This is a genomic window from Vibrio sp. MMG023 (assembly GCF_021654215.1).
In the GTDB taxonomy this organism is placed as follows: domain Bacteria; phylum Pseudomonadota; class Gammaproteobacteria; order Enterobacterales; family Vibrionaceae; genus Vibrio; species Vibrio jasicida.
On record NZ_JAKFZP010000001.1, the window covers coordinates 57,672 to 115,342 of the forward strand.

General features: G+C 42.5%; 53 protein-coding genes (2 of these 53 cut by a window edge). 39 read left to right on the plus strand and 14 right to left on the minus strand.

Features of this window, described 5'->3' with window-relative positions:
- A protein-coding gene (locus tag L1076_RS00210; RefSeq protein ID WP_038867779.1) for a LysR family transcriptional regulator crosses the window boundary here: on the plus strand, positions 1-581 show its 3' portion. 307 nt of this gene lie to the left of the window's left edge; only the last 581 of its 888 coding nucleotides appear in the window; the start codon falls outside the window, past its left edge; its stop codon occupies positions 579-581.
- Here the strand turns inward: L1076_RS00210 and L1076_RS00215 are convergent.
- On the minus strand, positions 578-1,186 hold the full coding sequence (locus tag L1076_RS00215; protein ID WP_038867777.1) for a response regulator transcription factor: 609 nt from the start codon (positions 1,184-1,186) through the stop codon (positions 578-580). The genes L1076_RS00210 and L1076_RS00215 overlap by 4 nt on opposite strands.
- Before the next feature lie 365 nt (positions 1,187-1,551).
- On the opposite strand from L1076_RS00215, the gene L1076_RS00220 reads away from it, so the two are divergent.
- The 3 genes from L1076_RS00220 to L1076_RS00230 all read left to right on the plus strand — a co-directional run bounded on the left by L1076_RS00220 (position 1,552) and on the right by L1076_RS00230 (position 5,531).
- Entirely contained in the window at positions 1,552-3,462 is a 1,911-nt protein-coding gene (locus tag L1076_RS00220) for a methyl-accepting chemotaxis protein (RefSeq protein ID WP_042605950.1), read from the plus strand.
- Between the two features lie 103 nt (positions 3,463-3,565).
- Entirely contained in the window at positions 3,566-4,288 is a 723-nt protein-coding gene (locus tag L1076_RS00225) for a nitroreductase family protein (RefSeq protein ID WP_038867773.1), read from the plus strand.
- Between the two features lie 262 nt (positions 4,289-4,550).
- Entirely contained in the window at positions 4,551-5,531 is a 981-nt protein-coding gene (locus L1076_RS00230; RefSeq protein WP_038867771.1) for a chemotaxis protein, read from the plus strand.
- 51 nt (positions 5,532-5,582) lie between these two features.
- Here L1076_RS00230 and L1076_RS00235 read toward each other — a convergent pair whose 3' ends face one another.
- Positions 5,583-6,116 carry a type II secretion system protein gene (locus L1076_RS00235; RefSeq protein WP_038878522.1) on the minus strand — a complete coding sequence of 178 codons (534 nt, stop codon included), beginning with the start codon at positions 6,114-6,116 and terminating at the stop codon, positions 5,583-5,585.
- A 356-nt stretch (positions 6,117-6,472) separates the two neighbouring features.
- Between L1076_RS00235 and L1076_RS00240 the strand changes: the two genes are divergently transcribed.
- The 5 genes from L1076_RS00240 to L1076_RS00260 all read left to right on the plus strand — a co-directional run bounded on the left by L1076_RS00240 (position 6,473) and on the right by L1076_RS00260 (position 10,078).
- Entirely contained in the window at positions 6,473-7,195 is a 723-nt protein-coding gene (locus L1076_RS00240; RefSeq protein WP_237302899.1) for a sulfite exporter TauE/SafE family protein, read from the plus strand.
- Between the two features lie 79 nt (positions 7,196-7,274).
- The gene (rarD, locus tag L1076_RS00245; RefSeq protein WP_045399815.1) at positions 7,275-8,180 is read left to right on the plus strand and encodes an EamA family transporter RarD; all 906 of its coding nucleotides are present in this window, start codon (positions 7,275-7,277) and stop codon (positions 8,178-8,180) included.
- An 82-nt stretch (positions 8,181-8,262) separates the two neighbouring features.
- Positions 8,263-8,649 carry an MAPEG family protein gene (locus L1076_RS00250; RefSeq protein WP_038867763.1) on the plus strand — a complete coding sequence of 129 codons (387 nt, stop codon included), beginning with the start codon at positions 8,263-8,265 and terminating at the stop codon, positions 8,647-8,649.
- Positions 8,643-9,176 carry a DNA mismatch repair protein gene (locus tag L1076_RS00255; RefSeq protein WP_237302900.1) on the plus strand — a complete coding sequence of 178 codons (534 nt, stop codon included), beginning with the start codon at positions 8,643-8,645 and terminating at the stop codon, positions 9,174-9,176. The genes L1076_RS00250 and L1076_RS00255 overlap by 7 nt, the downstream gene beginning before the upstream one ends.
- Positions 9,177-9,538: 362 nt before the next feature.
- Complete coding sequence (locus L1076_RS00260) at positions 9,539-10,078, plus strand: phosphatase PAP2 family protein (protein WP_042605955.1); 540 nt, start codon at positions 9,539-9,541, stop codon at positions 10,076-10,078.
- A gap of 79 nt (positions 10,079-10,157) precedes the next feature.
- On the opposite strand, the gene L1076_RS00265 is transcribed toward L1076_RS00260, so the two are convergent.
- Entirely contained in the window at positions 10,158-11,522 is a 1,365-nt protein-coding gene (locus L1076_RS00265; RefSeq protein WP_038867757.1) for an endonuclease/exonuclease/phosphatase family protein, read from the minus strand.
- Positions 11,523-11,889: 367 nt separating this feature from the next.
- On the opposite strand from L1076_RS00265, the gene L1076_RS00270 reads away from it, so the two are divergent.
- Entirely contained in the window at positions 11,890-12,204 is a 315-nt protein-coding gene (locus L1076_RS00270) for a multidrug efflux SMR transporter (protein ID WP_063344229.1), read from the plus strand.
- 74 nt (positions 12,205-12,278) lie between these two features.
- On the opposite strand, the gene L1076_RS00275 is transcribed toward L1076_RS00270, so the two are convergent.
- Entirely contained in the window at positions 12,279-13,178 is a 900-nt protein-coding gene (locus tag L1076_RS00275; protein WP_039978234.1) for a DMT family transporter, read from the minus strand.
- 150 nt (positions 13,179-13,328) lie between these two features.
- On the opposite strand from L1076_RS00275, the gene L1076_RS00280 reads away from it, so the two are divergent.
- The 4 genes from L1076_RS00280 to L1076_RS00295 all read left to right on the plus strand — a co-directional run bounded on the left by L1076_RS00280 (position 13,329) and on the right by L1076_RS00295 (position 16,376).
- Entirely contained in the window at positions 13,329-13,781 is a 453-nt protein-coding gene (locus tag L1076_RS00280) for an NUDIX domain-containing protein (RefSeq protein ID WP_038878499.1), read from the plus strand.
- 18 nt (positions 13,782-13,799) lie between these two features.
- Positions 13,800-14,360: a GNAT family N-acetyltransferase gene (locus tag L1076_RS00285; protein WP_038878489.1), complete on the plus strand. Its 561-nt coding sequence runs from the start codon at positions 13,800-13,802 to the stop codon at positions 14,358-14,360.
- Between the two features lie 65 nt (positions 14,361-14,425).
- The gene (locus tag L1076_RS00290) at positions 14,426-14,836 is read left to right on the plus strand and encodes a GNAT family N-acetyltransferase (protein WP_038867749.1); all 411 of its coding nucleotides are present in this window, start codon (positions 14,426-14,428) and stop codon (positions 14,834-14,836) included.
- Positions 14,837-14,963: 127 nt separating this feature from the next.
- On the plus strand, positions 14,964-16,376 hold the full coding sequence (locus L1076_RS00295) for a coniferyl aldehyde dehydrogenase (protein WP_237302901.1): 1,413 nt from the start codon (positions 14,964-14,966) through the stop codon (positions 16,374-16,376).
- Between the two features lie 137 nt (positions 16,377-16,513).
- On the opposite strand, the gene L1076_RS00300 is transcribed toward L1076_RS00295, so the two are convergent.
- Positions 16,514-19,231, minus strand: a complete 2,718-nt coding sequence (locus L1076_RS00300; protein WP_237302902.1) for an SO2930 family diheme c-type cytochrome — start codon at positions 19,229-19,231, stop codon at positions 16,514-16,516.
- Positions 19,232-19,276: 45 nt separating this feature from the next.
- Positions 19,277-20,563, minus strand: coding sequence for an outer membrane protein transport protein (locus L1076_RS00305; RefSeq protein ID WP_237302903.1), 1,287 nt, complete (start codon positions 20,561-20,563; stop codon positions 19,277-19,279).
- 760 nt (positions 20,564-21,323) lie between these two features.
- On the opposite strand from L1076_RS00305, the gene L1076_RS00310 reads away from it, so the two are divergent.
- Together L1076_RS00310 and L1076_RS00315 are read left to right on the plus strand one after the other, a co-directional pair.
- Entirely contained in the window at positions 21,324-21,776 is a 453-nt protein-coding gene (locus L1076_RS00310; protein WP_038867740.1) for an antitoxin Xre/MbcA/ParS toxin-binding domain-containing protein, read from the plus strand.
- A 1-nt stretch (position 21,777) separates the two neighbouring features.
- The gene (locus L1076_RS00315; protein WP_038867737.1) at positions 21,778-22,248 is read left to right on the plus strand and encodes an RES family NAD+ phosphorylase; all 471 of its coding nucleotides are present in this window, start codon (positions 21,778-21,780) and stop codon (positions 22,246-22,248) included.
- A gap of 83 nt (positions 22,249-22,331) precedes the next feature.
- Here the strand turns inward: L1076_RS00315 and L1076_RS00320 are convergent, their stop codons facing one another.
- Complete coding sequence (locus tag L1076_RS00320) at positions 22,332-24,179, minus strand: acyltransferase family protein (RefSeq protein WP_237302904.1); 1,848 nt, start codon at positions 24,177-24,179, stop codon at positions 22,332-22,334.
- A 60-nt stretch (positions 24,180-24,239) separates the two neighbouring features.
- Complete coding sequence (locus L1076_RS00325; RefSeq protein WP_039976624.1) at positions 24,240-25,385, minus strand: glycosyltransferase family 4 protein; 1,146 nt, start codon at positions 25,383-25,385, stop codon at positions 24,240-24,242.
- 286 nt (positions 25,386-25,671) lie between these two features.
- Here L1076_RS00325 and L1076_RS00330 point away from each other — a divergent pair, with 286 nt between their 5' ends.
- Positions 25,672-26,616, plus strand: a complete 945-nt coding sequence (locus L1076_RS00330) for a glycosyltransferase family A protein (RefSeq protein ID WP_237302905.1) — start codon at positions 25,672-25,674, stop codon at positions 26,614-26,616.
- 119 nt (positions 26,617-26,735) lie between these two features.
- Positions 26,736-27,011 carry a hypothetical protein gene (locus tag L1076_RS00335; protein ID WP_039976612.1) on the plus strand — a complete coding sequence of 92 codons (276 nt, stop codon included), beginning with the start codon at positions 26,736-26,738 and terminating at the stop codon, positions 27,009-27,011.
- 103 nt (positions 27,012-27,114) lie between these two features.
- Here the strand turns inward: L1076_RS00335 and L1076_RS00340 are convergent, their stop codons facing one another.
- Together L1076_RS00340 and gloA are read right to left on the minus strand one after the other, a co-directional pair.
- Entirely contained in the window at positions 27,115-28,215 is a 1,101-nt protein-coding gene (locus tag L1076_RS00340; RefSeq protein ID WP_237302906.1) for an alkene reductase, read from the minus strand.
- Between the two features lie 11 nt (positions 28,216-28,226).
- On the minus strand, positions 28,227-28,613 hold the full coding sequence (gene gloA, locus L1076_RS00345) for a lactoylglutathione lyase (RefSeq protein WP_237302907.1): 387 nt from the start codon (positions 28,611-28,613) through the stop codon (positions 28,227-28,229).
- 291 nt (positions 28,614-28,904) lie between these two features.
- Here gloA and L1076_RS00350 point away from each other — a divergent pair, with 291 nt between their 5' ends.
- From L1076_RS00350 to L1076_RS00360, 3 genes are all read left to right on the plus strand, one after another.
- Positions 28,905-29,393, plus strand: coding sequence for a MazG-related protein (locus L1076_RS00350; RefSeq protein WP_237302908.1), 489 nt, complete (start codon positions 28,905-28,907; stop codon positions 29,391-29,393).
- A 10-nt stretch (positions 29,394-29,403) separates the two neighbouring features.
- Positions 29,404-29,793 carry a MazG nucleotide pyrophosphohydrolase domain-containing protein gene (locus tag L1076_RS00355; RefSeq protein ID WP_045406826.1) on the plus strand — a complete coding sequence of 130 codons (390 nt, stop codon included), beginning with the start codon at positions 29,404-29,406 and terminating at the stop codon, positions 29,791-29,793.
- A gap of 195 nt (positions 29,794-29,988) precedes the next feature.
- Positions 29,989-30,435: a GNAT family N-acetyltransferase gene (locus tag L1076_RS00360; RefSeq protein WP_038867721.1), complete on the plus strand. Its 447-nt coding sequence runs from the start codon at positions 29,989-29,991 to the stop codon at positions 30,433-30,435.
- Between the two features lie 144 nt (positions 30,436-30,579).
- On the opposite strand, the gene L1076_RS00365 is transcribed toward L1076_RS00360, so the two are convergent.
- From L1076_RS00365 to L1076_RS00380, 4 genes are all read right to left on the minus strand, one after another.
- Positions 30,580-30,768: a hypothetical protein gene (locus L1076_RS00365; RefSeq protein ID WP_038867720.1), complete on the minus strand. Its 189-nt coding sequence runs from the start codon at positions 30,766-30,768 to the stop codon at positions 30,580-30,582.
- Between the two features lie 44 nt (positions 30,769-30,812).
- The gene (locus L1076_RS00370) at positions 30,813-31,148 is read right to left on the minus strand and encodes an Hpt domain-containing protein (protein ID WP_038867718.1); all 336 of its coding nucleotides are present in this window, start codon (positions 31,146-31,148) and stop codon (positions 30,813-30,815) included.
- Positions 31,149-31,151: 3 nt separating this feature from the next.
- Positions 31,152-32,696 carry a response regulator gene (locus L1076_RS00375; protein ID WP_039976605.1) on the minus strand — a complete coding sequence of 515 codons (1,545 nt, stop codon included), beginning with the start codon at positions 32,694-32,696 and terminating at the stop codon, positions 31,152-31,154.
- Between the two features lie 121 nt (positions 32,697-32,817).
- Positions 32,818-34,962 (minus strand): serine/threonine-protein kinase, encoded by a 2,145-nt coding sequence (locus L1076_RS00380; protein WP_237302909.1) that lies wholly within the window; start codon positions 34,960-34,962, stop codon positions 32,818-32,820.
- 319 nt (positions 34,963-35,281) lie between these two features.
- Between L1076_RS00380 and tagH the strand changes: the two genes are divergently transcribed.
- The 18 genes from tagH to tssI all read left to right on the plus strand — a co-directional run.
- A complete protein-coding gene (tagH, locus tag L1076_RS00385) occupies positions 35,282-36,457 on the plus strand; it encodes a type VI secretion system-associated FHA domain protein TagH (protein ID WP_054755361.1) in 1,176 nt (391 codons plus the stop codon).
- Between the two features lie 9 nt (positions 36,458-36,466).
- Complete coding sequence (tssJ, locus tag L1076_RS00390) at positions 36,467-36,922, plus strand: type VI secretion system lipoprotein TssJ (RefSeq protein ID WP_038867710.1); 456 nt, start codon at positions 36,467-36,469, stop codon at positions 36,920-36,922.
- A 16-nt stretch (positions 36,923-36,938) separates the two neighbouring features.
- The gene (gene tssK / locus L1076_RS00395) at positions 36,939-38,264 is read left to right on the plus strand and encodes a type VI secretion system baseplate subunit TssK (protein ID WP_104037767.1); all 1,326 of its coding nucleotides are present in this window, start codon (positions 36,939-36,941) and stop codon (positions 38,262-38,264) included.
- Positions 38,265-38,278: 14 nt separating this feature from the next.
- Positions 38,279-39,568, plus strand: coding sequence for a type VI secretion system protein TssL, long form (tssL, locus tag L1076_RS00400; protein ID WP_237302910.1), 1,290 nt, complete (start codon positions 38,279-38,281; stop codon positions 39,566-39,568).
- 14 nt (positions 39,569-39,582) lie between these two features.
- On the plus strand, positions 39,583-43,101 hold the full coding sequence (gene tssM / locus L1076_RS00405; protein WP_237303267.1) for a type VI secretion system membrane subunit TssM: 3,519 nt from the start codon (positions 39,583-39,585) through the stop codon (positions 43,099-43,101).
- On the plus strand, positions 43,083-43,778 hold the full coding sequence (gene tagF / locus L1076_RS00410; protein ID WP_038867703.1) for a type VI secretion system-associated protein TagF: 696 nt from the start codon (positions 43,083-43,085) through the stop codon (positions 43,776-43,778). Before tssM ends, tagF begins: the two co-directional genes overlap by 19 nt.
- Before the next feature lie 8 nt (positions 43,779-43,786).
- Positions 43,787-44,581, plus strand: coding sequence for a protein phosphatase 2C domain-containing protein (locus L1076_RS00415; protein WP_042601539.1), 795 nt, complete (start codon positions 43,787-43,789; stop codon positions 44,579-44,581).
- Positions 44,574-45,686 carry a type VI secretion system protein TssA gene (tssA, locus tag L1076_RS00420; protein ID WP_042601537.1) on the plus strand — a complete coding sequence of 371 codons (1,113 nt, stop codon included), beginning with the start codon at positions 44,574-44,576 and terminating at the stop codon, positions 45,684-45,686. Before L1076_RS00415 ends, tssA begins: the two co-directional genes overlap by 8 nt.
- 15 nt (positions 45,687-45,701) lie before the next feature.
- The gene (gene tssB, locus L1076_RS00425; protein WP_038878444.1) at positions 45,702-46,232 is read left to right on the plus strand and encodes a type VI secretion system contractile sheath small subunit; all 531 of its coding nucleotides are present in this window, start codon (positions 45,702-45,704) and stop codon (positions 46,230-46,232) included.
- Positions 46,232-47,725 carry a type VI secretion system contractile sheath large subunit gene (tssC, locus tag L1076_RS00430; RefSeq protein ID WP_039976598.1) on the plus strand — a complete coding sequence of 498 codons (1,494 nt, stop codon included), beginning with the start codon at positions 46,232-46,234 and terminating at the stop codon, positions 47,723-47,725. The genes tssB and tssC (L1076_RS00430) overlap by 1 nt, the downstream gene beginning before the upstream one ends.
- Positions 47,726-47,783: 58 nt before the next feature.
- A complete protein-coding gene (gene tssC / locus L1076_RS00435; protein WP_237302911.1) occupies positions 47,784-49,295 on the plus strand; it encodes a type VI secretion system contractile sheath large subunit in 1,512 nt (503 codons plus the stop codon).
- A 9-nt stretch (positions 49,296-49,304) separates the two neighbouring features.
- Positions 49,305-50,102 carry a type VI secretion system accessory protein TagJ gene (locus L1076_RS00440; protein ID WP_237302912.1) on the plus strand — a complete coding sequence of 266 codons (798 nt, stop codon included), beginning with the start codon at positions 49,305-49,307 and terminating at the stop codon, positions 50,100-50,102.
- A gap of 8 nt (positions 50,103-50,110) precedes the next feature.
- On the plus strand, positions 50,111-50,575 hold the full coding sequence (gene tssE / locus L1076_RS00445; RefSeq protein ID WP_038867691.1) for a type VI secretion system baseplate subunit TssE: 465 nt from the start codon (positions 50,111-50,113) through the stop codon (positions 50,573-50,575).
- Positions 50,572-52,395 (plus strand): type VI secretion system baseplate subunit TssF, encoded by a 1,824-nt coding sequence (tssF, locus tag L1076_RS00450; RefSeq protein WP_237302913.1) that lies wholly within the window; start codon positions 50,572-50,574, stop codon positions 52,393-52,395. Before tssE ends, tssF begins: the two co-directional genes overlap by 4 nt.
- Complete coding sequence (tssG, locus tag L1076_RS00455) at positions 52,392-53,357, plus strand: type VI secretion system baseplate subunit TssG (protein ID WP_237302914.1); 966 nt, start codon at positions 52,392-52,394, stop codon at positions 53,355-53,357. Before tssF ends, tssG begins: the two co-directional genes overlap by 4 nt.
- Before the next feature lie 10 nt (positions 53,358-53,367).
- Positions 53,368-55,944 carry a type VI secretion system ATPase TssH gene (gene tssH / locus L1076_RS00460; protein WP_237302915.1) on the plus strand — a complete coding sequence of 859 codons (2,577 nt, stop codon included), beginning with the start codon at positions 53,368-53,370 and terminating at the stop codon, positions 55,942-55,944.
- A 208-nt stretch (positions 55,945-56,152) separates the two neighbouring features.
- On the plus strand, positions 56,153-56,632 hold the full coding sequence (locus L1076_RS00465) for a type VI secretion system tube protein Hcp (protein WP_038867685.1): 480 nt from the start codon (positions 56,153-56,155) through the stop codon (positions 56,630-56,632).
- A gap of 45 nt (positions 56,633-56,677) precedes the next feature.
- Positions 56,678-57,671, plus strand: the 5' portion of a protein-coding gene (gene tssI / locus L1076_RS00470; protein ID WP_237302916.1) for a type VI secretion system tip protein TssI/VgrG. Its footprint extends 842 nt past the window's final position; the window shows 994 of its 1,836 coding nt (coding positions 1-994); its start codon is at positions 56,678-56,680; the stop codon falls past the right edge of the window.

The window sequence follows — 57,671 nt, forward strand, 5'->3', positions numbered from 1 at the left end:
AATCCGCTCAGTACTCATTTGGACATCTTTTGCTTGGGGATTTGATGTCTTTGTTCCCTAATGCTTACATCACTGTATCAAGCAGTACCGACCACACGATTGAAGATATCTTGGAAGATAAAGTAGACATGCAATTGCATTACTTCAACGAAGAGTATCCTAAGTCAATCCATCAGCAATTTATTGGTTATGCGCCAGCTGTTGTTGTTGTTCCGGAAGAGCTCGGTATTAGCGATTTAGAGAAAGCGTGTGATCTTCCTTTCATTTTATTAGAAATGAATGGTTGGAAGGATCGAGAACAAGTGACGAAGCGCGCGTTGGAGAAAAGCGGAATAAACATTAACCGTGTGGCAACGATGGGAAATATCACAAGCTTATTGCAGGCGATTAAACACCAAGGTGCAGCGACAATTTTGCTTGAATACCAAAGACCGATTAACGGTTTCAATTTTATCTCTGTACCAGAGAGCTTTTACCCAGATGGTCGCCCTAAAGTGGTGGTACAGATGAAACAAACTCATCGCTACAATTCAATGCATCAGCTACTGACGGATGCCATCTCGAAGTATGTCAATGTCTAACAGCATAAGCTGCCGCACTCTTCTTGAGGAAGGGTGTTGAGCAGTTCAACAACGGATTCTGCGTGGTACTTTTTCAGAATGCGTGTTTTGTAAGTACTGATGGTTTTCGCACTTAATGACAGTTGCTCAGAAATCTTTTTATTTGAGTAACCTTGCGCTAAATAATGGAAAACCATCGCTTCTCGATTCGATAAAGTGACGTTACCTGAGGACTGGTTGTGCGTCGCTTTAAACATCGAATATCCGCGTGTTACGCTGAGAACCGCATCCATGATGGTTGCTTTCGCCTCATTCTTATTCAAAAAACCGTGTGCGCCCATCTCAAAGGCCGCTTTAGATAAACTTGAATAATCACGGGATGAAATAAACAGGATCTTTCCTTGATAGCCAGTTGCAAGAATATTCTTAGCTAAACGCATACCATCTCTATCACCTAGCACAACATCCAGAATAACCAAGTCAATTGGTTGGTTACGAATCAACTCCATTACCTCTGCGCTGTCTGTTGATTCAACGACATTCACGGATTTAAATGCGCTTTGAACGAGAGAAGCCAGAGCCTCACTATATAACGGTTGGTCGTCGATAATAAGAACGCTATTCATATTTATGCCTCACCTTATATTTCAATTTACTGGCCGCATCCCTTCAGCAGTCATTTAATGTGGAAGAATTGTAGGAAAAATCTGTGGCGAGCGGGTGAAAATGACAATTTCACTATTTGAAACTTGTCGTCTCAATTGTGAGATGGTGTCGCAGTAAAAATAATGAAATCAATTAGATGCAGGATGAAAGATTCGCAGTGTTGCATTGACGTCCGTCTCTTTCTTTGGGGTCGGAAAAAGCTTACAAAAACTTAAAACCCTATAAAATACAATGAGATACCGCCTTTTTATGAAAGGCGTTAATTTGCGGTAAAGGAACGTGTTTTTTACTATTTCTTCCTTGCTGTTCTTATGGAGTAGGCGGAATGCTAAATAGGATTAAAAAAATAAAACACAAATTTTACCTGATTTTAAGTACCGTTATCTTGGTACTTTTTGCGATAACCGCAGTCGGTGTACTTACTACCAACCAAATCAATACAAACTTTATTCACTTTCAATCGATTAATAGCAGTGCATTTGAAGCAACTGAAATCGAAGCGAATCTTCTAACTGCAAGAATTAATGCATTAACCTATCGAACAAACCGAGATCGCCTATTTTTCAATCAAGCAATGGAGGCGTTAAATCTGGCTAAAGACGAGGCGCAAAAGCAAGCATTAAGTTCGGAGGATGATGAACGTAAGTTGCGCTTTGAAAAGGTTTCGTTTCAGCTTGAACAGTATATGGTGCACTTGGGAGAAGTTTCTCAATTAATGGCGAAAAGAAATACCGATGTGAATGCTTTAGTTTCTTATCAAAAAGAGATAGAAAACAAACTCATGCGCCGTTTGAACAAACACACAACTGAGCGAGGTTTGATAGCAGATGCGACTTTGGTGTTTAAGGCGCTTACGCAAGAAGCAACGGAATACTTGTTAACCAACAGCGAGCAAGACTATGAGCAATTTGAAGCAAAGCTGGATCACTGGAAGAGATTCATGATACAGCTTCATTTTGTTGATCAAGACAAACTCAACGAATTAACTGGACACCTTTCAACTGCGTTATCCAGTGTTGCAGAAACCATTCGAGCAAGGAATCAACGTTGGGATGCACTTAAAGATATTGGTTTTGAAATTGCGGACCAAATCAACGCAATAAAATTGGATGCAGTTAATGACCAGAATGTTTTAAAGGAAGAAATTCAACAAACGACAGAACAAGCGACGATGAATGTAGCCTTGGCATTGTTGATTGGTTTACCTGCAGTGACGTTTTTGTGTCTATTTATCTCTAAAGACATCACGAACAATGTCATCTTTGCAAAGCAAGTAGCGGAGAAATTGAGCCGAGGTGAAATTAGTGTAGAGCAGCAGCATGCAAAAGGCAGTGATGAGGTTTCTGAAATGCTTGTTGCGTTACACAACATGGAAGAGCAGCTGTATAAAACCGTTTCTGAAGTTATCTCTTGTAGCGATCTTCTTGCTTCGGCATCAGAGCAACTTTCTGCAGTAAATTCCGAAATCTTGAGCAATGCGCAGTCCCAGCAATTGGAAACTGACCAAGTAGCGACAGCGGTGAATGAAATGACGGTGGCGATTGCAGAGGTAGCACAAAGCGCAAACGGAGCATCACGGGAAGCAGAAATTGCATCGGAGGTCTCCGACAGAGGGCAGAGTGTTATGAACAGTGCGATGCAACAAGTTGGTGGACTTGCTGAACAGATGGGAAGCATGAGTCAAGAAGTTGGGACGCTTTCTAATGGTACTGCGGAAGTGGCAGACATTACCGAAGTTATCCAAACCATAGCTGAACAAACGAACTTGTTGGCGTTAAACGCTGCGATTGAAGCTGCACGAGCGGGCGATCAAGGTCGGGGCTTTGCCGTTGTTGCTGATGAGGTTCGTCAATTAGCGCAGGAAACACAAAAAGCGGTCGAAAAGATTGGGAATCGTATTACTACGCTGCAACAAAATACCTCTCAAGTGGTTGAATCTATCGATGCAGGCCAGCACATGTTGGAACAAACTGTGCAGCAATCGGCTTCTGCCAATGATGCGTTTTTAAGTATTTCATCAAATATTGATCAAACGAATGCATTGAACACACAGATTGCAGCTGCGACAGAAGAGCAATCTGCGACCGCAGAAATGATCAACCAAAGTGTTGTCTCTGTTCGCGATCAAGTTGACCAGACGGTAAATATGATTCAAGACAGCAACCAAGCCGCCGATGAGTTGGCGAAGATGTCGATAAACCTCTCTGATCAGATTCGCTTTTTTAAACTGCAATAAAATAAGAAGGGCAGACGCGATTTTGTGTCTGCCTTTGTATTTGCGCTTGCAGGAGGAAGATGATTACGTAAAGATCCCTTTTTTGTTCTATTTTGAGTCTGTTATGAGCCAACCTTCTTTTGAATCCATTGTTCACTCCCGTCGTTCTGTACGTAAGTACGATGCCAGTGCTGAATTTAACCACAGTGATGTCGCGGATGCCCTTGAGCTGACAACGTTAAGCCCAAACAGCAGCAACATGCAGATGTGGGAATTTCATCGTGTTATTTCATCTGAAAAACGCGAACAACTTGCAGAATTTTGTATGGGGCAAAATGCAGCGAAAACGGCAAATGAACTGGTTGTGTTTGTTGCTACGACTCATAACTGGCAAGAGCGCGCCAAGCGCAACGCAGAGACTGTGCGTCAAGCTTTTGAAAACCGTGACGACGCTGCGGCTAAGCGCGCTCTTAAGTATTACGAAAAACTGATTCCAATGGTTTACAACAATGATGCATTTGGCCTTCGTGGCGTTGTGCGCAAGTTATACAGTTGGTGGTTGGGGCGCAATAAGCCAATGGTTCGCGAAGTCAGTAAGTCGGATATTCGTGTTTGTTTGCACAAGAGTGTTTCTTTAGCCGCGATGACGTTTATGTATGCGATGCGTGAAAAGGGGTACGACACGTGCCCAATGGAAGGCTTTGATTCAAAACGAGTAAAGCAGCTTCTTGGGTTACGTGGTAGTGACCAGATCACCATGATCATCAGCTGCGGTGTAAGAAGTGAAGAAGGCGTGTATGGAGAACGTCATCGCGTTGCCAACGACAGCGTGATTAAATCACATTAATTAACACTAAACTTTTCTGTCGCTATGCCGTTAACAGTAGTGAGTAAACTGCGATATTGAGTCGTTGAATGTGTTTTGTTCAAAAATGAGACAAAATTTCAGCATTTGATAGAGAAGTGTGCAGTTCGCATCCTTTTGATTATTTACAAATTCTGTCTCAACGACTACAAAAGGACTCTTGGATTTTTCGCCTGTGAAGTGATTCTCTGTGGCATTGCATCAAGCCTCTTTTTCTTGATGCGTATTTTGGATAATTGGGTTTATGAGTAACGTAACCAGCACCATTTTGACTGAAAGTGGCACCAATGAACTTGAAATCATTGAGTTCCATCTAGAAAAACAAATGCCAGATGGCAGCACAAAAACATGTTTTTACGGCATTAACGTCGCTAAGGTTCGTGAAGTGATTCGCGTCCCAGAGACGACTGATTATCCGAACGCCCAACCGCACATGATTGGTGTCTTTTCTTCTCGTGAAGTGCTTACGCCTCTTGTTGATCTTGCTGGTTGGTTAGGTGTCCCGACACGCCGTGATTTAGAACGTAAGTTTGTTATCGTTACTGACTTTAACAAGATGACTAATGGCTTCTTGATCGACAGTATTTCTCGTATTCATCGTATTTCTTGGAATGATGTTGAATCTCCAAGCCAGTTTCTAGAAGCTGGGGAGCAAGATTGTGTCGTTGCTGTTGTGCGTAAAGATGGCAACTTAATCATGATTCTCGATTTCGAAAAAATCATTGCTGACATCAACCCAGAACTGAGCATGGAAAAATACGATGTGACGGGCGATAAATCGGTTGATTTGAACCAGCGAATGGTTGGCAAACGTAATGCTAAAACTATTATGGTTGTGGATGACTCTGCATTTATTCGTTCTTTGATTCAAGATACCTTGGCTTCTGCGGGTTATAACGTGATCACTTGTAAAGATGGTGGTGAAGCGTATGAAAAGCTAATGAGCTTGATTGAAGTGGCGAAAGAAGAAAACTTACCAGTGCGTGAGTTGCTTGATGCTGTCGTCACTGACGTTGAGATGCCTCGTATGGATGGCATGCACTTAGTGAAACGACTACGTGATACAGAAGCGTACAACCAAACTCCAATTGTGATGTTCTCTTCTTTGATGAGTGAAGACAACCGCGCGAAGGCATTATCTCTTGGTGCGAATGACACCATCACCAAGCCTGAGATAGGCCGTATGGTGAATATGATGGATAAACACGTGTTTAATTTTGCGTAGTCTATCCGACAGTGGACAAAAAGGCTGCCAATTTGGCAGCCTTTTGTTTTATTAAGGACAAGGAAGAATCTCTAGCGTGTAGCTCTCATTCTCTGATTCTGGCGGTCCATATAAAATGCCACATTGAGTAAGGCTAGCGCGGGGTTCATCTGCTGCAGCAATAACCATTTCACGTGTACTTGAACCCGATGGATGTCGGATAATCTTCCAATCTGAGTCCGAACCATCAATTCCCTGAACTAATAATGGAAGGCTATCATTGTCCGCATCTGGGTAGCCGTAAAGAAATACACAGTACTTCGAGCCATTTAGCTCACAACCATCGAAAGGCAGTGCTTGCATTGGTGTTTTGCCGTGTGTGTTTTTGTTTGAAACATAGGCAAGGTGCTCTTGCCCTGTAGTTGCTAGTTTTGCATACCCGACGCCTAGGCCAGAAGCTATCGCACCTTTCATCCCTTCCAAGCGAGCTTCACGAGCATCGTCTTGAATGTTTAAAAAGCGCGGAGCAGCGGTGACAGCCAAAATACCAAGGATAACGATAACAACAACAAGCTCAATTAAAGTAAAACCTGATTTTCTTTTCATAAATCATCTTTTAATTAGGTTGATACGATAGTCTAATGTTTTTAATTTATATGGTGCTATAGACTATTAATTTCCATTAATGGTGAATTTATATGGTGCATCCACTCTAAAATGGATTGTGATTATAGTGCCGTTTATTTGTGCTGAATAGTGCGGAAATCGTAAATCTAGCGTTGCAAATCTGTATGAATTGTAAAGTCGTAGAAACTGAGACTAAGAAGTTCAAATGTTGACACATTTTGATTGTGTTTTAGTGCGCTTTGATGAATCCTACGCAGGGCGAGAGTAGGGGAATTATTACTATCTGATATTCATTCTGCTTTCTAATCATAAAATCAAATATAAGAATGACATCGATGGAATTCGATTCTACAAACTTGCTTGCTATGGGGCTGATCTTCTTAGGCTCTTACGTTCAAACCGCGATTGGATTTGGCCTTGCTATTGTCGCCGCGCCACTACTCATTCTCTGGGCTCCAGAGTATGTGCCTGCACCTATCTGTTTGGTCGCATTGTTTATCTCGTTAATGAATGCGATGAAGCACAGAAGCAGCGTCGAAATTGGCGGTTTAAAGATGGCACTGATTGGACGTGTTCCCGGATCAATTGCTGGTGGTGTCTTACTGTTTTTCGTTTCGACAGAAGCATTAACTTTATGGATTGGCTTTTTGGTTCTGTTTGCCGTTTCCGTCAGCGTGTTGCCATTTCGTATTGAACCTACGCCAGGTCGTATGACTTTTGCTGGATTCTTTTCTGGTTTATTTGGTACGAGTTCTGCTATTGGTGGACCACCAATGGCGCTTTTATTGCAACATCAAGAAGCAAATCAGTTACGTGGTAACCTATCAGCGTTTTTTGTGTTCAGTTCTATTATCTCTTTGATTGTTCAGATCCCTGTGGGTTTCTTTAACTTACATCATCTGGTGATTACTTTGCCCTTGCTACCAGCGGCCACACTTGGTTACTGGTTAGCGGTAAAAACAACGCAGTCTTTACCAAAAGAAAAGATTCGTTTTGGCGCTCTCACACTGTGCTTTGTTAGTGGTATTACTGCGGTGATCCAAGGTCTCTCTTTGTAGTTATCCGAGAAGGTCAAATTCGCTTTACAAAACGCGTTCTCACTATAGAATCGCGTCACTTTTCTTTGTCGAGTTAGTTATGAACAACAGTCGTTACGGCAATTTCATGGCAGCGTTGTCCTTTGTAATCTGGGGATTACTGCCTATTTACTATCGTTTTTTACCTAATGCTTCAATGGATGAACTATTGGCACTGCGCATTATTGGTTCAGTTCCGGTTGGTTTTATTATGGTTTTGGCGATCACCCGTCATTGGCCTAAATGGACGGCAATTTGGCAAGATAAAAAATCACTATGGTATACGTTTGTTGCCAGTAGTTTGATGTGTATATCCTGGGTGGCGTTTACGTGGGCGTTAACGAATAACCGTGTTATTGATGCTAGCTTAGGCTTTTTTATAGGCCCGCTTGTCTCAGTGGCCCTTGGGGTGTTTGTCTTAGGTGATAAGCTTTCAAAAGGGCAGTTTATTGCGATATTACTGGCATCAATTGGTGTTATCTACCAGGTGATTCAATATGGTCAGTTACCTTTAGTTGCGTTGACGATGGGGTTGTTCTTTTCACTCTATGGCTTATTCAAGAAAAAGATCAATTATGACTGGAGTACAACGCTTTTTGTCGAAGCCATTGTGTTAACACCTTTTGCCTTAACGTATTTATTTATTAAACAGTGGAGCTTTGGTCAACTAGCATCAACGGTTGATGTAACAACATTTATGCTCTATTTGGGGAGTGCTCCGGTTACGCTATTACCGTTAATTTTCTACTCCATTGCTATTCGTATTACTAACTTATCAACGGTTGGTTTGATGCAATACATCGAGCCGAGTTTACAGTTTGTTTTAGCCGTTGTATTTTTTGGAGAAGTATTCGATAGCGTAAAAGCCGTGACATTTGCATTTATTTGGGTAGGGCTGCTATTTACTATCTTTGAAGGGATCGCCAAACTTGCCAAGCGCAAAAAGCTTGCCAACCACTCACTTTAATTGATTCCTTCTTTAGATTCATAGGGCTAGCTTATATTTAATATATAGTTAACCCATAATGAACTCTAAAGAAGGAATTGTCATGATTACCGCTCTCTACGCTTCTGTCCTCACATTACTGCTCATCTGGCTTGCTTTTCAAGTCATCAAACAAAGACGAAGTAACAAAATTGCTTATGCTGACGGGGGCGTTGAAGCGCTTCAAATTGCTCGCAGTGCGCAAAGTAATGCAAGCGAATATATTCCCATCACCCTCATTCTCATGGCATTACTTGAATACAATGGCGCACCAGTCTGGTGGATACACCTTGCTGGTATCACGTTCGTCATTGGCCGCGTCATTCATGCAAAAGGGATACTTGGAGAAGAGCTGAAAGGTCGTGTTACCGGGATGAAGTTAACCTTCTTGACTATGATTGGTTTAGTTGCACTTAACTTAATCTACTTGCCCTACGATCACTTATGGTAAAAAAATCAACGTATTTACCCCCAGCTTGGCTGCTTGTTCTGGTTGGCTTAGTACTGAACATAGCAGCAATTATCTTAACCAGTGTGGTGTTGGATAAACTTGGAAAAGAGACAAGCCTTCTTGCTGATCAAAAAGCTGATAATCTTTATTCGATTCAACTTTCTTGGAACAGGGTTGAAACGCTAGAGCGAAAACGGGAAGTGCTGTTATTGCATTTACATTTAGCTCAAAGCCAGAGTGTCTCCGAAGAAATGAACAACGTACTCAGAGCGCATTTGTCTGCTTGGACTGGTGAAAAGGTCAGCCCAATCGAAATCACTCAACTTCCAACTCTGATGGCAGAAATTAATCACGCTCAAGGTAACGATCGAAATAGAATTGATGGCTATTACCTTGAAAACTTGGAGATCAGTGAAGTGATGTCAGAGTTGGAGGAAAACATGGCTTGGTATAAAAGTATTGGCTTGTTTCTTCAAGTGTTTGGTTTGGCGTTAATTTTAGCGAGAGATTTGGCTCGTAACCCCTGAATTTTTCCTTATTGGTTGCTATTTGCGAAAATACGTTCGCATATTGCATTCTCAGTAATGCTCAATGGATCATTATTCATGGTGATTAATTGATATTAGTTGAATATCAATTGGTTAAGTTGTAACTGAAAATTGGCACATCTAATGCTTGAGTTAGAGTGACCCTTTAAGCCGAGGGTCACCTAGCCAACTGACGTTGTTAGTGAACTAGATTGTTCACAAGTATATATAGCCAATCACATCTTTTGTGGTTGGCTTTTTTTTCACAATCAATTCACGGATGAATTGTTACAGTTTCGGGTCGAAGAGTCGCGATAGCTGTGATAGTTTTCGCCCGAGTTGAATCATAATTGGTTGTATTAATGAAGAAAATTGTACGTTTGGTTGGTGTGGCCTCCATAATGGGGTCTCAGTCTGTGTATGCAATGAGTGAAAATGATTGGGATATTCTGACTGACATTGGTGCGTATGGCCTGGTTGCTACCGCAGCGGCCGTCCCTGCTTACAAAGGGGATTGGGAAGGCTTTTGGCAAGCGGGGTTCAGCATTGGTGCTGCTTCAGGCATCGGTTTGATCGGTAAAACCACTATAGATGCAGAACGTCCGGATAAAAGTGGTAACGACAGTTTCCCATCCAACCATACGGCTAACGCTTTTGCTTCGGCAACAAACCTTTATTTACGTTATGGTTGGGAAGCTGGTTTACCTGCATATGGTGTTGCAGCACTGGTGGGTGTAGGGCGTGTGGAGGCCAAAAAACATTATTGGCGTGATGTTCTTGCTGGTGCAGCTTTAGGTACGTTGAGCGCGTACGTCTTCACTGATGCTTATGATGAAAATGTGCAGCTTGTCCCATGGGTGACGAGTGAAGACGTTGGTGTATCGCTGACTTATCATTGGTAATTTTGTACGAGCACGATCAAAAGAGCCTCGGCATACCCGAGGCTCCTGTATTATGACTTTTCGTTTCTAAGTGCAGTTTTTAGAACTGGGCCTTAATCCAAATCATACGGTGGTCTGAAGAGACATCTTTGCCATTGCCGTACTTACCGATACGGTCGTCGTTAAACAGCTTGCGACCTTCTTCATATGATGCTGCCCAGTAAACACCAGAATCAGCCACATTTAGGTTCGCTGATGGCATCGCATAGTCAACACCAAGACCGAATGTAGACGTAATGCGGTTTGGAATTGGGTGTGTTGAGTTTTTGTCTACCGCGTGCTCGGCTGCACCATAGCTTGTTGGGTAAAGCTCGCCATTCATCACATCTTGGTTTACCAACGGATCATTGTGGAAGTCTTGCATGATTTCACTAAAGCCATCGCCATCCAATGGGTCAAGGTTTTGGTCACCCATCATCACAAACTTCGCACCTTCAGCTAAGCCACCTTTGTTGCCTGCATCATCGTAGAAGTATTCTTTACCTTGTACATAGTGATGCCAGAACTCAACTTCTGCACCGTTTTGAACTTTGTTTTTACCTGGATCGAACACCGGTGGAGTAGGGTGAGACATCAATAGATGAACAACTTCGTCGCCTTTTTCTGTTGGGATAATAATCGGAGCATCTACGTGGTTTTTAGAGGACAGACGAACAACATCCCACTCTTCTGCTGTGTACCAATCGTCACCACAGGCCATGCCATCAGGGATCGTTTGTGAACCGTCACAGATAGTGATGGTTGGGATTTCTGCCCCTTCCATGTCTTTCCACTTGAACTCTTGGAAAGTTCGTGTGTTTTCTGTGTCAATTTTGTATTTAGACATCAGTGCAAATGCGTATTGACCATGATAGAAACCAAAGCCCCATGCATCGCCAGGAAGTTGGCCTGCAGTGCCATTGTTATCTAGGTCAAGGTCACTGTTTAAGCCTGTGTTGGTTGAGTAAGATTCCGCATAAGGATACTCAATAGGCTCAAGGTTAGCTTCGCCACCGGCGCCTTCAAGGCTTTGTGCGATAGATAGGTAGTTTTTCTGGAAACCTTCCAGTGCGACTTTATCTTCTCCAGTTCCATCATTATTGAATTCCGCCATCATCAGAACATCAGGTCGGTTTTTTTGAATGATGGCTGCGACGTTACGAATTTGAATGACTTTCTCTGCCATTGTTTTATCTTCGTCGGCGATTGTGCCGTCAAGGTAAGCCGTTACCAGCTCAGTTTGCTTTGCTGGTTCAACTTGCATTTCTGCAACGAGGTCTTCAAAAGTACTACGATCAAAAGAGAGGTTATAAGTGGCGATCTTTACTTCTTTAGGTTGAACATCTACGTATTCAGTGTCGTCGTTGCAGCCAGTAAGTAACGCAGCGCCGATTAGGAGAGCTAAAGGGGTTTTGATGTATTTCATTAGTATGCAATACCTTATAATTGGGTTCGCGCAAATACTAAAGTTATCAGTAGCTTTTGTAAGCGATCTTCGTCACACAAACGATTGCGTAGTTGCACTAATGATCAGGTTTTGTGTGATTAATGCAATAAGTGCATCATTTTCAACAGTAGAAGGTTATATACAATCTGTTAAATAACGATGTCTATTTTATTTAATTGGAATGGATTTATAGCGTTAATTGATTGAATGAAGTGGATTTTGTGCGCATACAAACTGAGTTTAGGTGAGAGACGTTTTTCTTTATACTGTGCACGTACCAGAAGTGAGGACGACCTCACCGCTCTCATCACTATCGGGGACGGCCCCATTTGTTAGGGATCTCTCAATGGCTTGGGCAATTCTTTTTCTTGCGGGTCTATGCGAAGTCGCATGGGCTGTTGGGCTTAAATATTCTGAAGGCTTCAGCAAACTTGGCGCATCAGTATTCACCATCGGTTTTATGGCGTTAAGCTTTTGGTTGCTTGGTATTGCGCTTAGAACGTTACCACTTGGTGTTGCTTATGGTGTTTGGGTGGGCATTGGTGCGATAGGAACGGCGATTGCCAGTATCTATTTATTTAATGAGCCAGCGACATTGGTCAAGCTCATAAGCTTACTGTTGATTATTGCTGGTATTGCAGGCTTAAAGTTTGCGGCTTAAGTTCTCAATCATTGATAAGTAAAAGCCAGAGTCAGACTCTGGCTTTTCGCATTTTAAAGCAGGTTCTTGCCTTGTTAGCGTTTCATAAATGGCAACTTTAAGTGTTGTCCAAATACGTTGATAAGCGCGCCCGTAACAATCAGTGCTCCTCCTAAGTAAGTCCAAGCGGACGGTAACTCACCAAAGAACACGATCCCCAGCAGTACGGAGAATATGATTTGGACATAAGAGTAGGCGGAGGCTTTACCGGCTTCCTGTGTTTGCATGGCTTTGGTTAAACCAAGTTGGCCAATTTGGGTAAATACACCAACGAGAACGAGCATCAAGGTCAAGTACAAATCCGGCATCACGAACTGATCTCCGATGAGCAGGATAGATGCTGGAAGTGCAACCAATGGAAAATAGAAAATAATAACGGAGCTGTCTTCTGTCTGACTGAGTTTCCGAACAATCACGTACGCAATCGAACTACCAAATGCACCTAATATCGCGATCATAACACTAAACATCGGAAGGGCATGTTCAGCATTAGGGCCCGTTTCCGAACTGACCATGACATAGACACCCAATAAACACAGCACAATACAAATTAGAGTCGAAAACTGAATGCGCTCCTTAAGGAAGAAGACCGCGAGCAGTGCAGTAAATACAGGATGAATGTACTGAAAAATGGTCGCTTCTGCTAAGGGTAGCGTCGTAACGGAATAGTACACACACATGAGCGCCATCGTGCCAACCGCGCCTCGCGCAAACAACAAGGGTTTGTTATTGCCCCAAACTGATATGCCTTTGCGTTTTACATCTAGGTAACTGATCACGAGTGAAACTAAAGCCCTCGCTGCGACAATTTCAAATACAGGTATGCCATGTAAGCTGACATGCTTAACAGTGGCTGACATGAGAGCGAAACCAAAGGCAGAGAGCACCATAAAGCGCACACCAATGGGAATCATAGAATTGATTGAATTAGGCATCTTACGGCTCGCTTATTGAGGGAGATCGCACTTTAGCATACTAGACTGACAAAAAGATCAGCACCTTGTGATTAAGGCTCCGGATCTTCTTGAACCAAGGTAGACTGTCTCGTTCAGATATAGAAATAATAAATACATAAGGAGAAAGGGATGATTCCTATTCAAGCAACGCATGTATCTGGTGTTGTGATTTCCGAATTCGACGGCATAAAGAAAATGTTGTTATTAGAGCGAGTCAAAGGTGGTTATTGGTGTCATGTAGCTGGTGGGATCGAAGAAGAGGAAACTGGTTGGCAAACGATCGTTCGAGAGCTCAAGGAAGAAACACAAATTGAAGACGTCGAGCTTCACAGTGCGGATTTTCTTGAGCAGTTTTATGAAGCCCACAAGAACCGAATCATGGTCATCCCTTGCTTTGTTATGTTTTGTAAACCCAACCAAGAAGTGGTATTGAACCACGAACATACCGATTATCGTTGGTGTTCGTTAGAAGAGGCAAAGCAACTTGCTCCTTTTGCGAATCAGCATCAACTCTATGATCATGTGTGGCAAAATTATGTAGATAAAGCACCAACACCATTTACTCTTATTAAACAGAGCTAGATTCAAACAGGAAAAACGATGTACGAAGGGTATGAAACGAGCCAACCGCTGCAAATTTCTGAACGTATTACGATAGAGCCATTAATGACCAAGCACGCCAATACGTTACTTGAAGTTGTCAATAAAAGCCGCGACAGCCTGTCTCGTTATCTGCCATGGACAGAGTTCGTAAAGAATCGACGCGAAGCCGTGCGTTACATTTCTCAACGTATCAACAGTCGTGTAAGCGAAGCACACTGGTTTGCGCTTTTACTGGATAATCAATTTGTCGGCGTTCTCGGTATTAAAGGTGTGAACGAAGAGACACGCGTAACCGAGGTGGGGTATTGGCTTGCAGAAAGTGGGCGTGGTCATCGTGTCGTCAATCAAGTGCTCTCTGTCATCATTCCGTTAGTGAAGGGAAGAGGGCACGCGAGCTTGATTCAGTTTCACTGTATGGAAGATAACATCGCGAGTATTAAAGTAGCGGAACGAGCGGGAGCCTCTTTGAAAGAATACGTTGATCATGATTTTGAAACGTTGGATCCGTCTCAACGATTAGGCATTTATGAACTGAAACTAGCTGAAATTAATGCTTGATAAACATAGCCTAAAAGTAAATGTGGCGATATAAAAGAAAGAACAAATAGCAAAGGAATAGAGCGATGGAAATAAGCATTCGTCCCATTACTTGGCAAGAAGCAATGCCTATTCGCCATAAGGTATTGTGGCCCCAGAAGGCTATCGAGCATTGCATAGTAGAGGGTGATGAAGACGCTGAACACTTTGGGGCGTTTGTGAATGATGTTTTGGTTGGGATTGCCTCAATCTATCTTGATGACAACAAAGCAAGACTGCGCAAATTTGCGGTGTTACCGGAGTTTCAAAGATTAAGCATTGGCTCTTCCCTGATTCGATATATTTTAGCGAATTTACAGTTGTCACCCGTTGAATATTTTTGGTGTGATGCGAGGGAATCTGCTCTGGTTTTCTATGGAAAGTTTGGGATGCAAGTTGAGGGTGAACGCTTCTACAAATCTGAAATTCCTTACTACAAAATGAAGCTTGCGCTTTAAGCAAAATAATCTGAGTTTGAACTCTAACTTCCTTATTGCGTTAATAGTCAGAATGTTGCCCTTGTGTTAACGTTGAACTGTACATAAGTGCGACATTGCCCGTTATCGGGTGCACAAGGAGATAAACATGAACGCGATCGTCGACGTCGAAGTGGGTCAATTACTACAGCAGAAGTTGGATAAAGTCAGAGCGGCGTATAACGCAGAACCATTCCCGGGCTTAGACGCCAGAAAGCAAAAGCTTAATCTTCTCAAGCAGACTATCTTGGATAACCAACAAGATTTAGTTGAAGCGTTGAGTGAAGATTTTGGCTACCGCTCTGAGTTTGATACGGCAATGACAGATGTACTACCGACCGTTGCTCAAATCAACTACACCCTAAAGCGCCTCAACAAATGGTGTAAACCAAGCCGTCGTCATGCTGGTTTATTGCTTGCTCCCTCAAAAGTTACGGTGGAGTACCAACCTGTTGGTGTTGTTGGCATTATTTCTCCTTGGAATTTCCCGGTCATTCTTAGCTTGTCCCCTTTGGTAACGGCTCTTGCAGCCGGAAACCGAGTCATGATTAAGCTGAGTGAATTTACGCCACTGACAAATAAAGTGATCACTGAGATATGTAGAGCATTGCCCGATGATGTCATTGTTGTCGAAGGGGAAGCAGAGGTTGCTCAAGCATTCAGCAAGTTACCGTTTGATCACTTGCTGTTTACTGGATCAACTAATGTTGGTCGTGCAGTGGCTCGTGCCGCCGCAGAGAACTTAACACCAATTACATTGGAGCTTGGCGGAAAGTCTCCGGTTATCGTGGCGGAAGACGCGAACTTAAATAAAGCGGTCGATGCTATTTTGTTCGGTAAGTGTATTAATGCGGGGCAAATTTGTGTTGCTCCAGATTATGCTTTTGTACCGGAGGGAAGAGTCAATGAGTTTGTTGCGCTCTTCTTGCAACGTTTTGATGCGCTTTACTTAAAAGGTCAAAAGGAGCAAGGCTTTACTCATATCATCAACCAACGCCAGTACGACCGTTTAAAGGCTGTGTTGGAAGATGCTAAAGCCAAGGGTGCAGAAGTACATACCGTGCCCGAGACGAGTTCAGAAGGCCGACGATTATACCCGCATCTGGTCACCAATGTTTCAGAAGAGATGACTATTATGCAGGAGGAGATTTTTGGTCCCCTTATGCCAATTAAGCCTTACCGTGATATGCAAGATGTCATCAGCTATATCAACCAGAATCAACGCCCACTTGCGCTCTACATCATGTCGGATGACAAACGCACGATTGAAAATATTACCCGTAATACCCACAGTGGCGGTGTCGGGGTGAATGACACTATCTTGCACGTTGGCGCAGAAGACGCCCCATTTGGTGGTATTGGTGAATCTGGTATCGGTCACTACCATGGAGAAGAAGGTTTTAGAACCTTTAGTCATGCCAAAACTGTTCTAAATACACCAACGTGGTTACCTCGTGTAGGTATGTTGATGGAACGACGTAGCATGGCAATCAAAGCACTACAAAAGTTCTTTATGCGTTAACGTTTTTGATGTTGAACGCTTAGGAATAAGAAAACCGCCCAGTGAGGCGGTTTTTGTTTGCGGTTAGAATATACAGTCGTGCAGCTTAAACTATGTAACTTAATGGCTACCTAAACATTCGGTAGCCATTGATAATTCTACTCTACACAGCTCCAGCCTGTTGTATCAATCGAGTTAATCCAATCGGCAATCAACTGAACTCCTTCATCATGGACAACGTGTCTACCTAGCTCTGGCATCATGTTTCCGTTGTCGACATTGATACGGTAGTGCAATACGGAGTTTTCTGGATCGCCTGGCACAATTACATATGGCGATGGGCCTTTATGGAAGGTGATGCCGCGAGCACAAATGCCCATCTCACCAATACCTTCACGCCAGTATTCAAACTTGAATGGGTTGCTTGCAGCTTTACCTTCGGTACGGTGGCAGTGCGCACAGTTCACATCTAAGTATGCTTTGGCATAATCCAGTAGTTCTGTATTCGTCAGGTTACTTGCACCAGTCTCCGTATTAAAAACAGGGGTCTTAGGTAAGTTCTCAGGTGTATCTGGCAAGGCTTCTGTGAATAGTCCTAATGTCTCCCAATGTACTAACTGGTTAACTGGGGAACTATCAGAAACGTCCTGTACGCTGTTGAGGTTACGAGCCTTCGGACCAATTGGAGAGAACCCCTTAGGTTGCGTATTGCCAGTGGGGTCGGACACGTCGGCTTCAACCTTGTGACACAGGGTACACTCGTTTCGGCTTGGCACTTCATAAGTGAAATTAAGCGTTTCACCGTTATGCTCCACACTTCGTTCAAACGGAACAGAGACTGCAGTCAGGTAAGCATCTGTTTTGTCTTCATTCCATACGTAAGGTAGGGCAATCCAACCACTGTCACGACGAATCAACAGGCGAGTCTCGATCATCTCCTCGTTTTCACCACGCGCATTATCGGTGCTTGAAGGAAGAGCAAAGGTTTTGATCAATACTGTGCCAACTGGGAAGTCGAATACCTCTTGCTCACGATAGCTTGCGGAGACTTCGTTTGGCATCACAACAAAACGGTATTTGCGTGCATAGTCGGTAAAGAGCTCAACGTTCATCTCATACAGCGTACCTTTGGCTGATGCAGCCAAGTTCAGGTTTTGCGTTGGATCTTTGGCATCTTCAAACAGATTGTATTGAGAAAGACTCACACAGTTTTCACCGTAGGTCGCGCTTTCTCGCGTAATGGCATCCCAGTTTATGCCGGACACATTTTCTACAGTACAACTCACGTTGCCTACGATACCGTTTGGTGTATCTGGATTATCAGGGTCAGTAGCCCCGTCTTCTGTTTGATTGTAACCATAAATAACACCATTAATCGTGACGGTATTGATGTCTAATGGCGTTTTAGAATCACAGCCAGCGGTTAGTAGCGTCGATTGCTCATTCTCGTACAAGAAATCGGCATTCGCTGGATCTTCGGCGTAGCGAGCAATGGCAGTAGGGTCCATATTATCAACCAATACACCTACGCTCGCTCCATTGTTGACTAAGCAATTACTTTCTGCGTCATTAAACTCCGTGAGGTAGTTCCAGTTTGTTGTTCCTGTCATGCCGTTTAAAGCATCGCGTAAAGGGGCAAACATTTGGGAGCGAATTAGTGATTCACCCGCGCCATCGTAGAACAACGCAGGGAAGGCTTGATGATTTAAGGTATAAGCTAAAATCATATCTTCAATGAGCGAGCCGTTAGGGTTTGCGCCTGTATTAGTAATGGTGTTGTCGTGGAAATACATATTGGTCGGAACCGGATTCCAACCCTGCATTACCGCATTACCCTCGGATGTGCCATTCAGCGGACTGTAGGCATTAGGGTCACCATTGACCAATAGATAGCTGGTCATGGCCAGCGCCATCGAATCATGGTTGGAGATGGTATTATTATAAAACTCACTGTTACGGCCAGATAGGATCACAACGCCAGTACCTGGCGGGACAATACCAACTACGCCACATCCACCAAGTCCGCTTTGACAAGTGGTATCAACGTAGTTCTCTAGATTGTTGTCACGAATCACGTTATCGAAGATACGAACATCATCAATTAAACGACCGATCGTAGTTGCTCCCGGTAAGTCAAACAGCAAGACACCGCCCGTATTGCCTAAAGCGAGGTTGTCATAGACATCAACGTTCGAACTATTTTCAATTTCGATACCTGCGATGTTCTTTTCCGCTACGTTGTCACGTATTACTGCACCAATGGTTTGACCCACATAGATACCAGCATCGGCACTACCGTAACTCCAAGTGTCTTCAATCAATACGTTTTGGGATTTTACTGGGTAGATACCATAAGTACCACGTAGGTTACCATCTTCATCACGGGCACGTGGCACTTCGAGCCAGACCGCGGCAACATCGCGAATAATGATACCTTCAACACCATCGGCTTTTATGCCATTTTTTGACGCTTCTGATACTTGCAAATCAGAGACAGTGATATTAGAACCGCCACTGATTGCGATGCCGTCTTTACCATTAACATTACTAAAGTCGAGGTAAGTTTGATCAAGTCCTGCACCGCGTAAAATGAGGTTGTTTTTTGAATCGACCGTTAACTGGTTATTCATTTTAAAACAGCCAGCAGGTAAGGTCACAACACTGTTGTCCTCGGCCAATTCAACAAGGTTTTCAATCGCAGTGACTTCTGCTGCGCTTGCCCATTCTTGTCCATTTCCACACAACTCAGGTGTGCCGTATTCAGACAGTTCATACCCGCTTGAGGATTGCGGTTCGTCATAATCATCACTGTTACAGCCAATTAAAAGCGTGGAGCTTATTAGCGTAGCGACAACCGTTTTGTTTATTCCATGCATGATTTGCTTCCCTGTAATTAGTTTTATTGACTCAGTCAGGAATAATTAGAAAGAGTGGTTGTATTGGATGCCGTAGATGTAGGCATCGCCCTCTGAACGATAGGCAATATCAACACCCGGCAGAGCGTGTGGTTCAAGTGGCTCGGCAAACGTGACTTCTTCAGCATCGATAAAGGTAAAGCCAAAGTCGATTCGGCTGTTTTGATTGAAAGCGTAGGTTGCACCAAAGCTGTAATTGATTCGGTCGGAATCTGGTAAGCTGATGCTCTTATCGTTCACGTTAGGTGTCTCGTCGTAGGCAATACCTGCGCGAAGAGTGAAAGAAGGGTTGAGCTGATAAGTTGCCCCTAACGCATACTTGAAGGCGTTTTCAAAGTTCTCATCTTTTTGCAGAACTTCTTGTCCATCGACGGTTGCGCGAATTTCCTCAAATACATTCCAACCCGTCATCATCACACTGTAGTGAATAGCAAGTGGCGCTGTAATCTGATGGAAACCAGAGAACTCAGTGATGCTTGGTAAATTTAAGGTTAAGTCACCAGTCACTGTTTGACCTGGCATCGAAATCGAGCTTGGAATATCTGAGTAATAATCACCTTCAAAATCTACATCAACTTTGGAGCGGTAACTTAAGCCAAAGCGATGTTTTTCGTTTATCTCCCACAGCGCGCCTAAATTAAAGCCATAACCCCAACCATCACCATCTAGTGATTTCGCGACGTCGCTGCGAGCAAAATTAGCGCCGGTATCGGCATTGATGGCATCAGCAAGGATTCCAAGGGTGCGAGTAAGCTTGGCTTTACCATAGACAAGGCTTGCTCCAGCACCAACACTGAATTCATCGTTGATGCGGTAGGCGATAGTTGGATTAAAATTGACGGTTTCTAAACTGGTTTCTCCGCCAATTGGGCCCGCTAGATAATCATCAGGATATTCAGTGGCAAGGCCAAAGTCGGTAAATATACCAAGTCCCCAAGACCATGAATCGTTGATAGGGGCGGCAATATAAAACGATGGAACGATCACATTATCAACAACGTCATTGTTGGTTAGCTGATTATTAAAAGCGTCTGACGCACCATTACCGGTGACTCGAACCTCTGGCATGATGTAAGCGGCGCCGATAGAAAGCTCGTATGAGTCAAACATCGTAATCGCAGCAGGGTTGTGGGCGACAACTGATGCGCCATCGGCAATGGCTGCCTCTCCTGCATTGGCTCGTCCTAGACCCGCAGCAGAATGCTCAGATAACTGAAACCCCGCAGCGTATAACTTAGGGGAGCTGAGCGCTATCGCTATAGCAAGCGCGAGTTTTGCATTCCTTGTATTCATATCACTCTGAAACTCCATGTGTTTTTAGGATGCGTTTTAAATAAAAGTGCTTATGTACCCATAAAGAGGGTGAGTAGGTTATTCACGAAACACTCATCTCAAGCATAAAAACAATTAACATACTTGTAACATTGAATTTCAAGATCTGTTATTTCCATCTCATATAACCAACGGGTTATGAATGTGCTTATAACTATCTGTAAATGTTATAGTTAAGTTCAATTTGTATCGTAGAGAAGCTTCACGAAAGCACTTGATTGCGTTTGATGTCCACGTTAAAAATGTGGCTTAAGTATCAGCAAATAGCGGGTTGTAACAAATCATTTTGTAGTACGATCGTTTTAAACGGTTGTTTAATTGATATTTAAGGCTTAAAAGTCGAATTTGCGGAAATGATGCAATTTATCACTGAATCGGATGCTAAACTTTATGAACGATTAGAGCTTTTACTTAAGGAATAGAAAGCAATATGGTGCTGAATTGTTAGGAGCGTCTTCGGGTGTACCTACTAAATCACACTTTGCTTCTGCGATCTCTTTGCCGAAGAGAGGGAAAAAGGGTGGTTGCTTGTCGATGTATCAATCGAGCAAAGGGCGCACGATCTTGCCCACTGTAGAGTGGAACGGGATGGAAAAGTGATCGAGATACAGCGTAATTCAAATCTATACGAGTAAGCCTACTTTGAACGCATTTTATACGATTGCTAAGTTGGCTCATTTGGACCATAATAATAAGACCATTTGGTCTGTAGGAGTTCAAGATGGCAACAGCAACATTAAAAAGCTTTAAACCTAAGCTGCCATCTAAGGCAAATTTTTGGTTTATGCTGGGCATTGAAGATGCCGAAACCGGTCGTACAGATGCGGTTCATAAAGGTTTTGAGCCAAAGGTTTATCGTAATATCGTTGAGCGCGTAAAGCTCTCTCAAAGCGAATTTCAGCACGTGACGCTTATCCCTGTCAGCACAATCAAACGACGTTTAAAAAATGAAGAACGTTTTAATACGCAAGAGAGCGATGCAATCTACCGTTTAGCAATGCTGCTCAAACTTGCAACGGAGTTGTTTGATGATGAAGAGCGCGCTTTGGGCTGGATGCGAGAAAACGTCTATGGTTTAGGAGGAAAACGCCCACTCGACATGGTCTCTACCACGGTCGATTTCGAGATAGTTAAAGACTTAATAGGGCGATTAGAGCACGGGGTATTCTCGTAGTATGAAGCTCTATCGACTGACGCAAAAGAAGTTTTCCGAATCTCCATTTAGTCCGATTGGCGCAAAGCTTTACGGAGGGCGATGGAACTCAAAAGGAACCGAGGCCCTCTATTTTTCGGAGTCTGAGTCACTTTGTTCTTTAGAAGTATTTGTCCATGTTAATAACGATCCTGCTATTACGAGACTTTACGACTTGTATCGTATCGAGATGCCCGAATATCTGATTGCTGCTTTGGATGAAGAAGACTTGCCGGTAGCTTGGCGATCTATACCCGCCAGTGAATCCACTCAGTACATTGGTGACCAATTTCTAAATGATCCGCATCCAGAGTTCGCGGCATTACAAGTACCCTCGACCATTTCCCCCCGCGATAACAACTATGTTGTGAACCCAAACCATCCCAAGATGAAAGAGATCATCAGGAAAGCAGAAAAGCTCGAATTTGCTTTTGATCCACGAATATTTAAATAAGATGCTCAACGCTTAATAGGGTAAACGTTGAGCTTTCGTTTTTTATTGGTCTTTATCCCGAATTTGAGTGAGCGGCGTATGCGTTAGTTTTTGGCGGCCAGCTGTTGACCATCGCTCGTGTCGTTTTGGTAGCTGCTTAATACCACTTCAGCTCCTTTATAGGACAAATGGCTTGCGTCGGTATACATCGCGTTATTTGCGTCGATCTTCATGACACAATTGCCTCTCTGGCATATGTAATCAGTTAGGTCGACAAACTCAACGTGTTCGAACTGCTCAAAGTACTGAGCAAGAATTGCAATATTCTTCGGATGGGTTTGTTTTGGGGCAAAGTCGCACTCTGTGCCTTTTTCACCGCCGAATAAGCGGATTTTCCATAAGCACTCGCCAATAGCAAAAGGCGCAGAAGGGGTTGGCCCAAATACCACTATCTCTTTGTCTTCTAATCCCTTCAATAATCGCGTCAGCGAAGCTTGATAGTTTTTACTGGAAAGCTCTTTTCCGAAGTTAGAGGAAATGACGACCTGTCGAATAGAAGGCGTGTTTTGAATGGTTTTGACTGCGTTGGTGAAGAAATCGTGACAAGATTGCCCGCTAACGCCAGGAATCACGTCGATATAGCCAATCGCACAAGAATCTTGAGTAAGTTGGACGACTCCTGCTGGCGTTTCACGTGCTAGTTGTTGAACAAATACCATACTATGACTATTTCCTAAAACCGCGACTGTCGGCTGCGATGAAGAAGAGCAGGCGTCGTTTACATTTGTATTACCGTTGCACGCTAATCCGTAGCCATTATTGACACGCATGGCCTCAAAAAATGCATTTCGGTCAGGGAACCCACCGCTTGTATGCCCAATAAAGCCAAATGTAAGCAGGGGCACCGTCACCAATACAAGTGAAGCGGTGAGTGTTTTCATGCCGATTTTTCTTCGGCTGCGAAATGGCTTCTCGACAAATCGCCAAGTCATGTACGACATTATTGATAGCATGCCGACATAAAGAAGGAAGCTGAATTCTTGTCCGGCCGTTAGTACATAACGATAAAATACCAACAGTGGGATATGCCATAGATATAGGCTGTAACTGATTAAACCGATAAAGACGATCCATTTTAAGCTAAGTACCTTACCGCACGTATTTTGGTTTGCTGAAAACAGAATGATCAGCGATGTACCAATGACAGGAATTATTAACATAAGGCCCGCACCATCTTTTGACTTATCGAATAACAAGGCTGAAGCCATGACTAAAACCACACCGATGACTGCGAGCGTATTGTTTGGTGTTACGTTGGTCTTTCTCATGATGAGGGCAATCATTGATCCTGCGGCTAGTTCCCATGCTCGCGAAAAAATCATATAGAACGCGAAATCGGGATCGCCACTCGCATACCAAATCGTCATTAAACTCAATAAAAAGACACCAATAAAGAAGGCAAGGTATGACATGATTTTATTTCGGGCGAGCAACATCAATAGTAATGGAATGACGATGTAATATTGCTCTTCAACGCCTAGACTCCAAGTGTGGAAGAGTGGGTTGGCCTGCTCCTCTAAACCAAAGTAATTGTGACCCTTCAAATAAAGTAAAACATTAGAAGCGGACAAAATGGATGAAACAGAAAATTCACTGACTTCTTTGTGCGCTTGAGGGAGAAATAACCACCAAGACAATACATAACTCACTGCGATAACCAGTAACAACAGCGGTAAGATACGGCGGATACGTCGCTCATAAAAATCGGCAAGGCTGAATTGATTTTTGTCTAAATCATTGATGACTATGGTAGTAATGAGGTAACCACTGATCACGAAAAAAACATCAACACCAACAAAACCACCAGCAAAAGCTTCGATGTCTGCGTGGAATAAGATAACGAGTATGACCGCTAGTGCTCTCAATCCATCTATTTCTGCTCGGTAAGTCATGATCTTCTCCATTTATGTAGCCAACGTTTGTTGTTCATCCTTGGGTGGGATGACTTGATCTTAATTAGGTTGTTCTATCCATTGCGATAGCCTTTGAGCTTGTCGATAAGCATTAAAGTATTTGAGGACTCGTTGTCGTCCGCGTTTGCCCATTTCTTTACGCTTCTCCAGAGATAGCTCCGCAAACTCATTAATGCACTGAGTGATGTCGTCAACACTGTGTTGTTTTACAAAAAATCCAGTCTCATCGGTGACGATTTCTTTGCATCCCATGACGTTTGAGGTGATCACTGGTGTGCCAACTGCCATTGCCTCTTTGAGTACAAGAGGCCCGGTATCGACACAGCCAGTACGCGAGTAGCAAAACGGAGCCACGAGACAATCGTATTTTGGTAAATTGTCCTTTACCCAGCTGTGTGGTTTTGCACCCAAAAAGGAGACGCAATGAGTCAAACCAAGCTGGCTAGTCATCGAAACGAACTCTTTTTTCATAGGGCCAGTGCCGATGACATCAAGATGGACATTAAGCTTATTGGCGATAGGGACTAACGCCTCAAGTAAATATTGCAGACCTTTTTGCTCAACGAATCGCCCTAAAAAAACCAAACGTAATTGTTCTGAGTCTGTCTTTTTTTCGGGGGTGAATAGCTCAGGTTTTACACCACAGTGGAGCAATTTTACGTTTCCGTTGGTCATATTTTGAAAGTCGTTATACATGTCATCGCAAACAGCGACTGCGAAGTCGCTGGCGTTGATCTTCTCTTTTACATCAAACGGAGACTCATAAACGTCATGCCCGTGAGCAACAAAAGAGCAAGAAATATTGAGCAGTTTAGCGGCGACAATGGCATGTGCTGCTGTGTGCTGACAAAAGTGAGCATGAACGTGACCAATGCCTTGCTCAGCGAGTTGGAATGCTAATTTAAGCCCTGTACCCATTAACGACTTCTTCGGAATACCAGATTGCTTGAAGGCAAAGTGACATGCTTTGAACAGCCCCTGAACGCGAAGGTGCTGTAGGCCCTCTGTCTTAATATTCTTACCAATTTCGATAACATCGTAAGTAAAAAAAGATTCGCAAGGTTCGATTTCAAACGTAAAAACTGTCACGTCGTGGCCACATGCCTGAATGGCGTCCACTTCAGTTTGAATGAAGGTTTCACTCAAAACTGGGTAGCTAGGTGTAATAAACGCGATTTTTTTCATTTTATGGCTCGCTTCTTTTCGTTCACGGTCGAGAAGGGAATTGCAAAAAACAAACCAAACAATCATCGACATAAAATCAATAAATTAGGGATAAATTTCTATTTTGAGAATAAAAATGACGGTGAAGTTTAAGGCGTTCTCAATTTGAAGTCTTTAATTGAGAAAAACCGTTCATGCTTGGGTATAACCGTTCTTTTATGAGGATTTAATCCGAAATTAGAATGGTCTAGATATTGCTACTTTTAATCGGTCAGAATCGTTCTGACAGGTGAAGAGGCATCATGGCATGGATAAAGTCAGTGTGATTATTCCAACCTATCAATGTTTGGAATATCTCCCCAAAGCGCTTGGAAGCGTGTTCAATCAAACGCACCGTAATTTTGAGGTTATCGTGATTAATGACGGCGGTGACCTTCGAACTCAGCGTTATCTTGAGTCGCTGCTTGATCACAGGCTTAGGTTCCTTAACACCGATGGGGTTGGCGTGGCTGAGGCGAGAAACTTGGGAGTAAAAGAAGCATCGGGTGAGTACATTGCCTTTCTCGACGCTGATGATTTTTGGCTACCTAACAAGTTAAAAATGCAGGTCGCCTTACATCAAAGCAATCCTGAGTTAGCTCTGAGTTTTAGTAACTATGTTCATGTCTCGGAGCGTTATGAACCCTTTAGTGATTGTTTTGGGTTTTGGAACCAACTCCAAGACGAGACTGATGACGTACTACTGCTTAGCAAACCATTGGATATGATCATTGCCAATAATATTATCGGTACGTCCACCGTTATGTTGGATGCAAAGATGGTGGAGGCATTTCCTCTGTTCAAAGCAGAACTGCCTTACGCGGAGGACTGGGAGTTGTGGCTAAGAATTTGTGAAAAATACCAAGTGGGAGTGGTGAATTCAATTCAAGCTGGCTATCTGGTTCGCCAAGGTTCCATCACGAATACCAAAAATCGTAAATTACAGCAACTGGCTTGTGTGAATGGCATTCTAGAAACGTATCGAGAATGTGCGTCATTCTATGATATTTCTCCTTTAGCCTTTAAAAAAGCGAACGCTAGAATCTTAGAAGGATATGCCGATTATTATCGAGAAGCTAAGTCTTACTCTAAGGCGATAGCACTTAATGTGCGCTCCTTGATTCAAGACCCTCAGTCTCGACGTTTGCGACGCATTATGGCGGATGGGCGAGAATTGGTACTATCGAATGTAAAGTCTACCCCTCAGCAATAATACAGCCTATTAAGCAGCAGAGATAAGGGTAGACACTGTATGAAATCAAAGATTGAAATTGAAAAGCGCACTACACTCAGTGTTCAGTTATTAGCAAAAGATTTAGAATTAATAAGTCAATGAGTGAAAGCGATATTCAGGCAAAAATTGCTAGCTTTACCTGTATAGAAGAAGCGCTAGAGTACTTTGATATTGGTTTTGATAGTCGCTTCATAGACAAACACCGTATCGAACTTGTAAAGCGGTCTAATGGTTATTTAATTATGAGCAAGCCGGACGATTGGTTTTCTGCCCGTCGTGCGTTCAAAAATGCTTACTGCAAAGTACAGCGCAGTTTATTAGATAAAACGACACGCTCAGCATGTCGTGGTTGTACGACATGCCAAAGAAGATAAACAATGTGGCAGTCTTAGCTTCTTTTTCGACGTCACGCTGATCCGACTTACAAAAGAACCCCGTCTAAAGAGCGGGGTTCTTTTATTTTTATGAACGGAAACGCTAACTTGCTTGATATTCTGGGTAGTCAAGTAAGCCTTTCTCGGCACCACCAAACAAGGTCGCAGGATCGTGTGCAGCTAACGGGTAGTCGTATTTAATTCGGTTCGGTAAGTCAGGGTTTGCGATGAACGGACGGCCGAACCCCACCATATCTGCAAGACCACTTTTTAGTGCTGCTGCCGCTTTTTCAGTGTTGTAACGACCAGCGTAAATAATGGTGCCTTTGTAAGCTTCACGAACTGCAGTTTTAAATTCAGCAGGTGTATCTGGCGCGTCGTCCCAGTCTACTTCTGCAATGTGGATGTACACAACGTTGAGCGCATTAAGTAAGGCAGCGGCAGCGGTGTACGTTTGCACAGGGGTTTTATCTACCGTACCGTTGAGTGAAGTAAATGGAGCAAGTCGAACGCCCACACGTTCAGCACCGATAGCTTGTGTCATCGCTTCGACAACGTCACCAAGGAAACGAAGACGATTTTCAATGGAACCACCATATTCGTCTACGCGGTTATTGGCTTCTGAATCGATGAACTGGTTAACAAGGTAACCATTAGCAGCGTGCAGTTCTATGCCATCAAAACCTGCTTCAATCGCATTAAGCGCAGCTTGACGATATTCTTCTACAACGGCTTTGATATCTGCTTTGGTCATTTCACGTGGCTCGACAACATCTACAAAACCTGGTTCGTCGCTACCATTGTCGATGAATACTTTCACATTTTCTGCTTTCAATGCGGAAGAAGAAATTGGTTGTTCACCACCGATGTTGTCAGGGTGGGTTACGCGACCAACGTGCCAAAGTTGGGCAAAGATAGCGCCGCCTTTTGCGTGAACGGCATTCGTTACTTTTTTCCAACCAGCAATTTGTTCTTGGCTATAAATACCAGGAGTCCAAGCGTAACCTTGACCCATTGGTGAGATTTGAGTGCCTTCCGCGACAATCAAACCAGCAGATGCGCGCTGAGCGTAATACTCTGCCATGATCTCATTTGCAGCATTACCCGGTTGACTAGCACGTGAACGCGTCATTGGCGGCATAACGATGCGGTTTTGAAGTGTTAGAGCACCAAGTTGAACAGGTTGGAACAGTACATCTTTCATAATAAGCCTCGTTATTTGCTCGTTTGAATCAATTCGATTTGGTAACCATCTGGATCTTTGATGAAAGCGATATGCGTTTCGCCGCCTTTCATCGGACCTGGCTCACGTGTGATATTGCCGCCAAGTGCTTTGATTTCGTCGCATGCCGAATAGATATCTTCACAACCTAAAGCCATATGACCAAACGCGTTTCCGAGTTCATAGCTGTCTGTATCCCAGTTATAAGTCAGTTCGATCGTTGCACCGTCTGGTTGGTTTGCGTTCCCAACAAAAACTAATGTGTAACGGTATTCAGTGTTCTCGAAGCGGTTCAGTTCAGCCATACCAAGCACTTTGGTATAGAACTCAATGGATTTATCAAGATCAGCAACACGGATCATAGTGTGAAGAAATTTCATATATAGCCTTCTTTTGTTTTCGCTTGGCGCTTAACTTTTCTGTTATTGCTAAGTACCTAATGGCGACGTTATGAGCCTAAATATATAAGGTTGCCTTTGAAACATAAAATTATCATTGATTATTGCTTTTATAATTTATTTTTATTGAACTGCTTTTTAACGTAAATGATTTATTGATTGCATTTTATCTATGTATTTAACTGATAGGTTAGGCTTTTCTTTTCAAATCAGATTACTTAGAGTGCTAATAGCTTCATACAGACTTATTGGGAATAGATTTTAGGAGGGAAAATGAATCAATCCGTGTTAAAGGCCATGACGTGGCTAAAAGGGATATTAGATTCTAACCAGATTACTTATCAAATCGTCGGCGGTTTTGCTGCCCATTTGCACGGTGGATCACGACCTATTGCGGATATCGATCTGTACATCCAGAAACAAGATTTTGAAAAATTGCTTCCCCATATTGCCCCTTACATCAGTAAGCCACTTAAGCACTATCAGGAAGAAGGCTGGGATCTTGAGTACTTACAGCTTATTTATGGCCAACAAAAAATTGAAATCGGCCTTAGTCCAGGAACGCGAATATTTAGCTCAAAAAGCAAAGAGTGGGCGACGCTGGAAATTGACTACGCAGCAAATGTTATTTGTGATTTTAATGGAATGAAGCTTTCAGTGATCGATATTACAAGGTTAATCGATTATAAGCGTGTCCTCTCAAGAGAAGTGGATCTCATCGACATTCGAGAGCTTGAACGAATTCAACAGCAAGCTCAATAGGGGAGAGATAATGGACAAATTTACCGCCTTGTTTGAGATTGCTCAGCGTAAGTCAAACTACGATGAAAACAATACTTGGTATCAGGGCTCCGTCACTTACTTCGAAGCGATATACTCGGAGTTGGAAGAAGTGAGAGATGAGGAAGTCAAAGGGAGAACATGCTTTTTAGAGGACGAACTGGGAGACGTGTTGTGGAATTATCTTAATCTTCTGATGGCCTTAGAAAAAGAACAGGGCATTGACGCTCGGTCTGTGATTGAACGTGCCGTTGAAAAATACCAAGCACGTGTGACTGCCATTGAAAATGGGAAGAGTTGGGCAGAAGTAAAGGCTGAACAAAAGTCAAAATTGAAGAATGAATTCGACTCGAAACAAGGCAACAACAATGAAACTGACTAAATACTTATTTTACTGCTAAAAACGCTTAGTTAAGAATTCAAGATTACAAAAACTTTTGAACATCTGGATGATCTTTACATCAAATCACAAACGGTGAACCACCGGGAATGGGTTATTTGGATTGGTTAGGCTACATGTAAGAAATATCCAAGTTGCTCAAATGTCGCACTAGTAAAGGATCAGGGAAGGTGTTTGATGGAGGTATCTCTACGCGAGATAACAAAGGAAAACTATGAGTCCGTCAGTGAACTCGATGTTACTAAAGAGCAAGAGTCTTATGTCGCTTGTAACATGTGGTCGCTGGTGGAATCATTCTATAACGATACGCACGTAACTCGTGCCATTTACCAAGATGAACAAGTTGTCGGCTTTTTTATGTGGGTTCGGGAAACAAAAGAAAAAATCTCTATTTGGCGTTTTATGATTGATGCCAAATATCAAGCGAAAGGCATCGGGCGTATAGCTCTTCATAAGGCACTAGAGGAAATCAAACAGACTGAAAGCCTCCGTCAGATTGAAATTTGTTACAACCCAAACAACCCCATAGCAAAAACGTTTTACTCTCAGTTTGGTTTTATGGAAGTTGGTATGGACGAAGATGGCGAAGATATGCTCGCTATTATCAGCCTTGAACCAATATGACAAGGCATGTGAAAAGGGCAAGCATCGTAGTTGGTGCTTGCCCTTTAGCGTTTTACTCTGTCGATAGATTAGCGATGAAAATCAGACTCTCATTCATTGGTCTGTTGATGTGCAAATCTTACTATCTCACTAACTTAATCGCATTTATTTAGTATTTGTCGTTGGCATAGGAGCAAGTAGCGCTTCCAGTTCCTCAGGAGTGAGTAGATCTTTCTTTTGTAAAATATCACTCTGTTCCAAAGATAACCGTGTCTTACTTATCAAGTATTTTTTTTGAGTTGGTGTGAGATCCTTTAAGGAGTCAATCAAATCTTTGAAGTGGTTTGTGTTCATAGCCTAGCTTTTCCCCGTTGACGTTTTATAATTTTCTAATGGTCTTAGTCCATATTGACTAAATAATCGTTAATTTGTTTATTAATGGTGACAAGCTCTTTATTAATTATAGCGATATCTGCGTTATCGGGAGCGATATTGTCACGTGTGTGTTCTTCAACTTTACCAAGAGCGGAGACTGCAGCTTCTTCTCCAAAGCTTGAAAGTATGCCTTTCAAACTATGAGAAAGAAGGAATAGTTCCGACCAGTTTTGTTCTGCATTGAGTTTATTAATTCTGTCTAAACCATCTTCGTAGTCTTCCATGTAGGTTGAGAAAACAGCAAAGATAATATCGACATCGTTATCCATGTAGGTGTTAAGTACTTCGAAGTTAATCATCTCTCATCTCCACTGTGGTATGTGTAAGTTAAAAGGCAAAGGTAATTGAGTTGAGTAGGAGCCGGAAAGGTAATCCTTCAACCAGTTCGACCAGTTTGGGGGGAGTGGTCGTTGCGATAGAAATTCGATACTTTCATCCAAGATGATATTAGGTGCTGATATGTTGTTGTCGGAAAGGTCTTTTAGTCTCAGCTCAGCTGAAAATGGATACTTTTGTCGAAACTTTGGTTCTTTCGAATTATGCTGGGGGTGGTCTTTTAAAGGAATGCCAGACTTAGCCGCCACTAAGGTAAGTAAGCTCTGCTTTATTGCAAATTCACCAAAAAAGTCCATCAATGGTATCGCTTGCTTTAACAGCAATAAGGGGGTTTTACTTGGCACAGAGTAGTAATAGCTCAGAGATTGCATCAATTTTTTGTGCGCGTGTTCAGGTCGTGATTCCAGCAAAAGTAACTTACATTGCATCATTTGTTTGAATGCGGCGAGATCAATCTGCTGGTTTCGATTCAATTGCTTTTCGGCCAGCAAGCAAAAATCATTAAGTTTCAAAAGAACACGTTTCTTCTCATTCGGCGAGCGGAGTGTTTTAAAGTGCTCGCTGATGATGTCGACATAGGCGTTCATCGCTGATAGCCATTGTGAATCTGTAGAAGAAACATTTGAAGCGTACATATAACCTACATCGTACAGCCGATCAATTTGGCCTAGTTTGGCAAGGATTCTTGATACGGTTACTAATCTGATACTACTACTTGGTGTGAGCTCAAAAGCGCGATTAGCCAATATAGACGCATTATTTTGTTGGCCGAGACTTTCATAAAGGCCCACGAGGTTATCTATGGCACGCAAGCAAAGTGGGTTTCGTGTGACATAATCAGCAAGGATAGTGACTGCTTCACGAATATTTCCTTTCTTGTGCTGTACGAAAGCCTCTGCACAGATACGACTTGCGTGTTCCTTTTCTGTACAAAAAGGTAGAAAGTTTTCGAGTACATCAAATTGCTTCGTTTCTATGAGTGTATCGATAAGTAAAGACTCCACGCACACGCTTTGTGTATGCTTTTTATGCAGTTGAGCGATATCGGCGAGGGTAGGTCTTTCAATCTTACTTAGTTGATTTCCCACGTCTGCCAGTTGATGTTGTTCTTGCAGCGCTGCTAGCATTTTGTTCTTTAACGCTTTGGTTTGCAGTGGTTTGGTGAGTAAGTGACGAACTCGGCCAGACAAAGCCGTCAAAACAGTCTCTTGAGTAGCGTCGCCAGATATCATCAATACCGCTGTCGTCTCTGAAATGAGTTTTGCGCGGCTCATTAAATTGATCAGATCTAAGCCAGTCAGTTTCGTCGATAGGTGGTAATCCATCACAATGAAAGAATAGAAGCGAGTTTTGACCGCGGCGAGTGCTTCTTGTGCGCTGTTTACACAAGTGATGTTGGCGATTTTTGCGCCAAGCGCAACAAGTTGATGCCTGATCAACGTCGATGAGGTTGAGCAGTCATCTATCACCAAAATACCAATGTTCTCGACTTCAATCTTCCCTGCGGTCAAACTTCTTCCTATTTTACAGATTAGTACACTCTAAAATAAAATTAGTCATCGGATTGCATAAAGGCAAGCTGTTTCTAAGATTAAAAAGGGGCAACATGCCCCCCATCAACATTTGCGTGAATTAACTCTGCACAGAGTCCGTTTCTATTCTTCTTAGCAGCTCGTTCGCTTTTTTCATCGCTCTTCTTGCACTTGTCGACTTCCGTTTGTTCAAGAGGATGTCTGAGAATTGCAGGTACTTATCCGCCGTTTGAAATCTTAAGTCGTTAATATCTTGAAATCCCGTCGGAAAGTTTTCAGAAAATAGGTCAATATCTTTAACCAATTTGTCGAGATTGACGGTTGTTCTCGCTTGCTTCAAACGGTAGTAGAGCCCTTCAAATTCTTCTTGATAGAGTAAGCGAGCAGCATCGGCCGGGAATGGCAATGGATTTTGACTGTCTTTTGCTGTCTCAAAGAGTTTCATTTCTAAAACTGCATCTTTCATCGCATTACTGATTGCGATGTTTTGGCGGTGCTCATCAGAATCGGCAAAAAAGGTATTTCCAACTTTGATTAAAGTAACAAGTGCGGCTGCATCTCTCAGCTGTAACGCTTCATTTAAGTGCTGGCCAAAGACCTCGCTTGCAAGTGAACTTGGTACAAACGGGTACTCTTGATGAATTTGACGTAATTCTTGTTTGAGGTCATAAATTGACTTGGAGCCTTCAATTTGGGTGTAGCTTGATTTCTCTAACTGGCTGTTAATTTGCCTCGCGATAGAAAGTAACGTTGAATGCTTACTCGATTGAATATCCAGTGCAAGCACTTCAATTTTATGGGAGTCAGGATAGTAGACTTTAGCTTGTTGAAGAATTTCCTCAATCTGGTCGTAATTGGGATAAGTACTAACATCAGAGTTAAGTACATCATCAATCTTTGATTCGTAAGCACCAAGTAGGTAGGGCTTATACAGCCTTAAAAAGCCCGCTTTGATCACCGGATGCAGATCATGTTGTGAATCGATAAGAGATTTCGTGTTTTCTGGCGCGGTATCGAGTAGTGCTTGTGCCGAACTAATATGCTTTGTTTGCTGGTTTAATGCAGCCTCAAGTTGAGTGAGCTGGTCTTGTTGATCTTGATATACCAATCCTAAAAGCGTTGCGACGACAAGCGATGCTGCGACACTCGTGTAAACTGGCCATCTCGTTTTGTTTATGTGCTGTTTAAGGAGTCCTGCACTAAGGTCCGTTGGTGCGAGTCCTTTATTTAGCACTTTCGAGAATAAAGACCATTTCGTGAGCGGGAAATGAGCGGGCTTAATGACGCGAACATTTTTCTTTAGTGCTTCGTCAACCGGTGTGCGTGCGTAAGGGTGTTTACAACTCAATAATTCATAGGTAATGCAACAAAGAGCAAAAATATCATCTCTAAACTGAGGATCGTTTCCTGAGAGAATATCAAGTGAAGCGTAGTTTGGCGTAAACCCCAGAGTATCACTTTCTTGGGTTTTACGTTTAGCGGCATATTGGTCGTGCTTTAACTGTTGAGTTTTGGATACACCAAAGTCTAGAAGTTTAACTTTTCCTTCTGAGGTAAGAATGATGTTCGCAGGCTTAAGATCGGCATGAACCACGCCTAGAGAGTGGGCATACGCGAGAGCATCCAGAGTCTCATTTAAAATAGACAGCGCGGCCTTAAATTTAAGACCATCAGGGCGAGAGCGCTGAATCAGAGTTTCTAAAGTTTCACCATCCACATACTCCATGACGAGAAAATACACGTCGCCATCAACGCCAAAGTCGTAAACACGAATTATATTAGGATGGCTGAGTTTTTGAGTTTGCTGTGCTTCTCGAATCAACATTCGTGCGGTTTCAGGTTGGGAAGAGAACTCCTCCTGAAGAATTTTTAATGCGACGTAAGGTTTATCAGTCCCTGATGACTCAAGGATTTTGTCTTTTGCCAAGTAAACATCGCACAACCCGCCGTGCCCAATAAGTGATTCAATTTCGTAGCGACTCTTGATGGTTTCACCAACTAAAGACTGCGATGTTGAAGGTTCTCTTTGATTGCATGAAGTATTGTCTATTTTATTATCTAGAGAATAAGTGTTTTGATTTTGAGACATTTTTGTATTTGTCTCATTATTTAATTGGGCGGAGCCTTCATAATTTGAGTCAACAATCTTATCAACTGTATTTTCTCTTTTTTGAGTCTTTACAATTTTTGTTTTATCACCGCTCGTATCTTTATTTATAGAATTGTTTTTACTTTGGTCTTCCATCACAGAGGCTCCGTATAAATGATGGTGAAAATATATAGTCTAATAACTCATGAAAAATGATGACTTTTTGATTTCTCGGTCAAGCTAACATCGGTTTTTTGACGCGTGTAAATTGAAGTGTCAAAAATTTGAACCTCGTTGTATATTTTGTTCTGAGTAAAAATACCTGATTGCTTTGCTAGAAAATTAATTCATTATTCCGTTCTTGAAATATAAATATTATTTTATGGGTCGATAATAACTTAATTGTTAATAAATAAACGATCTAAACATAAAGAATGAAACACAAATATTAAGCAGTCCCTTTGGCGAGGTTTACATGACGTTGGTTTTAACCATAACGAGTTTTCATAAGTTCACTCCTGAGATAGAAGGCGAGTTCATCTTTGACGCAAGCGGCGAACACGAAAAAATTTCCTTTGGCCGCTCTGAACAATGTGACTGGACACTCCCCGATCCAGAAAGAGTCATTTCAGGTAAGCATGGTGAAATTATCAAGTTTGGTGACAAGTATTTGATCAAAGACTTATCGACCAACGGCACATTCGTGAACAACTCAGTCAGTCCAATCGGACAGGGCAATGAAATCGCTCTAGCTCATGATGATGTGGTGACCCTCGGCGATTATCAAATTCAGGTTAGCGTTCAGGAGAAGTGTTTAGAACAGGTGCCAGTTCAAAGTGTTGAATCAAATGAATCCTTTAACGAAGGGGCTAGCAGTAATTTCAATCATAGTGACTTTGGCATAAGCGCTTCTGAACTCTTAGAGGACAGTGTTTCTAATGAGTATCAGTTAGATATTGGCTTAATGGATGACTTTATTGAGCCCTCGATTCCTCCTCAGCAAGAACAAGATATATCACGTCTCGTCACAGAAGAACCGAACAGAACTCCCCAAAAACTGAGTGCCGGTAATGAGGCTGACGCGTTCATTCGCGGATTAGGTATTAGTCCGAATATGGTACCTGACGAGCAGAGAGAGATGTGGTTTCAGCAGCTAGGAGAGTCTTTTTCTTTAATGCTTACAGGATTAATGGAGACTTTACACAATCGAGCTGAATTCAAACAGACTAATCGCTTAAATCATACCGCATTTAGAAAATCTGAGAATAATCCACTCAAATTCTCGGCCAATTTAGAAGACGCTATGCATAATCTTTATAACCGGAAAACAGCGAGTTTTATGCCGCCTGATTCGGCGATAAAAGAGGCATTTAAGGATATTGAAAACCATGAACAAGCATTAATGCAAGGTGTGAATGGTACGGTAATAAGTGTTATGTCATTAGTTGATCCATCTTTAATATATTCTGAGTCACTTTCTAGTGATAGTTTGTTTAATAAAGTGATTCCGACAAGAAAGTATTATAAAAGTTGGAAAAGGTTCGAGGTTATTTATAACCAACTAACCAACGATGTTGTTAATAAAGAGAACCTTTTTTATTTAGATGACTTTGCCAAGCATTATGAAAACGCTCTAAGACGTGATAGTTAAGGTCTAATTATGAAATTAGTTAAAAGAATAGTATTACTGATATTAACAGTGACTCTCATTGGGTGTTCAGCGGCAAATTTAGTGGTTGACCCTTATGCGGATTTAGAAATAACGGCGAGCCATAATATCAATCCAGATTCTAATGGGAGGCCGTCACCAGTTGTTATATATATTTTCGAACTTACATCACCAACGGTATTTGAAAGTCAGGACTTTTTCTCAATATACGAAAGCTATGACAAAGTTCTGGGCCCCGATTTAGTCAACAAATTTGAGATATCCCTAACGCCAGGTCAAAAGGAGGTTTACCAAGCCAGTATGTCTCCCCAGACAGAGTATCTCGGCTTAGTGGCCGCGTTTCGAGACATCGAAAACTCGAATTGGAGGCAAGTGATCGAAGTTGAAAAGACAGGTTACAACACCTATCAAATCCACTTAGAAGACCTGTCTTTGTTCGTGAAATAATCTGGGTGACTATTCAATGACACACTTTTCCCATACCGCTTGGTGTGAGGGGATGTTTTTGCGTCCTCAACATTTCCAGCAAAGTGAACGAGCAACTGCTCACGAATACAAGGGGCTAGTTCACTTACAACACGCATACAATTGGGGCGTATCATCGAGCCTAATCAATCCTACCGCTTTAAAAGAAGGGGTTATTGAGATAGAAAAAATCGATGCGATCCTGCCAGACATGACTCTCGTTCAATGGAAAAAAGGTGATGCGAGCATAACGCCGTTATTCGTAAAAAAAGGCACCCATCAAACGTTGGTCAAAATCGTTGTTCCGGCGTTTAGCTTAAAACAGCGATTGGTTTCTGATAAAAGTGAGGAATTGGTTTCACGTTATCTTCTAAAAGATTTGGATGTTGTAGATGTTTTAACTGGGGAAGATGAAGAGTGCATTCAAGTAACCGCGATTAATCTAGAGCTAGCAGCAAGTAATGAGCAGCAGTCTGGCTTTATTGAATTGCCGATTTTCAAAATCAAAGAAGTATCCGATGAAGGGGCAGTCATTCTTGATGAAGAATACATCCCACCACACATAAATATTCTGAATAGTGCTGTTATAACCACATGTTTACGTAACGTACTTGCAATGACAAAGATCCGTGCAGACGTTGTGTCTCAGCGTTTGGTTCAGGGTAAGGCGGCTTCCGCTTCTGCGGTCGATTTTATTATGCTGCAGATGTTGAACCGCTATGAAGTGACTTTACGTCACTTTTCCGAACTAGAACAGGTACACCCTTTAGATTTAGTCGCACTACTGCATGGTTACATCGGTGAGTTATCAACGTTTTCGAGTAAGAACAAACGTGTTCCCGAACTAAAAAAATACGATCACTTCGATCTTTCCAGTGTGTTTCATGAGATTAATCAGATACTCAGCCAGTACTTAAGTGTTGTTTTAGACCAAACGGCGAATAAGTTACCACTTGAAATACGTCAATATGGCATCCAAGTGACACCTCTACCAGACAAACGCTTATTGGAGTCTTGCCAGTTTGTACTCGCGGTTAAGGCTGATACAACCACCGATGAAATACGACGCTTAGTGCCTGCTCAGCTTAAGTTAGGGCCTGCAGAGCAAATACGCGATCTCATTAACAATCAAATCAACGGTATCAGTGTTGCGCCTTTGAGTGTTGTTCCAAGACAAATACCTTATCAAATGGGCTATGTGTACTTCGAGGTTGTGAAAAAGGGACCGTTCTGGATGAGGCTGCGAGAAAGTGGCGGCATCGCCCTACAACTTTCTGGTCACTTCCCGAATGCTGACATTGAACTTTGGAGCATTAGCCAATAACAGGCTTCGTCATTATGGAACAAACGATAATCAAACCCACACCGGGTGGACGACCAAATTTAAAACAACCAGACGTAAAGCCAGTAGATAGCACGGTTGTGATCTCTAAAAGCCCTGAGATCGTTAATAACGACTCAGTCGTTGCTTTTGGACTCAACCCCATTTTGGCTGAAGCCAACGGTATCTTATCAATGGTAGGGCAAATTCGATCAACGGCCTCACATTCGGATGTGTTGTTTCTAAAGGAAACACTCGCACAGAAACTGAGAGACTACGAAAACCGACTGCGCCAACACAACGTTGAATTAGAAACCATTGATACAGCACGGTACTGTTTATGTTGCTCAATTGATGAGGCGGTATTGAATACCCATTGGGGAAGCCAATCTACATGGAGTCATGATTCTTTATTGAGTTCATTTTATTCGAGCAGTCAGGGTGGAGAAGCCTTTTTCAAACATCTTGATAATGCACTGTCTCAGCCAGAGTCGCAGCTCGATTTGTTAGAGTTGATGTATGTTTGCTTGTCGCTTGGTTTTGTCGGGCAATACCGTTTAGAGAAAAATGGCTTAGAAAATCATCGACGTCTTAGAAAGCAAATCATGAGCATTCTTAAGTCCTATGGGCGTGGTACTGCAAAAGAAATGAGTGCCAATATTGATAAGCGCACGCTTTCAGGTTCCCGAATGTCAGAACGAGCACCATTGTGGGTTGTATGCTCGGTTACCTCGGCAATTTTGGTGTGCGTTTTTATGTACCTTAGCTATGACTTGAATAGTGCTTCCAATCGAACGTTTTCGAATTTGGTTAATTTGATCCAGCCGGATAGGCAAGTCTCGTCAGCGGAGCTTGAGTCGAAGGTTCAACCTGTGGCGGATCGTATCTCTATGTATCTTGCGACGGAAATGAATAAAGGACTGGTTACGGTAGAAGCGTTACCCGACCGCGTAAGAATATCGTTGAAAGCGCAAGACTTATTTGAGTCAGGAAGTGCAGATGTTGTTGCTTACATACAACCCGTTGTTTCCAAAATAGCACGTACTCTTGAAGCGACAGAAGGCAAAATTCTTGTTACCGGCCATACGGATGATAACCCTATCTTCACCAGTAAATATCCTTCTAATTGGCATCTATCTTTGGCAAGAGCCACTGCCATGTCAGACCAGTTGATTGCAAATAGTGGGCTGGAAGGAAGAGTGCTACCTGAAGGGTTAGGTGATGCGAGACCTTTGGTGGAAAACACCAGTTCTGACAATAGAGCGTTGAACCGTCGTATCGAAATTGACTTGATTGTCGCAAACTAGGAAAAGTGAGAGATATGAGTATCCGAGAAGTAGGCAGAGTCTTCACTCAGCGCTGGTTTATCGGCCTTATTGGCGTTGCGGCGTGTTCTATTTTTATTTGGGCGGTCGGTCCTTTAATTATTGTCGCTGGCTATGAGCCACTAAAGACAGATTTCCAGCGCTTAGTCACAATTCTTATCTTGGTGTTTGTTTGGGGAGTATTCAACCTGACCAAGCAGCATAAACAGAAAGTGAAAGAGGATGAAAGTATCCAGACTTTGCTTGAACTTGATAGTCAATCAGACAAAGAAGCTGCCACCGAAGTTGATTTAATGCGTGATCGTATAGAGCAAGCGATCAAGATTGTCACTAAAACCCATAAAGGTAAACGTAGCCTATATGACTTACCGTGGTATGTGCTAATCGGTCCTCCGGGTACTGGAAAAACCACGATTTTGAAGCAGTCTGGGCTGGAATTCCCGTTAGCTAACTCTACAGGGTCAGATTCGGTCGCGGGTGTGGGGGGAACACGACATTGTGATTGGTGGTTTGCGAACAAAGCCGTATTGATTGATACCGCTGGTCGTTACACTACTCAAGATAGCCAAGAGAAAGTGGATTCAAAAGCATGGCATGGCTTTCTGGGGTTATTGAAAAAATACCGTACACAAAGACCAATCAACGGCGCAATTGTCACGGTCAGTTTGGCAAGTGTCATGTCTCAAACTCGTACTGAACGAAGTCTTCATGCCAGAGCCATTAAATCTCGTTTACAAGAGCTTAAAAACCAACTTGGTATGCAATTCCCAATTTATGTCTTGTTGACGAAAATGGATCTCGTTGCTGGCTTTAATGAGTATTTCTCGGATTTGAGTAAAGAAGAACGTGACGATTTGTTTGGTTTTATGTTCCCTCAAGAATGCGATGATGAACGCGGAGTGATTTCTCTGTTTAACCGAGAGTTCCATCAGATGCTGGAACGTCTAGATGCACGGATGTTACGCATTCTCGAAACAGAAGACGATCTCGATAAGCGAGCGCTAATATTTGAGTTTCCGAAACAGTTACGAGTATTACAGGCCAACTTAGACGAATTTCTAGCCGAGATCTTTTCACAAAACAGCTTTGAGGAACCTGCCTTAATTCGAGGTGTTTTCATGGTTAGCTCGGTTCAAGAGGGGGCGCCTATGAATCGATTGATGAGTGAATCTACAAATGGGCTGGGATTGGGCAATTTGCCATTAACCTCACACAGTACCGGCTCACATAGTTTTTTTGTTAAGAGTCTATTTGACCGTGTGATTTTCAAAGAACAATTGTTAGGGACGGTGAATCGTCATTACCAAAGAAAGTCCGGTTGGCTCCATAAAGGGGTATACATCGGCTGTACGATTACGCTCGTGGGAGCCACTGTTGCTTGGGCCACAAGTTATCAATGGAATAAAGAACTTATTAGAGAGACTAATCGTCAGACTGGCCATGTTAACGCCATGATTGGTGCCGACAGTCTGGATTTCGAATCAGATATTATCAGTGCTGTGGAAACGCTAGATCGTATTATGACATTACCTCTTGGAAAGCTAAGCCAGTACGGAGAGAGCGACACCATTAAAAAATTTGGTCTTTATCAGGGGGACAAAGTTTCTCAAGCCGCGAATAGCGCTTACATTGCAGCCTTGGCCCAACATTTTTCCCCAATGGTGACTCGCAGCTTAGTCAATGAGATGGAGAGTAACCAGGCACATCGACAATATCTCTATGAAACTCTAAAAACTTACCTAATGCTGTTTAACCCTGATAAATATCAGCAAGAAGAAGTGCTAGCGTGGTTTCGTTTTTATTTTGAACGTCAATATCCAGGAGTGCTTAATGAAGCGTTAAGAGGGCGCCTTATGGTTCATACTCAACATCTGCTGGAGAGTAATGAACGCGGTCTTGTTTTTCAAGATGATGTTGTTGCTAGTGCAAGGGACATATTAACTGAGATGTCATTGCCAGAACGTGCATACCAAAGAATGAAAATTCAGTTTTCAAAGAGCCATGTACCGTCATTTCGTTTAACTGATGTCCTCGGTCCGAAGGGACTGGAGCAATTCGAGCGTGTCAGCGGAAAACCTTTGTCTCAGGGTATTTCAGGCTTTTATACCTACAACGGCTTTCATAGTATTTTTCAAATTCAAATCAACCGAACGGTGAAAGGGTTGATGGAAGAAAATTGGGTCTATGGTGATGACTTACAAGCTCACGAGATAGATCATGCGAGCGCTATTGAAGGTGTACAAAACAGGTATTACCAAGATTATGTCAATGAATGGAAGGATTTGATTCAAGACATTCAATTAAAGCAAGCGCCCAACTTAGAGTTTGCCTCTGAACAAGCAAGAGTCTTAGCTGGCGTAGAAAGGCCTATTGAATCTTTATTGCGTGCGATTCAGAAGGAAGTTGGACTGACGAAGGTTGTATTGTCTGACAATCAAAAAGCCGCTTCTGAGGTAGCTGGTAAAGCAGCAAAAGTTAAGTTCTCTAATACCGCAGATAAGCTAGACATGTATTTACCTGAAGAAAACACCTTTAATGTCGCTTTACCGGGTAAACAAGTAGAACAGCATTTTACAGCTGTGCTCCGTTTGGGTGAGCAGGATTATGCTGATATTCAGCAGGCCATGATTAATTTAAGGTCGTACTTGTCAGATTTATCGAGCTCTGGAAACAATCAAAAAATAGCGTACAAGAGCATTTTGGATGGCACAGTAACACAGGATGTGGCGTCGTCATTTGAACGAGCACAAGAGTTATTGCCTAAACCGTTTAATCAATGGCTAGGAGAATTGTCTCAGGAATCGGTTAAGTTTGCCGAAAGCGGATCTAAGGATCACCTTAATCAATTGTGGTTAACGCAAGTCATTAAACCTTATCGTAGTTCAATCGCTGGTCGTTATCCATTTGTTCCAAATGCGGCAAAAGAAGTCAGGTTAAAAGACTTTAAGCGTTTCTTTGGGTATGGCGGGACACTGGACTCATTCTTCAACGAGTATTTAGAACCTTTCGTTGATACTTCCTCAAGACGTTGGACATTTGAGAAAGAGATTGGCGTTCGACAGGAAACATTGGCGGTATTCCAACGGGCTAAGCGAATCAGGCAAACGTTTTTTGAATCCGATAATTCATTACGTGTCGATTTTGGAATGAAGCCAGTCTATCTCGACCAGCATATTACGCGTTTTGTGCTGGAGTTAGGAACTCAAGATCTCGTCTATAAACACGGGCCAGCAAGAGCGAAAGCGCTAAGTTGGCCAGCAGGTCAAGATCAAACTCGAATCGTGTTTACACCACCTGAATCCAATCGCGAAATTGCGCATACCTATGAAGGTGAATGGGGAATCTTTAAGCTTTTAGATCAGTCGCTTAAAGCAAGGCCTGAATCAAGAAAAGACAATATCGTGATGATTGACCTAAAAGGGAACAAGGTTCAGTTAGAGCTTATCCCGACAAGTGCTATTAATCCGTTTTGGTCGAATGAGATGGAGAGATTCCGATGTCCGCAAACCTTATAAGTCCAAGCTGGGGTTATGTTGGCAAAATGCCAGTGAAAGGTGATTTTGTTAAGCATGGATTGCCACAATCTTTTACCAATCGTTGGCATGATTGGCAGCAAGCGATTATTGCGGTCAGTCGAGAGCAGCTTGGTGAACAGTGGGACGAGTGTTTTCTTACGTCACCAGTATGGAACTTTGCTCTAGATGTCAGCTATATGGAAGAGGCGACTTACATCGGTAGCATGATACCAAGTGTTGATGCTTCTGGACGCTACTTCTTTTTTACTGTTGCTCGTGCGGTCAAAGGAGATGCGACACAGTATTGGTCGAATAATGGTTGGGGGAGAGATAGTCAAGATCTAGCACTCGCTGTTCTTGACGACGCTTTCGTTTTTGATGCATGGACACAAAATTTGAATCAGCCCAGCGACACGCTTTCTAAAATTGACATTGAAGTCTCACCGATATCCGAAATGTATCGAAGTGAGCTCTCAACGGTGTTTTCCCAAAACGAAGCTTTGACATCAACTGCATTACTTAGTGCGTTAATAAAACAGCAAAACAAAGCGCCTTGCTTTTGGTGGACAGAGGGATCGTCCAAGGTTGAACCGTGTATGTTTGTAAGTTCAGGGCTCCCTTCTATAGGGCAGTTCTCGGCAATGTTAGACGGCCAATGGCACAAGTGGAATTGGTAGGAATGATAATGAATTGGAACTATTTTACCTTTGCCAAAACACATCCTGGAAAGGTAAGGCCGCACAACGAAGATGCTTTGCTTGATATGTCTGATCATGGTGTTTGGGTCGTCGCTGACGGGATGGGGGGACACAGTGCTGGCGATATCGCAAGTCAGATGTTGGTCGATCGTATCGCGCGTTATGTAAAAGATTCAGACTCGTTTGGAATCGATGAACTAAGACATGTGGTCCAGCAAGCAAACCGAGAAATTTACCATTATGCACAAGCCCAGTTAGAAGGGAAAACAATGGGAACCACACTCGTTTTGCTGTTAGTACAAGACGGTTATTACCATTGTTTATGGGTTGGTGATAGCCGTATTTATCAATTAAGAGCGAGTACTTTCTCACAAAGAACACGTGATCACAGCCAAGTGATGGATTTGGTTGAGCAGGGGCTACTCGCATTTGAAGACGCAGAGTCTCATCCGCTTGCAAATGTGATAACTCGTGCGGTGGGAGTAGATGAAGAAGTGACCATAGATCAAATCTCTGGACAGCTCGCGGACGGTGACCAGTTCCTGTTATGTAGTGACGGTTTATCTAAAGAACTGACCAACGAAGAAATGCACAAAACCTTGTATGCAGATTCTGTCAATCAAGCTGGATTAGCCCTCATGCATTCAGCCTTAGTCCGTGGTGCGAGTGACAATGTCACGTGTGCGTTGGTGAAAGTGTGTAAATCAGAGAATGAAATTGAATTGCCACGACACGAAGACGCGACGATTCCAGTCTTCTTAAGAGGAAGGTCGCATGAGTGATATGTTTGATTGGTACGATGTAGCTCTTGAGCCTATCTCTGAGGAAAATCCAACTGGTATCGATCCTCGCGAAGATGTCTCCCCCCAGTCGGCTTACTATCGTTTAAAAGATCATAGAATGGCGGCACGTAATGCAGAGCGAAATGCCATCATCGAAGAGGAAAGCATCCTTACTCATACCAACTTATGGCGTGTATTTGTTGATGAGGTTCCTGACATTCTCGCTTCACAATCTAAAGACTTGGAATTCGTAGCTTGGCTTATTGAAGCGTTAACTCGAATTCATGGCTTTCGTGGATTAGGCCTTGGATACCAATTGGCAACGACTTACATCGAAAAGTACTGGGATCAATTGTACCCAATGCCGGATGAAGATGGCATGGAAACCCGAACTTCCTCGATCATCGGACTAAATGGCATTGATAATGAAGGTACATTGATTTTTCCAATTGCCTCGGTGCCGCTAACAGATGTGGGTATAGAACAAGCATATGCATTCTGGGAGTACCAACAAGCTGTTGAGCTAGAACGATTAGATGAAGACAAGCGTCGTTCAAAAGTTGACCAAGGTGCAGTGGAGATGTCGAAAATTGCAGAAACCGTAAAAGCCACGTCGGATGAATTTTACCAGCAACTGATTGGTGATTTGGAGTTTGCAATGATTGCTTTCAGTCAGTTCAGCGAAAAACTTGATGAAGCGGTTGGTGACGTCACCCCAAGTTCTTACATATCAAAAAAATTAGATTCAATACACTCGGCACTTAAGCATTTGTTAGGTAGCCGATTTAAGACGCCCAAAGTAGTTGCAGAACTAAATGAATATGACGGTGAAATCGAAGTGCAAGAACAGTCTTCACCTCTCCAACCACTGGCACTACTAACAACTAATATGCAGTCTCGTGAGCAAGCCATTGAACAATTGCAACAGGTCGCTGACTTCTTTAGAGAGAGTGAGCCACACTCACCAGTTTCTTACTCCATCGAACAGATTATTCGTTGGTGTGGAATGCCTCTGCCTGAATTACTGGCGGAATTGATATCCGACGGGGATGCAAAGAAAAGTTATTTCCGTTTAGTTGGCATAGCAGAACAAAATGAAAATTAAGAAAGGGAGAACGGTATGACGAGTATCCACTCGAAACTGTCACGAGTTAGGAAGCCTCGTGTTCACATTACTTATGATGTTGAAACCGAAGGGACAACGCTAAAAAAAGAGCTTCCTTTTGTTGTCGGTGTAATGGGTGATTTTGCAGGCCAAAATACAGAAGCCTTGAAACCACTTAAAGACCGTCGTTTTATTCAGATCGATCGTGACAACTTTGATGATGTACTTAAAAAGATGAGCCCATCAGTAAAGTTTAAAGTCGCGAACAAATTAGCAAACGATGATTCTCAATTCGAGGTCGATTTAAGTTTCAAATCGATGCAAGATTTTGAACCTGCGGCGATTGTGAATCAAGTGGATCCGTTGCGTCAGTTAATGGAAACGCGCAACAAACTCCGTGATTTAATGACGAAAGTCGACCGATCTGAGGAGCTAGAAAACATTCTAGAGGATGTTCTGAACAACACTGAGAACCTTACTAAACTAGCGGGTGAACTCAAACTTAGTGAGCCTGTTCCTTCAGATAATCCAGAAGGAGCTCAGTAATGACTACACAAGTTGAAAAGCAACTAGATCCAACAGTTAGCCAGCAAGCGTCTTCATTTTTGGAGCAAGCGATCGGAGCGACGAAGCAGACAGAATCCTCTCGAGCGCAAGAGCTGATAAAAACGCTGGCAGAAGAAGCGATGAAAGGCACTGTAACTTGGAATAAGAACTTAACAGTGACATTCCGTGAAGCCATTAATTTGCTAGACCAGCAAATCTCAGAGCAATTGTCTGAAGTTATGCATCACCCTGAGTTACAAAAACTAGAAGGCTCTTGGCGTGGTCTCAATTACTTAGTGATGAACTCTGATACGAGCTCTACCTTAAAGGTTCGTATGATCAGTATTACTAAGAAAGAGCTTCATAAAGACTTGAGTAAAGCGGTAGAGTTCGACCAAAGCCAAATCTTTAAGAAGGTCTATGAGTCTGAGTTCGGTAGTGCCGGCGGTGAACCATACGGCGCTTTGATTGGTGACTATGAATTTACTAACCATCCAGAAGACATTGAATCACTTCGTTTAATGTCGAATGTGGCCGCTTCAGGTTTCTCTCCATTCTTGTCCGCCGCTTCACCAGCTTTGTTTGGTTTTGATGAGTGGACAGAGCTTTCGAAGCCACGTGATTTAGATAAAGTTTTTGAATCTCTTGAATACGCACAATGGCGTTCATTCCGAGAGAGTGCGGACTCACGCTTTGTAAGCTTAACCATGCCCAAAGTATTAGCTCGTTTACCTTATGGTCAAGCGACTTCTCCGGTGGAAGAATTTGGTTTCGAGGAGTTTGAAGTCGATTCAGTTTCAGGTATCGCGACTAATGCTGAGCATAATGATTACTGTTGGATGAACTCTTCTTACGTGTTGGGGGCAAAGCTTACAGACGCGTTTTCTAAATATGGTTTCTGTACTGCCATTCGTGGTGCTGAAGGGGGAGGTCGAGTGGATAACTTACCGACACACTTCTTCATGAGTGATGATGGCGATCCTGATATGAAATGCCCGACTGAAATTGGCATTACAGACCGACGTGAAGCGGAACTAGGTAAACTTGGTTTCCTACCATTGTGCCACTACAAAAACACCAATTATGCGGTGTTCTTCGGTGCTCAAACTTGCCAAAAACCAGCCAACCATGATTCGCCGGATGCCACTGCTAATGCGGCTATTTCGGCTCGTCTACCTTATATGATGGCAACGTCACGTTTTGCGCATTATTTGAAAGTCATGGCCCGTGACAAAATTGGCAGCTTCATGGAGGCTGAGGACGTGGAATCGTGGTTAAACCGCTGGATCCTAAGTTACGTCAATGCTTCTGAGGGTGGTGGTCAAGAGATCAGAGCAAAATATCCGTTGGCAGATGCTCGTGTTCAAGTCAAAGAGATTCCTGGTGCACCAGGTTCATACAATGCTGTGGCTTGGTTGAAACCTTGGCTACAAATGGAAGAGCTCACCACATCACTTCGTTTGGTGGCAAAAATCCCGCAATCGGGTGGTTAAGCACGTTGTGGTTGGCTGTCTTGGCCAACCACACTTTCTAGCGGAATAGGCTTGATACATGCGCAAACATACGTCATTAAATTTCTTAGACCCAAGTGAATTGAAGCACGAATTTAGTCCCCTTGGGTGTGCGGAACTTGATAGCCATTGGATGAATAAATTTATCGACTCAATGGATTCACTACATTCGGCAAAAGTATGGTTGGAAGGTACTAAAAGTCCAAACATTGAGAGTTTTCGACATAGTCTGATGAGTGCTATAGACGAGATTGATGAGCTACTCGAAAAACAACTCAATGAGATAATCCATCATTGTGCTTTCCAGAAGCTAGAGCGCAGTTGGATCGGCCTTCGCTATTTATGTGCTCAGGTCGATGGGCAATCATCAGAAGAAGTTAAGGTGAAGCTCCTTTCAGTAACATGGGACGAAATCAGTAAAGACGCATTAAAAGCGATCGAATTTGATCAGTCTGCATTGTTTAAACTTCTGTATCAAAACGAATATGGAACACCTGGTGGAGAGCCTTTTGGGTTAGTCATTGGTGATTACGAGCTTCGTCACGACCCTGTTACTAACCATTTTGATCGTGATTTATCTGTATTGAGTAAGGTATCTCAATCAGCGGCTGCAGCATTTAGCCCTTTTATATTGTCAGCGACACCGGGTGTTTTTGGGGTGAATCGTTTTTCTGAGCTTTCAGCGATTGGTGATATTTCGACTCAATTTGAACAAGTGGAATATGGGAAGTGGCGAAGGCTACGAGAATCAGAAGAGTCGAAATTTATCGGTATCACTGCACCAAATGTCTTGTTTCGCCAGCCGCATGGCAGCGATGGAACACGAGCGGAAAGTTTTCAGTTTGAAGAGAGAATTGACGACTCAGAAACACAACTTTTATGGGGAAGCGCAGCATATAGCTTCGGTGCCATTGCAATAAGAACGTATCAGGAACACGGTTGGTTTACTCACATGAGAGGAATAAAAAAAGGCGACTATACTCAAGGCCTTGTTCTCGCTCCAACGCGTAGTCAGATTCAGTTTAATGTGAAAAATTCACGTGATAGAAGCCCTTTAAACGTAAAGCTTTCTGAGTCACGAGAGCAGGTTTTAGCAGATAACGGTTTCATGTCACTTACCCCTGTACCGGAAACAGACATGATTGGGATGACATCGAATGTTTCTCTACATGAACCACAGCGATACCAAGAAGCGCACATCAGCGTAAACGCGAAATTATCATCGATGTTGCAGTATACCCTCTGTGTATCTCGAATTGCTCATTACATCAAAGTGATGGGACGGGACAAGATTGGTAGTTACCAAGATTCGTCTGCAATACAACGAGATTTTCAACATTGGTTACACCAATACACGACTGCTTCTGATGAGGCGTCCGATGAGCTTAGGGCTAAGTACCCCCTGAACGAGGCAAGTATCGCGGTGAAAGAAAAGCGTGATGCGCCGGGGCATTATTATTCGGTGATTCATTTACGTCCTCATTTTCAACTCGATCAAATGGTATCGGCGATCAAATTAATAACGGAGTTATCACCAGAAAAGGTGATGTAAGGAATCAAAATGACACAATGGAAAAGCGCGTTAGCAGAAGGCAATTTAACAGAAGCACTAGAAGTACTCATCGAGAATATAAAAGCTTCTCCTAAAGATGCAACTCTTCGTAGTTCTTTCATCGAGCTTCTTTGTATTGACGGTAATTTTGAACGGGCGGACGAACAGTTGATGCAAGCGATTAAACTGTTCCCAGAATATCTTTCTGGAGCCAGTCAACTACGTCACCTCGTTAAAGCAGCTCAAGCCCGTAAGGATTTTTTTCATGGAGCAGCAACGGCTCAGTTTGTCAGTGACCATGAAGGGCTGAATAGGTTATTGATTGAATTCAACTTAACACTAAAAAATAATGACCAACGTAATGCCTACGACTTAGCGTCTGAGATAGAGCAACAACGCGTCAAAAAATCATTTAGTCAGGGCGGTAATATTTATGATGACGTTCGAGACATAGATGATCAATTGGGTGGATACATAGAGCTCTTTTCGACTGCAGGCAATTACTTCCTTGTGCCTATAGCCAATGTGAAACAGCTTGAACTAAAAACACCATCTTCACTATTAGAGACGATTTGGCGTCCCGTTGAATTCGATATAGAAGGTCTAGGTGAAGGCGAGGGTCATACGCCTTTGACTTACATTGGTTCTCAAACCGATGCCCAAAAACTAGGTAGAGAAACGGATTGGCAACAAGTTGCAGAGCAAGAGTTATTCGTTGGGTTGGGTCAAAAGTGCTGGTTAGTGGGTGAAACTGCACTTCCTCTCTTTGATTTGAAATTACTTGAAGAAACCGTATTAAAAGCTTAGAGGTCGCGATGGCTTTAGAGGCGTCATTACTGGACAAACTAATCGACTCAGATCCGAATGTTCGTGAAGAGAAAGACTTTCCAGCAAGTTCTCAGTCCTTACTTAATAACTTATTAAGGGATGTTGAAGCCATGCTGAATAGTCGAATTGGTTGGCGTGAACTTCCTGATGATCTTTTAGAAGTTCGAGACTCCATTTTAAACTACGGTCTGCCAGACTTTTCTTCAATGCCATACAGCAGCCAAGAAGGGCAAAATCAGCTTTGTGAAATTGTCTGCGATGCAATAAAGGAGTTTGAACCGCGTCTAGAGTCTCCTTTGGTGAGTATTTTAGGTGAGAAAAGCGCCACAGATCGAACGCTGAGGTTAAAAATCACCGCAACCTGCCTAATTGGAAGCAATACCCACGAAGTCACATTTAACTCAGAAGTTGAACCGGTGAGCCTTGGTATGAAATTGAGTAGAACAAAATGAGTGAAGAGTTTCTAAAGTACTACAATCGCGAGTTGGCTTACTTACGCCATAAAGGACAGGAGTTCGGTGAGCAGTACCCTAAGATCGCGTCTCGTTTGAGAATAAGTGAAGAACAAGTCGAGGATCCTCATGTAGAGCGACTTCTTGAGGGGTGCGCATTTTTAACTGCGAGAATTCGCCAAAGTTTAGACAACAGCTACCCTCAATTCACAGAATCACTGCTGGGGCAACTCTACCCAGATTTTCACGCGCCAATTCCTTCCATGTCGATTGTGAAAATGACGTGCTCGGAATCCACCAATGCCTATTTTGATGTTGTCTCTGGTGAACGTGTTGTCATCGGCGCTCCAAGATTTAAAGAATGTGAATTTAGAACATGCTATGAAACGCGAATGTACCCATTACGCGTAAATGATTGCTCATTTGAAAATGCGCCTGTGAAACCTATGGGGTCTCGATGGGAGCAAGTGGCAAACTCGATGCTTAATGTTCAACTTCATGCCAATGATAGTGAAAGTGCAATTAACCTGATGGGCATCGACACCTTGAGGTTTTACCTCAATGGCCAACCTCAACTTACACAGAAGTTGTATCAAATGTTATTCCAAAATCTTGTTGGAATGTCGGTATCCGTTCAAGGGAAAGAAGTCGCATCGTATACGAAAAGGCATCTGAAATCTGTGGGGTTCTCGGATTCGGATAAAGTTGTGCCCTATGGCAAAAGAAGCTTCTCAGCGTCAAGAATGTTGGTTGAATACTTACACTTCCCAGAAAAATTTATGTTCTTTGATCTGATTGATTTAGAACTCAATAAACTTGATTTAGGTGAATCGATAAGCCTCTGTTTTTTCTTTGACTCCACAGACGACTGGTTACCGAAACAAGTCGACAACGAAAGCCTAATGCTGGGCTGTACTCCAGTCATTAACCTCTTTCAAAGTACCATGGAACCTAAACGTTTACTGCCATCTGAGTACGATTACCATTTGTCGCCTCAATACCAAGAAGCAGAGAGTAATGAAGTTGTTTCGATTACCAATGTGACGTTGAGAAACTGGAATAAGACTTATGAAAATTTGCCTTGCTATTATGCGGGTGAACATACGCACTACATGGGTAATAGTGACATTTATTGGTTAATGAGGCGAGAGGACAAAAACTGGGCTGGTGGATACGACGAACCCGGGCGAGAAACGTATCTGTCTTTTGTGGATAAAAAACATCAACTCTTTAGTCCAGAGAGCCGTGAAAATTGGCTTATGTACGTACAAGCGGAGTGTTGTAATCGGAACCTGCCGCAAAAACTTCCGTTTGGTGGTGGTTTACCAGAAGTATCATTACCTGACGTTAACGATAACTTTGAGTCAGTACGTTGTTTGGTGTCTTTATCTGAAACAGTGAGACCTGAAATGGATGAAAGTACGCGGTGGCAACTGACCAAGCTACTCACACTGAATCATTTCACACAAGACGATGGACTGGCAGTGCTCAAACAGACCCTGAACCTATATGCTTTTTCTGGTACGGCAGAAACAAAGGCTCTGATTGATGCGCTTGTGAAACTCGAGTTTGAAAAAGTGGCCGGGAGAGTGAGCGAGCAAGGGAAAATGGGGTTTGCCCATGGTGTTAAATTGATTCTTACTGTATCAGACCAAATCCTCCTTAAAGAGCAAATATTCTTTTTAGGCAGTGTGTTATCAGTCTATCTCTCTCAGTACGCTGAAGTGAATATTTTTACTCAACTAGAAGTTAAGTTGAAGTCGACAGGTAAACGCTTTTATCAATGGCCATCGCTTACCGGCGATAAGGTTCTGCTATGAAGACTGAAGACTTTTATCGTCAATTGAAACAGCGTTCGTTGTTTGAAGCGTTACACTTGATTGAACAAGAAGTACTTCGAGTTGAGGCACAGTTAGGTTCCGATGCGCTACCTAGAGACGAAAAGATATCGATTAAGGTCAATCCTGCGTTAGGTTATGAGAATTCTCAGTTGTGTGCTGTGAAAGCGATCAGCCAGAGCAAATTAAGGTTAGAGACAAACTTAATCGGATTAACGGGTGAGCAAGGTGTTTTGCCACAGCATTACAGCGAACTTGCATTGAATCGTCAAAAAGAAGGAGACAACGCAATGGTCGATTTCTATGACATTTTTAATCATCGGTTACTGTCTCTTTACTACCGTAGTTGGCAACTGACTCAACTTACTTCACAGGTTACTGCTCATTCGGTAGGACGACGATCGCCTCTTTGTAGCATGTTAGAGTCGGTGACAGGGCAAACCCAGCATCTTGCTAATCATTTTGCAGGGGTGTTTGCTTCATCGAATCGTAGTAAAAGTGCACTTAAAGGAATGCTCGAAAGCCTCTCAGGATGTGATGTCCGCTTACATGAATTTCAGGGGCAATGGTTGCACCTCACGGGAGAAGACCAAACTCGACTGGTTTCTCAAAGCATGCCGGAAGGTCAATTCGCTCAATTAGGCAGTGGTGCTTCAGTAGGATCTAAAGCTTGGAACATCAATGCGGGCGTTACAATTGAATTCTTCCCAAACACGACGAAACAAGTGAAGCAACTCTTACCTAATACACCTTGTGTGCATACGATGAAATCTATAACACACGATTTTCTTGGTAAGCATAAGCGCGTTAAATGGAAGTTAACGACTCAACATAAATACCTTCCTCAGGTTTGTATCTCAAAACAAGTCGGTCAATTGGGCATTGGTTCTGTATTGACGAAGCATAAGCGTACAAAAGACCGCAGAATAACAATTACCATTTAAAGGATTCACAATGGCTTTATTATCACTATCAGCGTTGGTTGAGAGGCTATCTCCGCATGCAAGAGAAACGTTAGAGCATGCTGCCGCAATGGCCAGCTCTCGTACTCATCATAGTATTGAAATGACGCACTGGTTAATTAGTATTATCCAACATCCGTCTGGGATATACGCGGACGCCTTTCGTAGCCAAAATATCGATGCTAGCCGAGTGGAGTCACAGTTGCTCGAACAGTTAGAAAAGTATCGAACAGGCTGCGATTCGGTCCCTGGGTTGTCTGAACATACCGTTACCATCATGCAGAATGCAATGATGATTGCGACGATTGAATTTAATCAAAAGCAATTGAGTTGTATCCATTTATTAAGAGCTTACTTAACGGATGATACTTTGGTGACGATGTTGAATCAGCCTAGCTCAGAATTAATGAAAATTGATGTAAACACATTGTTGGATGTTAATAAATCTGAATCAAAGCATCTCGCCTCTAACGAAGGGATTAGTAAGAGCAAAAACGCTGCACTTCACCAATTTACTGTTGACCTTACAGAGCAAGCAAAATTAGGGAAAATCGACCCCGTTGTCGGTCGAGATGACGAAATCCGTTTAATGATCGATATTTTGCTACGCCGCAGACAAAATAATCCAATCTTGACAGGTGAAGCTGGCGTCGGAAAAACTGCCGTTGTCGAAGGATTGGCGCAAAAAATTATCGATGGTGATGTTCCCTCTGCATTAATGAACGTTTCAATAAAATCGTTAGATATGGCACTACTGCAAGCAGGCGCGGGCATGAAAGGTGAATTTGAAAACCGATTAAAGAATGTGATTAAAGAAGTTAATCAATCGGAAACACCTATCATACTTTTCATTGATGAAGCCCATGGTTTGATTGGTGGTGGAGCGCAAGCAGGTCAAGGCGACGCGGCAAATATTTTGAAACCGGCGTTGGCCCGTGGTGAGCTTAGGACAATAGCGGCGACAACATGGGCGGAATATAAAAAGTATTTCGAGAAAGATGCAGCACTAACTCGACGTTTTCAAGTCGTTAAGATCGATGAACCTATGCCAGAAATTGCAATTGCAATGTTGCGAGGGTTGTTGGACGTGATGTCGAAACACCATGACGTGTATATCACAAATAAAGCTTTGGAAGCTGCTGTTCAACTTTCTGCACGATACATAAATGGTCGTCAATTGCCGGACAAGGCAGTTTCTGTTCTTGATACCGCATGCTCTCGTGTTGCTCTAAGCCAATCATCCACGCCAGGAACATTGGATAGTAAACGAAAAGATCTTCAAATAAGAGAGTTGGAACTTGACCAACTGTACAAAGAGTCTCAATTCGGTTCGGCGAATGACCATAAAATTTCTGATGTTAAAGAAAAAATTAATGTTCTACATGGTGAGATTCTTGAATTAGAAGAAATTTGGCAAAAAGAAAAACAATGGGTCGATGAAGCAAAACTAATACGGCATAAGATTCAACTTCAGGAAGGTGAAGCTAATGAAGAAGACAAGAATCGTTTAGTAAGTATTGAGAAAGACTTAAGCTCAAACTCTCAACCTCTTGTCTTTTCACACGTTAGCGAAGCCTTAATTGCTGAGGTGATCTCAGATTGGACTGGTATCCCTTTAGGAAAACTGCAAGATGATGACATCAAAGCGGTTCTTACACTAAAAGAGACACTAAGTCATAGAGTGGTAGGGCAAGATCACGCACTCGAAGTCATGTCAGAGGTTATCAAAACTGCGAGCGCGCAACTCACTGATGAATCGAAACCTAATGGCGTTTTTCTGCTTACAGGCCCAAGTGGAGTTGGTAAGACAGAATCTGCGCTGGCGATAGCGGAAAAAGTGTATGGTAGCGAAGATAATGTTACGACAATCAATATGTCTGAGTTTAAAGAAGAACATAAAGTCTCTCTATTGTTAGGTTCACCTCCTGGTTATGTCGGTTATGGTGAGGGCGGGGTTCTCACAGAAGCGGTAAGACGTAGACCTTATAGTGTGATTTTATTGGATGAGATGGAAAAAGCGCACGCGGGTGTGCAAGACATTTTCTATCAGGTTTTCGATAAGGGCATGATCAAAGATGGTGAAGGAAGAGATATCGATTTTAAAAACACTATTATCATCATGACTGCCAATACAGGAACGGAGACGACAATGTCTCTATTTGAAGACCCTGAGTTAGCCCCAGAACCAACAGCTTTAAAAGAGGCGCTACGGGAGGATCTTCTGGGTGATTTTAAACCTGCGTTTTTAGGGCGAGTCAACGTACTTCCATATCTGCCGTTAAATAAAGAAGTATTAAGTAATATTGCTTCTTTAAAATTACAGAAAATATCCGACAGAATTCAAAGAAACTACAATGCCAAATTAACGTTTAGTGATTCATTAATAAATGACATAGTTAATAATAGCAATGAGTCAGGGAGTGGTGCTAGGGTAATACAAACTACGATTGAAAATACGCTGTTACCAAAAATTTCCCATGAGATATTGAGTTCTATTCTTAATGGTAAGACATTTGAGGAAATTAACGTTAATGGAGAAATTAAATTACTTAACGTCTCACTTATTTAACAGCGGTTTCAATGTAAAAATAAATTGAGACTCGCTTCATATTAACTTTATTTTTTGGAAAATAGTGCTTAATTAAATTCAAATTAAACGATATAAAAGAGCGTATTTAAAATAAAGTTTTTGATACATAAGTCATTAATTATCAATGCCGATTTGATGATTAAATAACTACGCAATATGTCAATTATTAATGCTATAGGAGATTAGCATGCAGTCTAACACGTATCTTAAATATGCAGATATTAAAGGTGAAGCAACTGCTGAGCAGTACAAGGATCTAATTACACTACTATCTGTAGATTGGAGTGTTGGTCGTGAAATTTCATCATTCACAGGTACCGCAATGGACCGTGAAGCTAGCGCGACTCGCTTGTACGATTTAACTATCACCAAATTGCAAGATCGTTCATCACCAGATCTATTTAAAGAAGCAACGATTGGTAAAGGTAAACCTGCGGTATTCCATATTACTAAGCAGGGTGAAAAAGTAGAAGAAATCATGAAAATCGAACTTACTGATGCAATGATTTCTAATTACTCTGTTTCAATTCAAGATGATCGCCCGATTGAAACAATCACTATTTCATACACTGAAATGATGATGACAGTGACACCTACTGATGATAAGAACAATACATCAGCACCATTAGTATACGGTTACAGCGGTGTTAAAGGTCAACAAATGTAATTAATTTGCGGGGATCCTTTCCCCGCATTTTTTAAGAAGTGTACAATGATAAAAGCAACTCAAGACAATAACTTCATTAGAATTTTTACACCATTTGGTGAGGATGCAATAATTCTGAATTCCTTCGAGTATAAAGAGGCTGCTTCAGAGCTTTTTTCATTGCATGCTTACGCTTATTTTAATGGGCAACAAGCTGAGTTAAATCAGATTATAGGCAAAGAAGTGACGATTAGTATGGATAATCATTCATTGGTATCGTTACAACCTAGATATTTTCATGGCGTAGTTTCTAGGGCTAAACTGTCTGGGACTCGAGTTTCGACTGTTGATAGGGGGGAGCAATATAAAAATATAGAGTTGATAATCGAACCAAAGTTATGCTTCTCAAATTATCGGACAAATTGCAGAATATTTCAGTATAGAGATGTGAAAGAGATCGTATCAGAAATTCTTGCTGAGCATGAAATTACCTTCAGTTTTAAGCTTACTAAAGCTTACACCAAATACACATATAAAGTGCAATACGAAGAATCTGATTTGGCCTTTGTAAGGCGAATTTTGGCGGAGGAAGGTATCGCGTTCTGTTTTTTACATTCCGATTCAGATCATGTCATAGAATTTTTTGACGATATCAGTTACTACACCCCTTCGGCAGAATTTATTGTAGAGCACTCAACTGGTAGCGCAGCATCTAGCCATATCTTCTCATGGAATGAAACTCAGTCCCTCACGACAAAAAGCAGTCATTTGTCCGGTTTCAATATGTTGAAGCCAAGCTCTTATCCGAAGCACTCTGCTAACGGGTCAACCAACTTCTTCACCGTTCCAGTCAGTGAGCATTACGAGTATTTGGCGGAGACTGAAACCAATGACCAATTCGCATTAAGAAACATGCATAACATCGAGTCATTGCAACAAAATGTTTATCAATGCATGGGGGAAACGAGTTGTCGATCATTTGCGGTTGGAACGTGTTTTAAGTTCAAAAAACATGAAGATAAAAGTCGAATTGGTAAAGAGTATGTGCTGTCTTCTGTCT

Excerpts from the sequence above, each read along its gene's own strand:
- L1076_RS00215 (WP_038867777.1), bottom strand. The coding sequence starts at position 1,186 with ATGAATAGCGTTCTTATTATCGACGACCAACCGTTATATAGTGAGGCT.
- L1076_RS00220 (WP_042605950.1), top strand. The coding sequence starts at position 1,552 with ATGCTAAATAGGATTAAAAAAATAAAACACAAATTTTACCTGATTTTA.
- L1076_RS00225 (WP_038867773.1), top strand. The coding sequence starts at position 3,566 with ATGAGCCAACCTTCTTTTGAATCCATTGTTCACTCCCGTCGTTCTGTA.
- L1076_RS00230 (WP_038867771.1), top strand. The coding sequence starts at position 4,551 with ATGAGTAACGTAACCAGCACCATTTTGACTGAAAGTGGCACCAATGAA.
- L1076_RS00235 (WP_038878522.1), bottom strand. The coding sequence starts at position 6,116 with ATGAAAAGAAAATCAGGTTTTACTTTAATTGAGCTTGTTGTTGTTATC.
- L1076_RS00240 (WP_237302899.1), top strand. The coding sequence starts at position 6,473 with ATGGAATTCGATTCTACAAACTTGCTTGCTATGGGGCTGATCTTCTTA.
- rarD (WP_045399815.1), top strand. The coding sequence starts at position 7,275 with ATGAACAACAGTCGTTACGGCAATTTCATGGCAGCGTTGTCCTTTGTA.
- L1076_RS00250 (WP_038867763.1), top strand. The coding sequence starts at position 8,263 with ATGATTACCGCTCTCTACGCTTCTGTCCTCACATTACTGCTCATCTGG.
- L1076_RS00255 (WP_237302900.1), top strand. The coding sequence starts at position 8,643 with ATGGTAAAAAAATCAACGTATTTACCCCCAGCTTGGCTGCTTGTTCTG.
- L1076_RS00260 (WP_042605955.1), top strand. The coding sequence starts at position 9,539 with ATGAAGAAAATTGTACGTTTGGTTGGTGTGGCCTCCATAATGGGGTCT.
- L1076_RS00265 (WP_038867757.1), bottom strand. The coding sequence starts at position 11,522 with ATGAAATACATCAAAACCCCTTTAGCTCTCCTAATCGGCGCTGCGTTA.
- L1076_RS00270 (WP_063344229.1), top strand. The coding sequence starts at position 11,890 with ATGGCTTGGGCAATTCTTTTTCTTGCGGGTCTATGCGAAGTCGCATGG.
- L1076_RS00275 (WP_039978234.1), bottom strand. The coding sequence starts at position 13,178 with ATGCCTAATTCAATCAATTCTATGATTCCCATTGGTGTGCGCTTTATG.
- L1076_RS00280 (WP_038878499.1), top strand. The coding sequence starts at position 13,329 with ATGATTCCTATTCAAGCAACGCATGTATCTGGTGTTGTGATTTCCGAA.
- L1076_RS00285 (WP_038878489.1), top strand. The coding sequence starts at position 13,800 with ATGTACGAAGGGTATGAAACGAGCCAACCGCTGCAAATTTCTGAACGT.
- L1076_RS00290 (WP_038867749.1), top strand. The coding sequence starts at position 14,426 with ATGGAAATAAGCATTCGTCCCATTACTTGGCAAGAAGCAATGCCTATT.
- L1076_RS00295 (WP_237302901.1), top strand. The coding sequence starts at position 14,964 with ATGAACGCGATCGTCGACGTCGAAGTGGGTCAATTACTACAGCAGAAG.
- L1076_RS00300 (WP_237302902.1), bottom strand. The coding sequence starts at position 19,231 with ATGCATGGAATAAACAAAACGGTTGTCGCTACGCTAATAAGCTCCACG.
- L1076_RS00305 (WP_237302903.1), bottom strand. The coding sequence starts at position 20,563 with ATGAATACAAGGAATGCAAAACTCGCGCTTGCTATAGCGATAGCGCTC.
- L1076_RS00310 (WP_038867740.1), top strand. The coding sequence starts at position 21,324 with ATGGCAACAGCAACATTAAAAAGCTTTAAACCTAAGCTGCCATCTAAG.
- L1076_RS00315 (WP_038867737.1), top strand. The coding sequence starts at position 21,778 with ATGAAGCTCTATCGACTGACGCAAAAGAAGTTTTCCGAATCTCCATTT.
- L1076_RS00320 (WP_237302904.1), bottom strand. The coding sequence starts at position 24,179 with ATGACTTACCGAGCAGAAATAGATGGATTGAGAGCACTAGCGGTCATA.
- L1076_RS00325 (WP_039976624.1), bottom strand. The coding sequence starts at position 25,385 with ATGAAAAAAATCGCGTTTATTACACCTAGCTACCCAGTTTTGAGTGAA.
- L1076_RS00330 (WP_237302905.1), top strand. The coding sequence starts at position 25,672 with ATGGATAAAGTCAGTGTGATTATTCCAACCTATCAATGTTTGGAATAT.
- L1076_RS00335 (WP_039976612.1), top strand. The coding sequence starts at position 26,736 with ATGAGTGAAAGCGATATTCAGGCAAAAATTGCTAGCTTTACCTGTATA.
- L1076_RS00340 (WP_237302906.1), bottom strand. The coding sequence starts at position 28,215 with ATGAAAGATGTACTGTTCCAACCTGTTCAACTTGGTGCTCTAACACTT.
- gloA (WP_237302907.1), bottom strand. The coding sequence starts at position 28,613 with ATGAAATTTCTTCACACTATGATCCGTGTTGCTGATCTTGATAAATCC.
- L1076_RS00350 (WP_237302908.1), top strand. The coding sequence starts at position 28,905 with ATGAATCAATCCGTGTTAAAGGCCATGACGTGGCTAAAAGGGATATTA.
- L1076_RS00355 (WP_045406826.1), top strand. The coding sequence starts at position 29,404 with ATGGACAAATTTACCGCCTTGTTTGAGATTGCTCAGCGTAAGTCAAAC.
- L1076_RS00360 (WP_038867721.1), top strand. The coding sequence starts at position 29,989 with ATGGAGGTATCTCTACGCGAGATAACAAAGGAAAACTATGAGTCCGTC.
- L1076_RS00365 (WP_038867720.1), bottom strand. The coding sequence starts at position 30,768 with ATGAACACAAACCACTTCAAAGATTTGATTGACTCCTTAAAGGATCTC.
- L1076_RS00370 (WP_038867718.1), bottom strand. The coding sequence starts at position 31,148 with ATGATTAACTTCGAAGTACTTAACACCTACATGGATAACGATGTCGAT.
- L1076_RS00380 (WP_237302909.1), bottom strand. The coding sequence starts at position 34,962 with ATGGAAGACCAAAGTAAAAACAATTCTATAAATAAAGATACGAGCGGT.
- tagH (WP_054755361.1), top strand. The coding sequence starts at position 35,282 with ATGACGTTGGTTTTAACCATAACGAGTTTTCATAAGTTCACTCCTGAG.
- tssJ (WP_038867710.1), top strand. The coding sequence starts at position 36,467 with ATGAAATTAGTTAAAAGAATAGTATTACTGATATTAACAGTGACTCTC.
- tssK (WP_104037767.1), top strand. The coding sequence starts at position 36,939 with ATGACACACTTTTCCCATACCGCTTGGTGTGAGGGGATGTTTTTGCGT.
- tssL (WP_237302910.1), top strand. The coding sequence starts at position 38,279 with ATGGAACAAACGATAATCAAACCCACACCGGGTGGACGACCAAATTTA.
- tssM (WP_237303267.1), top strand. The coding sequence starts at position 39,583 with ATGAGTATCCGAGAAGTAGGCAGAGTCTTCACTCAGCGCTGGTTTATC.
- tagF (WP_038867703.1), top strand. The coding sequence starts at position 43,083 with ATGTCCGCAAACCTTATAAGTCCAAGCTGGGGTTATGTTGGCAAAATG.
- L1076_RS00415 (WP_042601539.1), top strand. The coding sequence starts at position 43,787 with ATGAATTGGAACTATTTTACCTTTGCCAAAACACATCCTGGAAAGGTA.
- tssA (WP_042601537.1), top strand. The coding sequence starts at position 44,574 with ATGAGTGATATGTTTGATTGGTACGATGTAGCTCTTGAGCCTATCTCT.
- tssB (WP_038878444.1), top strand. The coding sequence starts at position 45,702 with ATGACGAGTATCCACTCGAAACTGTCACGAGTTAGGAAGCCTCGTGTT.
- tssC (WP_039976598.1), top strand. The coding sequence starts at position 46,232 with ATGACTACACAAGTTGAAAAGCAACTAGATCCAACAGTTAGCCAGCAA.
- tssC (WP_237302911.1), top strand. The coding sequence starts at position 47,784 with ATGCGCAAACATACGTCATTAAATTTCTTAGACCCAAGTGAATTGAAG.
- L1076_RS00440 (WP_237302912.1), top strand. The coding sequence starts at position 49,305 with ATGACACAATGGAAAAGCGCGTTAGCAGAAGGCAATTTAACAGAAGCA.
- tssE (WP_038867691.1), top strand. The coding sequence starts at position 50,111 with ATGGCTTTAGAGGCGTCATTACTGGACAAACTAATCGACTCAGATCCG.
- tssF (WP_237302913.1), top strand. The coding sequence starts at position 50,572 with ATGAGTGAAGAGTTTCTAAAGTACTACAATCGCGAGTTGGCTTACTTA.
- tssG (WP_237302914.1), top strand. The coding sequence starts at position 52,392 with ATGAAGACTGAAGACTTTTATCGTCAATTGAAACAGCGTTCGTTGTTT.
- tssH (WP_237302915.1), top strand. The coding sequence starts at position 53,368 with ATGGCTTTATTATCACTATCAGCGTTGGTTGAGAGGCTATCTCCGCAT.
- L1076_RS00465 (WP_038867685.1), top strand. The coding sequence starts at position 56,153 with ATGCAGTCTAACACGTATCTTAAATATGCAGATATTAAAGGTGAAGCA.